Raw genomic sequence first — 50,436 nt, forward strand, 5'->3', positions numbered from 1 at the left:
GTCTCGAGCTGCTCCAACGGATTGAATCTTTAGCCCGATTTTGATTTCAGCATCGCCGTTGTCAATGGCACAAGCATAATGCCCTTGGAGTCCAGTGTCTTGAGCCAGGCGCCGAGCCGCTCGATCGAGACCGGCAACGCCGAGGCGACGCCCACCGCCGTGCCGCGTTCCTTGGCGATCGTTTCCAGCTTGACCAGCGCGCGGTCGATTTCCGCCGACGTCGGCACCGCGTCGATGGCGAAATCGGCCTTCGCGAACGGCAATGCCTGGCCCGCGGAAAGGTTCTGCGCGACGCTACGTGGGGTGGAACCGTCGTCGAAATAGCTCAGGCCGCGCTTGGCCGCTTCGCGGACGATGGGCTGCATCACGGGATCGGCCGCAACGAACCGGCCTCCCATGAAATTGGCGATCCCCGCATAGCCTTGCAGGCGGCTGAGGTGCCAATAGAAGCGGTCGAGGTTCTGCTCGCTGCTCAGCGTGGTCAGCAGGGTTTGCGGCCCGGGATCGTTGTCGGGATAGTCGAACGGCTCCATCGGGATCTGCAGCAGGATCTCGTGACGCTGGGTCCGGGCACGTTCCGCAAGCTTGCCCGGATCGGAGCCATAGGGCGTGAAGGCCAGCGTCACCGCCGGCGGCAGCTTCATGATGGCGTCGGTGGTCTTGGCGGCGCCGACGCCGAGGCCGGCGACCACGATGGCGACCACGGGCATCCGGGCGGCCTTGGCGCGGTCAGCCTCGGCCGCGTAGACCGTGAACGGCTTCAGGCCGTCGGCGACCACCGGGATCATGCCGTAGCGTGACTTTTCCAGCAGGCGCGGATCGATGCCGGTCATCGCGAGTGGCGGCGAATCGCCACCGGCCTTGTCGGCCGGATCGCCGGCGCCGATCACCACGTCCTGGCGCTTGCCGCTGGAGCCGTCGATGATGGTGACGGTTCTCGCGTCGCTGGCTGCGGCCGGCACCCTGGCGGCGGATTTGGCCGCCGGTTCGGCCGCCGCCTGGGCGGCTGGAGCGTGCTTGTCGTCAGCAGCGGCGGGCGGGGGATTGCGGAGCGTGACACGGGCGATCGGCTCGCCCCCGAGCGGGTTGTTGTTGAACAGCGCGATGCCGACAAAGCCGACCAGCACGAGCCCGAGCAGCACGGCGAACGCCTGCATCGCCGTGAATGGCAGGCGAAACCGGCGCGTCCTGCCCACGGTCGTCTGCCCAAGCGGCGTGCTCAGTTCGTCGGCCGCTTCTGCCATGACCCTCCCCGAATCAACAGCGCGAACGATAGCACGATGCGGTGCATTCCCGCGCGCCGGCCTGCCCGGCAAAGCACGGTTACGGGTGGACACCGAAAGCAGAAAGGGCGGCCCGTGGGCCGCCCTGTTCGCCGAATCGATCGGATTAAATCAGTTCGCGGCCTTGTTGCCCGGCTTGTCGACCGCGGCCTTGTCGCGCGCGGCCTCCGGCGCCGCCGGTGCGCTCGAGGTCGACTTGATGCCGTGCAGCAGGTCGTCGGCCATCTTCAGCGCCTTGTCGTCCTTGGCGTCCGGCGGGACGTAGGACTGCGAGCCGGTCTTCTCGTCGCCGTCGTTCTTGAGATGGCCGCGCAGCGAGGCTTCGCCCTTGGTGTCGGTGCGCGCCTTCAGCTCTTCCGGCACGTCCTGCAGCACCTCGATGTCGGGCACGATGCCCTTGGCCTGGATCGACTTGCCCGACGGCGTGTAGTAGCGCGCGGTGGTCAGGCGCAGCGCGCCATTGCCCGAGCCGAGCGGGATGATGGTCTGCACCGAGCCCTTGCCGAACGAACGGGTGCCGACCAGCGTCGCCCGCTTGTGGTCCTGCAGCGCGCCGGCGACGATTTCGGAGGCCGATGCCGAGCCGCCGTTGATCAGCACGATCACCGGCTTGCCCTTGGTCAGGTCGCCCGGATGGGCGGCGCGGCGCTGGGTTTCCTCGGCGTTGCGGCCGCGGGTCGAGACGATCTCGCCACGCTCCAGGAAGGAGTCGGACACCGTGACCGCTTCTTCGAGCAGGCCGCCGGGGTTGTTGCGGAGATCGATGACGTAGCCCTTCAGCTTGTCGCCGATCTGGCCCTGCAGATTGGTGATCTCCTTCTTCAGGCCTTCGGTGGTCTGCTCGTTGAAGGTGGTGATGCGGATATAGGCGATGTCATCGGCCTCGACGCGCGCACGCACCGAGCGGACGCGGATGTTGTCGCGCACCAGCGTGACGTCGATCGGATTGTCCTGGCCCTTGCGGATGATCTTGAGCTTGATCTTGGTGTTGACCGGACCGCGCATCTTCTCGACGGCCTGGTTCAGCGTCAGGCCCTGCACCGCCTCGTCGTCGAGGGTCGTGATGATGTCGTTGGCCATGATGCCGGCCTTCGAGGCCGGGGTGTCGTCGATCGGCGAGACGACCTTGATCAGGCCGTCTTCCATCGTGACCTCGATGCCGAGGCCGCCGAACTCGCCGCGGGTCTGCACCTGCATGTCGCGGAAGCTCTTGGCGTCCATGTAGCTCGAGTGCGGGTCGAGGCCGGTCAGCATGCCGGAGATCGCGGATTCGACCAGCTTGCTGTCATCGGGCTTCTCGACATAGTCGCTGCGCACCCGCTCGAACACGTCGCCGAACAGATTGAGCTGGCGATAGGTGTCCGACGTCGCGGCGCGCGCGCTCGATCCCATCAGCACAGCGCGGGGCTGCGTAACAAAAAGCGTCAGGGCCGCGCCGGTGGCGGCGCTAAGGAGAATTACCGAAGTCTTGCGCATCATCCGCGAACCTTTTCGCCTTCATTTGCGGCCCACCATGGACCTGGATCGATTGGAGTGCCGTCTTTCCGGAACTCGACATAGAGCACTGGCTGGCTCGCATTTGTCGCGAGAATGGATGCAACTTGGGACGTCGACCCCATGGTCGCAACCGGCTCCCCCGTAAGTACAAACTGGCCGATGTTTACCGAAATACGCTCCATCCCGGCGATCAGGACATGATACCCGCCCCCGGCATTGAGGATCAAGAGTTGTCCATAGCTACGGAAAGGACCAGCGTAAACAACCCAGCCGTCACACGGGGTTGTGACCTGTGCGCCCGGCTTGGCTGCCAAAGAAATGCCTTTTTGTACGCCCCCCGCGCCGTCGGAGCCGCCAAATTCGCGAATCTTGGTGCCATTCACGGGATAGGAGAACAGGCCTTTGGCCGAGGCGAAAGCGACCGCCGGGCTCATGCGGGCCGGGTCCTTGAGCGCCCCCAGATTCGGCTTGCCGTTAACCGTCGCCGGCGCTCCCTGGAGGCTGGCCGTGGCGGCGGCCTTGGCCGCGCTCTTGAGATCCTGCTCCATCTTGGCGATCAGGGTCTGCAGATTGTCGGCCTGCTTCGACAGCGCGATGGCACGGGCGCCTTCGGCCTCCATGTCCTTTTCGGCCGCGCTCTGCTGCCGTTGCCGTTCGTCGACCAGGGCCGCCAGGCGGGTCTGGTCTTCCTTCAGCTTGTCGCGGTCGGCCGCCAGCGCGTCGCGCTCGGTCGAGATGGTCTTGCGCAGCGCCACCAGCTCGCCGAGATCGGCCGCAAGCTTCTCGGCGCGGACGCGCAACTCCGGCACCACGGCGCCGAGCAGCATCGCGGTGCGCAGCGATTGCAGCGCATCCTCGGGCCGCACCAGCAGCGCCGGCGGCGTGCGTCGTCCGGCGCGCTGCAGCGCGGCCAGCACCTCGATCACCTCGGAGCGGCGTGAATCGAGCGAGGCGCGGATTTCGCGCTCACGGCCGTCGAGCGGCTGCAGGCGTGCCTCGGCGTCCGCGATCCGCGTCTCGACGCCGCGGACCTGGCCGGCAATATCGATCAGCTGCTGATTGAGCTTGCTGCGGTCCTGGCCGATCGCGGCGATGTCGGCCTTCAGCTTCTCCTGCAGCTCGGTCGCCTTGCGCTGCTGCTCGCGCGCGGCCTCGAGTTCCTGCTCGCGCTGCTTGATCGCATCGGGCGATGTCTCCGCGGTTGCGGCCTGCTGCGCCGGCGGCGCGGATTGCTGCGCTGGTGGTGTCGCTTGCGCATGCGCCGCGGCCAGCGGATAGGCGGCGAACATCGCGAGCGACAGCGGCAGCGATGCCGGCAGCCGGCGGCGGCGGGCGGCGGTGCCGAGATGCAAAGCCGAATACGAAGCTGTGTCCCGCTTGTGCTGCATTCGCGTGAGTTCAGTGGTTTCGACTGTCCGTCACCACGCCTTACGCGCGATGATAGGGGTGGCCGGCCAAAATGGTTGCGGCGCGATAAATCTGTTCCAGAAGCATGACGCGGACCATTTGATGCGGCCAGGTCGCGGAGCCGAATGCAATTCGCAACAAAGCCTTGCGCTGCAATTCAGGCGAAAGTCCGTCTGCGCCGCCGATCACGAAGACAGTATGTGCTGTTCCCTCGTCGCGCCAGCGGCCGAGCTGCCGGGCAAAGGTCGCACTGTCGATGCTCTTGCCGCGTTCGTCGAGGGCGACCAGCGCGTGCTTCTCAGGCAGCAATGCGGAGATCGCCGCAGCCTCCTCGGCAATGCGCGCGGCGGTGTCGCGCGCGCGGCTTTCCGCGATCTCGTGGATGTCGAGGCCGCGAAACCCCAGCTTGCGACCGATATCCTCGAAGCGCTCGCGGTAACGCTCAGCGAGCTCCCGTTCAGGGCCCTGTTTCAGACGGCCGATGCAGATCACGACGAGGCGCATCAACGCAGACTAGCTGCGCTGCAGCCGATTCGCATCGGCTTCGAACCCCCTTAGACCGCCGCGACCGCCGGGTTCTGAGTCCACAACCGTTCGAGATTGTAGAACTCGCGCACCTCAGGCCTGAACACGTGCACGATCACCTCGCCGGAATCGATCAGCACCCAGTCGCAATTGGGCAAGCCCTCGACATGGATGTTCTTGACCCCGTTCTCCTTGAGGCTCTTCGTCACATTTTCCGCGATCGCGCCAACGTGCCGGTTAACCCGGCCGGTGGTGACGATCATGTAGTCGGAATATGCGGATTTGCCCCGAAGGTCGATGGTGACCGTCTCTTCCGCCTTCATGTCCTCGAGGCGGGAGAGGATCAGGCTCAGCGTCTTGTTGGCATCCGGTTTGTCGGCGTCCGGTTGCGCCTGCAAGGCCGCGGTTTTGGTCGATGTTTTACGCGCAGTCTTTGGAACCTTGGGTAAAACAGACTTTGACAATACAGATGTGGCCAGGGACCATTCCTTTCACTGTATCGCGGGTGCCGAATCCTCGGCCCCACGCGCCATATTACGCATGTGGGGTTAATGTTTTCAATATTCCAGTAACCCTTTTGCGCTTCATGCCGTTCTCCAGCTCCCGTCCGGGTTCCGAAGTCCGGTCGAAGACAAATTGGATTTCATTCCTGTCAGGAACACCCAGGCCGGCGCCTGCTGGTCGGCCAGCCGTGTCGCCTGATTTTCGGGCATGCGATAGCGCGCGAGCGCCTGCGCCGCCGGTGCGGCAAGGGCGCGGAAGCTTTGGGGCGGACGGTCGATCACGGCAATCGGCACATCGGACGCGATGCGCCGCCAATCTTTCCAGCGATGAAATTGCGCGAGATTGTCAGCGCCCATGATCCAGACGAAGTGCACGCCGGAGACACGGCGGCGCAAGTGGATGATCGTGTCCACAGTGTAGCTGACGCCAATGACAGCTTCGAGACAGGAGATGTCGATGCGCGGATCATCAGCAACGCGGCGCGCGGCCTCGGCGCGCTCGGCAAGCGCGTGCAGGCCATCATGGTTCTTCAGCGGATTGCCCGGCGTCAGCAGCCACCACACGCGGTCGAGCTGCAGGCGCTTGAGCGCGAACAGGCTGATGGCGCGATGCGCGGCGTGCGGTGGATTGAACGAGCCGCCAAGCAGCCCGATGCGCATGCCGTTGGTATAGAACGGAAGCGCTTGGGCTGCGGATAACGACACGCTCGATGCTTGCTGCAATGGCTTACCGTGCGCGTGCGACAATGATCACGGCCGCGTCTGCCCGGTGCCGTGGACGCGGTACTTGAAGCTCGTCAGTTGCTCGGCGCCGACCGGCCCGCGGGCGTGGAATTTGCCGGTAGCAATTCCGATCTCAGCGCCGAAGCCGAACTCGCCGCCGTCGGCGAACTGGGTCGAGGCGTTGTGCAGCACGATCGCCGAATCGACCTCGTTGAGAAATCTTTCCGCGGCAGCGGCATCCTCCGTCACGATCGCATCGGTGTGATGCGAGCCGTGATTTTGAATATGCGCAATCGCTTCATCGAGACCGTCGACGATCCTCGCCGAGATGATCGCGTCCTCATATTCGGTGTCCCAGTCCTCGTCGGATGCGGGCTTCACCCTGGCATCGGCGCTTTGCACGACGTCGTCGCCGCGCACCTCGCAGCCTGCATCGATCAGCAGCTCGACCAGCGGCTTCAGCTTTGTCGCGGCAGCGTTGCGATCGACCAGCAGGGTCTCGACGGCGCCGCAGACGCCGGGACGGCGCATCTTGGCGTTCAGCACGACCGCCTTGGCCATATCGAGCCTGGCGCTGGCATCGACGTAAATGTGGTTGACGCCCTCGAGATGCGCGAACACCGGAACACGTGCCTCCGCCTCGACGCGTGCAACGAGACTCTTGCCGCCGCGCGGTACGATCACATCGATGCCGCCGTTCAATCCCGTCAGCATCAGGCCGACGGCCGCACGGTCACGGGTCGGCACCAGGGTGATCGCAGCCTCGGGCAGGCCGGCTTCACGCAGGCCCTGCACCAGGCAATCATGGATCGCGCGGCAGGAGCGGAAACTGTCCGAGCCGCCGCGCAGGATCACGGCGTTGCCGGACTTCAGGCACAGCACACCGGCGTCGGCGGCGACATTGGGCCGGCTCTCGAAGATCACGCCGATGACGCCGAGCGGCACGCGGACGCGTTCGATGGTCATGCCGTTCGGCCGCTGCCAGCTTTCGGTGACGGCGCCGACCGGATCGATGATCTCACGCACGGTCGCAACGCCATCGGCCATGCCGGCGACGCGCGCCGGGGTCAGCGTCAGGCGGTCGACGAAGGCGGAGGTCATGCCGCTCGCGCGCGCCTCGGCGACATCCTCGGCATTGGCGGCGAGGATGGCCGGCGCGTTGGCGCGGATCGCGCGTTCGATCGCGGCGAGCGCCCGGTCCTTCTGCTCCGGCGGCGCCAGCGCCAGCACGCGCGCGGCGGCGCGCGCCTTGGCGGCGAGGTCGGTCATCAGGGCGGTGAGATCGGCGTTGCCGTCGATCGCCTTCAGGGGGGCGCTCATGAAACTACCAGCTTTGGACTAAGGCCATGTTCTAGCATGGCAATTGAAGGGTGGCGAGGCGCGGAACCGACATGGCAGGTGGGCGGCAGGCCGCCCGCTCGGCCCAGCAGGTTATTTGGGCCTATTTGGGCGGGATCGCCCCGGCCGGGCCGATCACCAAGTCGTCGCGATGGATCATCTCGGACCGGCCGCTGATGCCCAGAATGGCCATCACGTCGGGCGAGGAGCGGCCCATGATCTTCTCGGCGTTCTCGGCGTCGTAGGCGACCAGGCCGCGGCCGATCTCATGGGTGTCGGGGCCGCGCACCACCACGGCATCGCCGCGGGCGAACTGGCCGTCGACCCGGATCACGCCGGCCGGCAACAGGCTCTTGCCGGCGCGCAGCGCCGCGACCGCGCCGGCATCGATGGTCAAGGTGCCCTTCGGCTCGAGCGAGCCTGCGATCCAGCGTTTGCGCGCGGCGACGGGATTGGCGGGGGTCAGGAACCAGGTGCAGCGGCCGCCATCGGCGATCGCAGCAAGCGGGTGCTCGATCTTGCCGGAGGCGATCAGCATGTGGGTGCCGGCGGTGGTCGCGATCTTCGCGGCCTCAATCTTGGTGGTCATGCCGCCGCGCGACAATTCGGACCCGGCCGAGCCGGCCATCCCCTCGATCTCCGAGGTGATGCTTTCGACCACCGGGATCAGCCTGGCGTCGGGATCGACCGCGGGCGGCGCGGTGTAGAGGCCGTCGATATCGGACAGCAGGATCAGAAGATCCGCGCTCGCCATGGTGGCGACGCGGGCGGCGAGGCGATCATTGTCGCCGTATCGGATCTCGGTGGTCGCGACCGTGTCATTCTCGTTGATCACGGGCACCGCGCCCCATTCCAGCAGCTTTGCGATCGTCGAGCGCGCGTTGAGATAGCGGCGGCGCTCCTCGGTGTCCTGCAGCGTCACCAGGATCTGCCCGGCGCCGATGCCGTGATGGCCGAGCACCTCCGACCAGATTCGCGCCAGCGCGATCTGGCCGACCGCTGCGGCAGCCTGGCTCTCCTCGAGCTTCAGCGGGCCGCGCGGCAGCTTCAGGCGGCTGCGGCCGAGCGCGATCGAGCCCGACGACACCACCATGACCTCGCAGCCTCGCTTGTGCAGCTTTGCGATGTCCTCGACCAGCGCGGCGAGCCAGGACGCGCGCACCTCGCCGGCCTGCGAGTCGACCAGCAGCGACGAGCCGACCTTGACGACGATGCGGCGAAAGTTCTTGAGCGCGGGGCGTTTCATGGATTCGGTCTGGCAGGAAGGTGGAAGCAATAGACGCCACAATGTGGCTTGGGAAGTCCAGGCGTTGCGCGGCTTGTGCCGTTCAACCCTGCGGCACCGGCGTCGCCCACGGCTCCGCCTGACCCTTGGCCTTGTTGGACACCGGCGCCTCGCCGATCACGTCGACCAGCGCGCGCAGCGCATCCTGCACGCCTTCGCCGGTCGCGCCTGACAGCAGCAGCGGCGTCTTCTTCGCCGCCCGCTTGAGGCGGTCCTTCTGCTTCTTCAGTTCGTCGGGCGCGACCGCGTCGATCTTGTTGAGCGCGACGATCTCGATCTTGTCGGCGAGCTGGCCCTCATAGGCTTCGAGCTCGGTACGCACCGTCTTGTAGGCCTTGCCTGCATGCTCGCAGGTCGCGTCGACCAGATGCAGCAGCACGCGGCAGCGCTCGACATGGCCGAGGAAGCGGTCGCCGAGCCCGGCGCCTTCATGCGCGCCTTCGATCAGCCCGGGGATGTCGGCGAGCACGAATTCGCGGCCGCCGAAATTCACCACGCCAAGCTGCGGATGCAGCGTGGTGAAGGGATAGTCGGCGATCTTCGGCCGTGCCGCGCTGACCACCGACAGGAAGGTCGATTTGCCGGCATTGGGCAGGCCGACCAGGCCGGCATCGGCGATCAGCTTCAGCCGCAGCCAGATCCAGCGCTCTTCGCCGGGCGCGCCGGGATTGGCGTTGCGCGGCGCGCGGTTGGTGGAGGATTTGAAATGCGCGTTGCCGAAGCCGCCATTGCCGCCTTCAGCCAGCACGAATTTCTCGCCGAGTTCGGTGAAGTCGTGCAGCAGGGTCTCGCGGTCCTCGTCGAACACCTGGGTGCCGACCGGCACCTTCAGCACGATCGGCTTGCCGTTGGCGCCATGGCGGTCCTTGCCCATGCCATTGGTGCCCTTCTGTGCCTTGAAGTGCTGCTGGTAGCGGTAATCGATCAGCGTGTTCAGTCCGTCGACGGACTCGATGATGACGTCACCGCCGCGACCGCCATTGCCGCCGGAGGGACCGCCGAACTCGATGAACTTCTCGCGCCGGAACGCGACGCAGCCGTTGCCGCCGTCGCCCGAGCGAATATAGACCTTGGCTTCATCGAGGAATTTCATGATCCGCTCTAGTTAGGGCAGGGTGGCCTTTGCGGCAACCCGGAAAGGCCCTGACTTCAGCGAAAAGCCTTAATTTTCGGGCCTTTTTGCGGCCCAAGCGGCTAAGCAGGCCGTCTCCGGACCAGGAATTTCTGCATCCCCTCCAGCACCAGCTCGCGGCGCTGGTTGTGCACGGTCGAGCGCAGCGTCACGACGCCGGTGGTCTTGCCCGGCGACAGCTCGATCACCTCCAGCGCGGGGTAGATGGTATCGCCGGCATAGACCGGTTTCAGGAACTTGCTCGATTGCTCGAGGAAGCCGATCAGCGACTCCTCCACGACATAGGGAAACAATCCGGCGCCGGGCGCGGTGTGCACAAGGGTCTGGAAGCCGTGGGCGAGCAGATCAGGCATGCCGCGCGTGCGGCAATATTCGACGTCGTAATGGATCGGATGGGTGTCGCCGCTGGCGGTCTGGAACGCCGCGAACACGGCCGAGGTCTGGGTCCGGCTGGGAATCACGAAGCGCTCGCCGAGCACGAAATCCTCGAACCAGCGCTGCGCGGGGACCATGCGATGCTGGGTGGGGTCGAAGTCGCTCATGCGGCGTTTCCTGCTCTTTTTGTTGCCGGGATCAGCTACCGGTATCGCAGCGACGCAGGTGCGGCAATCCGTTCAATTCGTCATGCCCGGGCTTGTCCCGGGCATCCACGCCTTTAAAACCGGACGACTCGGGAACAAAAGCGCAAGTCTGCTCATGAGCCTGTTCGCAAAGCTGTCCTCCTACGACGACCGGTCGGCGCGGCTCGCCGGCATCGGGTTGATGCTGCTGTCGATCTTCATGTTCTCGTTCGGCGACGCGATGGGCAAATTCATCGTCGCCACCTATTCGGTCGGGCAATTGTTGTGGCTGCGCGCCTGCGCGGCGCTGCTCGTGCTGCTGCCGATCGTATGGCAGCGGCGCGCGGATTTCCTGCATCTGGAACGCCCGTGGCTGCAATTGCTGCGCGTCACGCTGTCGACGGTGGAGGTCGCGGCATTCTTCCTGGCGACTGTCTATCTGCCGCTCGCCGACGTCATCACCTATTACCTCGCCGGACCGATCTTCGTCACCGCGATGTCGGGCCTCGTGCTCGGCGAGCATATCGGTTGGCGGCGCTGGACCGCGATCCTGGTCGGCTTCTGCGGGGTGCTGATCGCGCTCCGGCCGTCGGCGCAGACCATCAGCTGGCCGGCGATGATCGCGCTCGGCGGCAGCCTGTCGTTTGCGGTGCTGATGCTGATCACGCGCTCGCTGCGCGCGACGCCCGATATCGTGCTGGCGACGTCGCAATTCGGCGGCACCTTCATCCTGGGCCTCGTGCTCTCGCCGTTCGGCTGGGTGACGCCATCAGCCGGCAGCCTCGTGCTGTTCTTCACCGCCGGCATCATCTCGGTCGCGGCGCTGCTTTGCGTCAATCGTTCGCTGAAGCTCGCGCCGGCGAGCGTCGTGGTGCCGTACCAATATTCGATGATCGTCTGGGCGGTGATCTTCGGCTTCGTGGTGTTCGGCGACGTGCCGTCCTGGGCCACCATCATCGGCGCCGCTATTATCATCGCGGCAGGCCTCTACATCTTCGTGCGCGAGCAACAGCTTGGACGGCCGGACTCCGCGGTGAATCCGCCGGCGTGATGTTTACCCTCCCCTGGAGGGGGAGGGTCGACGCGAATGCAATGAGCGGCGGGGTGGGGTGAAGGTCTCTCCTCATCCAACGGTGCCCGAGTGGAGAGATCACCCCACCCCGTTGCGCCTTCCGCTGCGCTTCATGCGCAACGACCCTCCCCCTCCAGGGGGAGGGTGAAGCCAAAAGTCTCAGCTCTCCCGCCGGGTCGAGTTGTTCCAGCTCTTCAGCGACGCCCAGACGCCGCGCGACAGGCGGAAGCAGTCGACCGGGCTCGAGGAGCCCAGCGCCTCGAAGCGGTGCAGCTCGACGCCGCCCCACTGGAAGCCGCACTTCTCGAGGATGTTGCGCGACGACGGGTTGACGACGCGGGCGCCCGAGATCAGCTGGTCGAGATCGAATTCCTCGAAGAAGTAATCGATCACCGCGCGCGCGGCCTCGGTGCCGAAGCCCTGGCCCCAATAGTCGACGCCGAGCCAGTAGCCGAGTTCGGCCGATGTCTCCTCGCGCCAGTCGATGCCGACCATGCCGATCGGCGTGTGATTGTTCTCGATCAGGAAAACGGTCTCGCGTCCGCCGGCGCCGAGTGCGCGCACGAAGTCGATGGCGTCGTCGTGGGTATAGGGATGCGGCAGGCGGCGGGTGTTCTCCGCGATGCGGCGGTCATTGGCGAGGCGTGCGATTGCTTTTACGTCCGCGAGCGTCGGCTTGCGCAATGTCAGCCGTTCGGTCTCGAGGACGCAAGCTCTTGCCTCGCGCAAGGTCGGCGTCGGGATGTCCTGCAACATGTCGAGCTCCTGTGATGCGAAAAAATCTGTACGCAACGCTTGGAACGTCACGCGCGGTCGAACTGGAACGCGCGCAACAAAAAGGGGAGGCCGGTCATCCTGCCTCCCCTTGGAGCCCTTTGCGACTCCGCCGGTTCAACAGGACCCGGCGGACTCATGTGTGTCCACCGTCTACTCGGCCGCCTCTGCCATCGGAATAACCGATACGAACGTGCGGCCGTTGGCTTTGGCACGGAACTCGACATGACCCTCGACCTTGGCGAAGAGAGTATGATCGGTGCCCATGCCGACATTAAGGCCAGGATGCCAGGTGGTGCCGCGCTGACGCGCGATGATGTTTCCGGGGATCACGCGCTCGCCACCGAACGCCTTGATGCCAAGGCGCTTGCCCTTGGAATCACGCCCGTTGCGCGATGAACCGCCTGCTTTTTTGTGAGCCATGGCTCGTCTCCGACTTCGCTTTGATCTCTAGATCAATTCCTTGACGGAATCATTTCACGTTTTGTCACGCTTCACATCTGAAAGCGCGACGATCACTTCTTCTTAAGCCTTGGCCGCGGCCTTCTTGGCCGGAGCCTTCTTCGCGGCCGGCGCCTTTGCGGGCGCCTTCTTCTTGGCCGCCTTCGGCGCTGCGTCCTCGCCATCGGCGGGCGCTGCGACCTTTTCCTTCTTCGGCCTCGGGCCGACGGTCGGCTTGGCGTTATCGGCGAGGATCTCGGTGATGCGAAGCACCGTGAGCTCGTCGCGATAGCCGCGCTTGCGGCGTGAATTCTTGCGGCGACGCTTCTTGAACGCGATCACCTTGGCGCCGCGCTTGTGCTGCAGCACTTCGGCTGCAACGGACGCGCCTGCCACGGTGGGCGCTCCCAGCACCGGCGCATCACCGCCGAGCACCAGAACTTCGCCAAGCTGCACGATCGTGCCGACATCGCCGGCGATCTTGCCTATCTCGAGTACATCATTCGGAACGACACGGTACTGCCGGCCGCCGGTTTTGATGACTGCGAACATCGTTTGATTCCTTCGTGTTCGATCCCGGCCTCGGACGGTTCGCCCGGGTCGGCTTTTTGTTCAGTCGCTATGGGTTGCGTGTCTCGTGCGAAGGGAATGAATTCCCAAATGGTCCGCACAAAAACAATCGGCGCGAGAAATCCCCGCGCCGGATGGGGGGACTTATAGCCGCAAACGACCGAGAGTCAAGGTAAAGCAGGGCAAAAACCGGCCAAAAATGAAGGGTTTGGCATGGTTTTGGCCCGGATTGGCGGCTCAAGCCTGCGCCTGAGCCGCGGTCCTGGCGTGGCGGCGGATGGTCTGGGGCGGCTGGCCCAGCACCCGCAAGAACGCCCGCCGCATCCGTTCGCGGTCGGCAAAGCCGGTCTCACCGGCAATTTCGTCCATCGAATGGCGGCCGGCGCCGATCAATTCGCGCGCCGCCTCGACGCGGAGATGCTCGATCGCCTTGGCCGGCGATTGGCCGGTCTCCGAACGGAAGGCGCGGCTGAACTGGCGCGGGCTGAGCCGTGCGACGGCGGCCAACTCCTCGACCGAGAGCTCGTTGCGCAGATGCGCCTTGGCGTAATTGAGCGCGTTCTGGATGCGGTCGGATTTCGGGTCGAGCTCGAGCAGCGCCGAAAACTGCGATTGTCCGCCGGTGCGGCGGTGATAGACGACGAGCTTGCGCGCCACCGAACGGGCGACCTCGACGCCGAGGTCATGCTCGACCATCGCCAGCGCCAGATCGATCGTCGCGGTCATGCCGGCCGAGGTCCAGATCGGTCCGTCGACGATGTAGATGCGATCCTGCTCGACCTTGAGCCCGGGGAATCGTGCCTGCAATTCGGGGGCGAATTGCCAGTGCGTGGAGACGCGCCGGCCGTCGAGCAGGCCGGCTTCAGCCAGCGAGAAGGCACCGATGCAGGGCGCGGCGATCCGCTGCGATGTCCTCACGGCGCGTCGCATGTAGTCGATCAACTTCGCCGACGCCGGGTGAAGCTCGTGGCCGGCGCCGATGAACAGCGTGTCGAAGCTGCGATCGCCAAAGGCTTCGGTTTCGACATTGAAGCCGGCGGATGACCGCACCGGGCCGCCAGCCTCCGACAGCAGCGTGACCTCATAGAATGGCTCGCCTGCGATCAGGTTGGCGACCTCGAAGGCGGTGATGGCGGTGAAGCCCATCACCTGGAATTCCGGGAAGACGACGAAGCCGATGTGCTGCATGGAACCCTCCGGCCGTAATTCACGTCCTAAAAAGGTGTATATATGACATTTGAGCCATGCAAGGGGGCTTGTAAAACTTGAGCCGCGGCCAAAACCGGCCGCCCAGGTCAAACAGGAGACCAACATGACCAAGTCAGCCAAAGGAACGGCGCTCGTTACCGGTGCGTCGTCCGGAATCGGTGCCATCTACGCGGACCGGCTCGCACGGCGTGGCTACGATCTGATCCTCGTCGCACGCAACCGCGAGCGCCTCGACGGGCTTGCCAGGCGTCTGTCGGCGGAGACAGGCCGATCGATCGAGATCGTTGCCGCCGACCTCGGCAAGCGCAGCGACGTGTCACGGATCGAATCCATTCTGCGCAGCAATACCGGCATCAGCGTGCTGGTGAACAATGCGGGCGTCGGTGCAACCGCGCCGCTGCTCGCATCCGATGTCGACAAGATGAGCGACATGATCGCACTCAATGTCGATGCGCTGATGCGCCTGACCTATGCGGCGGTGCCGGGATTCGTTGCGCGCGGCGGCGGCACCGTCGTCAACATCGCCTCGGTCGTCGGCGTCGCGCCGGAAATCCTCAACGGCGTCTACGGCGGCAGCAAGGCCTTCGTGCTCGCGCTCACGCAGTCGCTGCAGCATGAGCTCAAGGACAAGAACATTCGGGTCCAGGCCGTGCTGCCGGGGGCCACCGCGACCGAGTTCTGGAACGTGGCCGGGACGCCGGTCGAGCATCTGCCCGGCGAGATCGTGATGAAGGCCGAGGACATGGTCGATGCCGCGCTCGCCGGTCTCGATCAGGGCGAGGTCATCACCGTGCCTGCGCTGCCGGATGCCGCCGATTGGCAGGCCTATGAGTCAGCCCGCCAGAAGCTGATGCCGAACCTGTCGCGCAGTACGCCTGCGGCGCGCTACGGGGTGAAGGCCGCCTGACGCCCCTCGCGAAAATTGCGTCCCGCGCAGGCCGAGTGCCCGAGCGCGGGACGCAACCATTTGAGTTCCCGGCCGTTACCGCATGATCCGGAAAAGTGTGAAGCGGTTTTCCGAAAAGATCATGCTCAAGAAATAGTTCTGGGACCCTCAAGCGGGCAGGCACGGGCAAATGGCCGAAGACACTGGATTGACCACGGGCATCGCGCACCACGGTGCCGCGCGGCTGCCGTCTGTCGACATCGACAGCTTCAACATCGAGCTGAAGGACGACGAGGGCTTTCTCGGCGATCGCGCCTCCAAGGGCGCGTTCCGCAAGATCCTCGACCGCTGGCGCAAGCCGCTGCGCAAGTCGGACGAGGATCCGTTCGGCGACGAGCCGTCGGACAAGATCAGCAAGAAGAAGCTCGATGAGCTGCTGGTCGGCGACGACACCGAGGCCTCCGCTGTCGTGCACAGCGCGATCGAGGAGTTTGCCCAGGAGCTCGCCTATGTGACGCGGCGCTTCCTCAACACCAAGGCCTGGGCCAAGACCGAGCGCATCGTGGTCGGCGGCGGCTTCCGCGACTCCAGGCTCGGTGAGCTCGCCATCGCGCGCACCGAGATCATCCTGAAGTCGGAGGATTTCAAGGTCGATTTGCTGCCGATCCGCTTTCACCCCGACGATGCCGGGCTGATCGGCACGCTGCATCTCGCGCCATCGTGGATTTTCGAGGCCCATGACGGCGTCCTTGCCGTCGACATCGGCGGCACCAATATCCGCTGCGGCGTGGTCGAGACGCGCTGGAAGAAGGCGCCCGATCTCTCCAAGGCGGCAGTCTGGAAATCGGAGCTGTGGCGCCACGCCGATGACGAGCCGACGCGCGAGGGCGCGGTGAAGCGGCTGGTGAAGATGCTGAAGGAGTTGATTGCCGCCGCCGAGAAGGAGAATCTCAAGCTCGCGCCGTTCATCGGCATCGCCTGTCCCGGCGTCATCAATGAGGACGGATCGATCGAAAAGGGTGCGCAGAACCTGCCCGGCAATTGGGAGAGCAGCAAATTCAACTTGCCGGCGAGCCTGGTCGAGGCGATCCCGCAGATGGGCGATCATGACACCGCGATCGTGATGCATAATGACGGCGTGGTGCAGGGGCTGGCCGAGGTCCCGTTCATGCAGGACGTCGCGCGCTGGGGCGTGCTGACGATCGGAACCGGGCTTGGCAATGCCCGCTACACCAATCGCAAGCGAGAGAACGGCAAGGACGAGAAGAAGGCCGACAAGAAAGACAAGGACGACGAGAACGAAAAGAGCGAGAAAAAGGCCAAAAAAGCCAGGAAAGCCGACGCCTGAGCCGTCAGGATTCAGCGATCGCGCGCGCTCCATCCGGGCTACGGTCTGCCTTCTCCTTCCCCCTGAAAGGGGGAAGGTCGGGATGGGGGTCAGCCGCAGGCGATGCTGTTTGCGGAGAGAGCAGATTCCCACCCGCTTTGCTCTGGCGAGCAACGCGACCTCCCCTTTTCAAGGGGAGGTAAGCATGCGTAGCCCGGATGCAGCCAACGGGTCGCGCGAATGCGCGCCCGATGACAGGCTCCGCGAAATCCGGGGCACCTCCATCCGCAGATCCAGCGGCCCCGGATTACGCGCGGTAAGGTTGATCGGTTAGGTTAAGATCGGGTTCGCGTTGCCGTTTCGACGTCGCTCGCTACCGTGGACCGTGTCGCTCCCGCCGACCGGCGAAGCCGCACTTCCCGGCCAGCAATATTAAGAAGCGGCACGGGACCGCCAGTTTTTGTCGCGTCCTGGCGGTCCCACCACTTCTACTTCCAATTGATCCGCTCGAAGAAGCCGGCGATCTCGGCGGCCGAGCGGTCGGGGTCCTCGCGATGCGGGAAATGCCCGACATCGGGAAACATCCCAAGGTCCAGATTGGAGAAGGTCTCGCCCAGCCGGTCGGTCCAGGCATAGGGAAACAGCGGGTCGTGCTCCGCCCAACGGATGCAGGTCGGCACCGCGATCGGTGGCAGCGCCGGGGCTTCGCCCTGCATCATCTTCACGCGCCCCGCATGTGACGCGCGATAATGCGCAAAGCCGCCGGCGAGGTTGCCGGGCTTGAAGAAATTGTCGGCGAAATCCTCAACGACGTCGTCGAACGCGGCCTTGCGGTGCGACCAGTTGTGCAGGAAATGACCGATGTAGGTGCGGCAGCTGTCTCTGCTGGCGCCGACCAGCGCGGGCGCCATCTCCATCTGGTGGAACGATTGGTACCAGATGTGGTTCAGCCGGTCGGGCGCGGCCATCCGCGGCCCGATGCCGGGATAGACGAAATCGAAGAAAAACAATCCGGCGATGCGGTCGGGCGCCTTGCGGGCGAGGGGCTGCATCACGGCGCCACCGACGTCGTGGCCAACCACGCCGGCCTTGTCGACGCCGAGCGCGTCCAGCAGCGCCAGCATGTCGTCGGTATGCTGATCGGGGCCATAGGCGCCTTGCGGCTTGTCGCTGTCGCCGAAGCCGCGCAGGTCGGGGGCGATCAGGGTGTAGCGGTCTGTGAGGCGCGCCATGACCGGCCTCCAGGTCAGCCAGAATTCCGGCCAGCCGTGCAACAGCAGCAGCGGTCTCCCAGTGCCGGTCCGCGCGACGTGGAACGCCGCACCATTGGCTCGAATCGTCACATGCTCCATGGCCCGCTCCTGCTCCGGCTGGTTCGCTCGCGCGCCGATCGAGCCAGAACTGTTCTGCTAGCGCTTTGTTTCCGCGCGCTTTCTCCCGCTGCCCCGGTGCTTTGACGGGGCGAGGCGTCGGTGACGGAAATATTATTGCAGCGCCTTGTCTGTCCCGCCATCCTCGCCTAGAACACGCCCCGACCGCGGGTGGCGCAAATCACCCGGGCCACTGGAGAGGTGGCAGAGTGGTTGAATGCACCGCACTCGAAATGCGGCATAGGTGCAAGCCTATCGGGGGTTCGAATCCCTCCCTCTCCGCCATTTGCTCAAGATCGATCCCAAAACCCCTCTAAGATTCTGAATGGGTCGTTTTCGGGGTTCGAAACCCGCTTTCAGCGCGGTAGCCGCCAGCGTATTGCCGCTGGACCACGCGCAGGGAGATTTCGCTCTCCCGCTGAAAGCGTTGCTTTCAGACCCATCGACCGAAGGGCGTTTAGCCGTCCCTAGGCACCCACGAGCAGGACCAGCAGGTTTCCGGCTCACCTGCACCGGCCATAGACAAGCGTCCGCCCGTTTGATCGGTGGCTCTCAGATTGGCGTTTCGATCTCCGCTGCCGGGATGTCAACAACCGTCTTGATTGGCGTGTAAAGGTCCACGTCAACGTTCGCCGCCTTCAGCGTGACGATCAGCGCATAGCGGGCTTTCTTGTTGACGTATTCTTTTCCGGCCCGGTCGCGCCACCAGCCGTTGACCGGCTTGATGCACAACGTATCGCGTCCGAGCAGTTCGATAGCCGGACCAGACCAGACATCACAGTGGATCGACCCGGCTGAAATACTGTCGGGACCGAGCAGCCAGCGATTGTCGTCAGCTTCGACGCGGGGACCTTTCTTGGGATCCTCGCGTTCAGCCGCATTCACACGCTTCTTGAATGTGTCGAGCGATTCCCCCTTGCGCCGCAGATCGAAGCGTAGGCCGTACGACTGGTAGCGCTGCGGTACGACGTTGGCCGACAACCCCGGGTTCGGCTCCACGAAGTACGACAGCGTGATTTTCAGGGCGACGGTCTCGTTCTCCAGCCTCTCCAGCAGGTCCGCAGGGATTGGCAACGTGTAATAGTGGCATTCGTTGAACTTGCGCTGCCCGTCCAGCTTAAACGGCTGTATGTCCGCCTGCGCGAACAGGGCCAGATGGTTGTTCGCCGATGCGGTCGCGCGGTCGTAGTCGGGCACGCCGTATCCAAACCGCCGTACCAGCGCGTAGTTTTCTTTCTTGCCGTCTGTCCCGTCGAAGGCGTCGAGCATTGGCTGCGTCCACTCCGCGCTGTGGACGATCAGGCCACGCAGAGTCTCCGGCCAATATTCCGGATGGTCGGCAGCGACCCGCGCTGCCAGCCGGGCACCTTGCGCGGACGCGGCGCTGGTGGCCTGGAACGGCACCAGCGGCGCGCGCGTCGTATTGCTGCCGGTTGAAAGCAGCGACAGCGATCCGAACGTCAATGCCTCGGTGTGCTTCGGATTGTATGCGCGGTTACCGGCTTCCATCACCACTTCGGGTTTGAACGGCGCCTTCCCCTGAGGCCAGGTCTCACTGGTACGGCTGTGCGGACTGAGATCCCCTGCCACCGCCATCGGCGACCAGTCCTCGTATCCCTTGTCCCGGACATCCACGAGATCGGTGTATCCACCGATAGTCAAAGCATTCCATGCCTGTGCCGGGTCTTCAATCGGGTAAGTGTCCTGCGGCTGGATTTTGGCGGCGTCGATTTCGGCGCTGATATTTCCAGCAGCGACCACGATCAGGCGCTTCGGGGCATTCTCTTCGTCGCCGATCATCGATCCGGAGGCTGCCTGATCGATGGCTGCGCTCCAGCTTGAGGGAGTCGCACCCGAAACATCGAGATTCGTAGCCGCCATGCAGAACACGCGCGGGCGTGCCGGAGCGGCAATCTCGGGCAACGCAATTGCTGCCTGCGTCAGCACGCCATAGCTGGCCGGTTCGTTTTCATCGAAGCCATCGGGTGGCAACAGCTTGACCGACTCCACACGGTGTTTGAGTTGACGTTCGGATGCATCTCCCAGCGCTGCCGTGAGGTCGCCGTGCAGAACCATGCCCGCCATGGAGGTGCCATGGCCATCCTCATGCTGGTCATCCACGCCCCAATCAGCATCGAGCGTGTGCAAATCGGCAACAGCCAGTGCCGGTTCAATCAGCGCGTGTCCGCGATTAACCCCAGTGTCGAACACGCAAACGGCGGGGGCGTTCTTGCCCGGCCATTGAATGCGTCCGGCCAGATCATCTGACCACGGGTGCTGTTCGCCCCGGACTTCATCGAGGAAAAAGGTCGGGTTGTCCGTTGCGCGCCGAAGTTCCGCTATCGCGCCCGTCAGGAACAGCGTCAGTTCAATGGCTGCACGCGGCGCGAGCACCGGAATGACCGTCACATCCGGGAAATAAAGCCGCCGGTCCTTGTTTGCCGCGCGGACTTTCAGGCGTTCGCACGCTTCTTCGATCTTCGTCTCCGCCTCCGGCCAGCACCACAGCGCCCACCACATCTGGTGCTGCGGGTCCGTCGGCAGCGCCGCCGGATCGTCGGTCCACACCGTTTCAAGCCGGGCAGCGCGGAACGCCTCAATCGCTTCGACCATCCTCTTGTTGGGCGGGTTTTTTCCTTCCTCCGAAAGAGGGCCGTTCAGATAGTCATCAAGAATTTTCGCAAGAACTTCTTTCGACCCGTCCGGCACAAACACCGCAACCGTGCGGTCGTCGCGGTCATTGGCCTTCGCCGCGCTCGAACGGATATCGGCCTTCTTGCGGTCCAGTGTCTCCGGATCGGCGCCGCGCCTCAGCTCGACCTCGATGATGGACGTTGTCGGCGCTGACAGGCGGTCGTCTTTTGGGCGCAACTTCTCCGCAAGTTTGAACGCGGCGTCGAGTTCTGCCTGAAGACGACGGCCATGTTCTTCGCGGATGCGCACGGCAGAGCTGCCGCCGCCACCCACTCCGGAATAGTCCTGCTGCGATTTGAAGCGCGTGATCTCAATGTGAGGAAGCGCGAACCGCGACGCCATTTATCACGCGCCTTTCGACTCCATGAACGCGCTGCGCATGGTGTGACGCTCACGCAGGCGGTCGAGAATATCATTCGTGGTCAATTCAATACGTTCGTCCAGAATTGCGGTCTTCACCGCGTCGTCGGTGGCGCGCACGATCTCGGACTGGCTGAGGTCGTTCGCGGCAGCCACGATTGCTTTCCAGTTCGCTTTCTGGATCTTCATTTTGCCAAGACTGGCAGAAATCAATTTGCGGATTTGCTGCGAGGTCGGCGCATCGAATTCCAGCACTTGGTCGAAGCGGCGCAGCAATGCGCGGTCGAGCAGCTTGGGGTGGTTCGTCGAGCATACGATGACACTGTCCGTCGAATTGCTCTCTTCCATGAACTGAAGGAAGGAATTCAGGACACGGCGCATCTCGGCCACGTCATTATTCGCCGTGCGGTGCCCGCCGACAGCATCGAACTCGTCAAACAGATATACGCCACGGCGCTTGGCCGTCTCATCGAAAATCAGGCGCAACTTCGCAGCTGTCTCGCCCATGAAGCGCGTAATCATCGCCTCAAGGCGAATGACATAGAGCGGCAGATGCAGTTCGCCCGCCAACGCTTCCGATGACATGGTCTTGCCCGATCCGGGCGGGCCGACGAGGAGCAATAAACGGCTCGGGGTCTTGCCATGCTCGCGCAGCCAGTCGCGCTTCCGCTGCTGGCGGAGGACATCGTTGATCCGTCCGACAAGCGTATCGTTCAGCACGACATCTTTGAGAGTGAAACGCGGCGCGCGGTGTTCGAGCAAACCTTCAAGGACGCCGCGCGGTGTCGAAAACGGGATCGCGACCGACTGGCCGCGACCAGTCCGCGCACGGGCCTTGTCGATTTCCGAGCGAAGTTCATCCGCAATCTGCCGGTGACCTTGACGCGCTTCGGCAGCTGCGACCTGGAGGGCGATAGAAAAGAATGAATCTTCGTCGCCTTCCGCGCGGCTGCGGAGCATGGCCAGGATTTGTTTTGCGTTGGACACCGGGTACGCCTTTCGTCTTCCAGAATCCTACACCAGCGACGCGCATCCACGAACGCATTTTTGCAACCGGCGTGCGGCGCTAGCGTATGACAACACGTGTTACGAACAGGTTGAAAAGCCAACGCCACTGCGGCCTCGTGCCTCGCCAGCAAATCCGCAAAAAGATTGTGCTGGAAGCCGGCCCGGCCACCTGAATATCTGTAACCGAAACTCGGGGCGACCCGCTATGAAAAATCAAAGACTCCGTCGCGGCAGGCCACTCGGTGAACCCACCAGGGTCGTCCGCTTACCTGTATGGCCCCGGACTTCGCACGGTGATTCGCCCAGCGTCCGATGCGGGCCGGAGATATCAACGGCTTCCTCGATATCCACACCCGGACCCGGGCACCGTTCCTCTGTCCGGATCGACGGTCGCGGCTGGCTTTCCGTCCCCCGCCGATGACCATCTGGACCGCGCGCTGGACTTCAACGAACTGCTCGTGGAGAACCTCGCGGCCACGTTCGCCGTCCGGATCGCTGGCGACAGCATGATTAGTGCGGGCATCTTCGCGGATGGCATCGCCATCGTTGAAGCGCCTCGGTGGTGTGCCCGATCCAACTGCGCCGTGAGACGATGCAGACGATCTGGTCTATCGCTATCGCCCGCGCTGAGCGGAGACGCGTGAAGCAAAATCAATTTCGCCATCCCGTCACATCAGGCACATTTTGCAGCTTATCGGGATTGCGGGTGACATAGATCGCAACAACCTTTTGTCCTTCGACATGCAACGCTGTCGTTTGAACGAGGTCGTCCTCGATGGTGATGAAGCCCGGCAATCCGTTGATGGTGGCGTAGCGGATCAATCGTGAGGGATGCGTCGCGAAGAGACGGGCGAGCCCCGCGAAACGCTCCATCGCGGCATCACGCCCGACCAGAGGCTCTGTCGGCGCCGGGACCCGGCCACCGCCATCGGCGTAGACCACGACATCTTCGGCGAGCATGGCGCGGAGCGCAGCAAGGTCGCCGGTCCGTGTGGCCGTGAAGAAGGCATTTGCGAGCCGCAGGCCTTCTTCATTGCCGACGACGAATCTGGGCTTGGCGTCGTGGATATGCACGCGAGCGCGGCTGGCAAGCTTGCGGCAGGTCGCAGCCTCGCGCCCGATCGTCTCGGATACGGCATCGAACCCCAATCCGAACACGTCATGCAGCAGAAAGGCCGCCCGCTCCAAAGGCGACAGGCGTTCCAGGGCAATCATCAACGGCAGGATCAGATCGTCCGCCGCTTCCTCTGCTTCGGGGTCGAAGAATGGTTCGGGGAGCCACGGTCCGACATAGGCGGCACGCCGGCGCCGTGCGGATTTCAATTCGTTGAGGGATAATCGGGTGACGATGGTGTGCAAGACTGCCTTGGGATCGCGCATCTGATCGCGATCGGCAGCGAGCCAGCGTACCCAGGCGCTGTGCACGACATCCTCTGCGTCGGCGACCGAGCCCAGCATCCGATAGGCCAGCCGGATCAGGCGTGGCCGCAACTCGGCGAAGATCTCGGCAGCAGACGGTTCAGCTGCATCTGTCATGACGCCACCGGAACGGCACCGAGGCCGCGTCCCGGCCGCGCGCAAACTGCAGCGCCGTCTTCGCCACCCGCTGTCCCAGGTGACGGGCGGTCGCGAGATCGGAGTCAGGCGGTGCGGTGTCCGCACCCTCGTCGGTGTTTGACTGCGCGCCGGCTCCGAGCCAGAACCCCAGCCTGTTCGGATCGGCCTCCGATCCCGATGCGGAGTTGTTCCCCGGGGACAGGTCGAGATTGACCCAATGCATGCCATGCTGTGCGGCGAACAATGCAAGCTGGATCAATGTGGACAGCTTGTCGCCGGCGTGTGCCCCCGAATTGGTGAAGCCTGCGGCGAGCTTGTCTTTCCAGCGATAGCCCTTGGACATCACCGCGCGTGACGTTGCTTCCTGAAAGGCTTTGAAGGCCGCGGAGGCGGCGCCCATGTAGGTGGGCGTGCCGAAGATCAGCGCTTCCGCATCCATCAGCCGATCCCAGTTCTGTTTAGCGCCTCTGCGCCATGGATATCCTGGACGCCGGACCTGACGGCCTCCGCCTGCCGTCGGGTATGGCCATAGGCGCTATGATAGACGATTGCGATCAGGGTGCGACCGCCGCCGGTTCCGAGTGTGTGCATGCTGTCCTCTGCTGCTGCCCTTGCAGAAGTCAAGACAAGGCAGCGCGTCGAAACGTGACATGCCCTGCGAATTTTCGTCCGGAGGATGTTGCTCCAATTGACCGCCACGCAGGCCGGAGCGGTGGCCGCCGGCTCCTTTGCATGGGGTTGTTTTCGATATTTTGGCGGGAGCCGCGGTCAGGGGGCGCGATCGAGCCTCGCCGAAGGATGACCCCGACAATCCCGTCCATCGTCACCAGGTATCGGCCACCGGGGTCGAACCTCGAGCGGTCGCGTCGGTAACCTTAATTTTTCCTTTCGATTGTCGATAAAGTTTTATCGATTATCCTCGTGGCCATTGAGCGGTGTGACGAACCGCACGATGAGCGGCAACAGCCGAGTGGCTGGACGACCGCTCTGAAATCGAAGGGTGGGCAGAGCGCAGTGCCAGCCACCTTTCGGGCTGTCCGGCGGCGGCCGGCGGGGCAAATCAATTTTGAAGTGCTTTTGATTGCCAGGTTGCGGCGCATATCGCTCCGCATGAAGCCTTTCAATTGGGATGTTCCAAGATGACGCTCGCGCATGTCTTGATCGCGGCCGGTGGCGGCTTTTTGTTGCTCGCTGGCTTCGTCGCATTTGCCCTTTGGAGAAACGCGCTCCATTCGACAGCGCGGATTTAGCAACAGACCAGATTCAACTCCGACGGCCTCGCGCTTGGGGACAAGCGAGGCTGGCGGGATGGCCGCACCGCCGCGCGGCCTGACAGCCGAGCACCGCGCCTTACGACCTACCCCAAGGCGACGCGTGCTCGGCTGTTCACTTTCCTGATCAATCTTCGCCGTTCGAACATTGATTGCGTAAAGGCAATTGCTCCGCGCTCCGCGTCACCTCCACGACGCGAGATCCAGTCTGCGGGTGATCGCGATGGCCTCGAGGAAGGCCTCATCGTGGCTGACGACCAGCAGCGCGCCGTCATAGGCGCGCAAGCCGGCCTCGACCGCTTCCATGGATTCGATATCCAGGTGATTGGTCGGCTCGTCGAGGATCAGGAGTGGCGGTGGCATCACGCCGCCCAGCACACAGGCGAGACCAGCGCGAAGCAACTGGCCGCCGGAGAGGCTCGCGACGGCCTGCAGCGCGGCATCGGCGCGGAACATGAATCGCGCCAGCGCCGCGCGGCAAGCGTTCTCGCCGGCGTCCGGATTGATGCGGCGGAAATTCTCCAGGATGGAGGCCGACGCATCGAGCAGGCTGACCGCCTGATCGAACACGGCGAACCGGGTCATCACCTCGACGGTGCCGCGCGCCGCGGTCAGGTCGCCACTGACGAGCTTGAGCAGCGTCGTCTTGCCGGCACCGTTGGGGCCAGTGATCGCGACGCGCTCCGGACCCGACATGGAGAAGGTGACGTCACGCAGGATCGGCGCTTCCGTGCCGTAGCCGACGTCGGCCGCGTCGATCCGCAGCACCATCCTGCTCGCCGGCAGATGCGTCGATGGCAGCTGCACTGCGAACGGTTGCAGCACCTCGATGCGCTGCCGCGCCGCGGTGGCAAGCTCGAGCGCTTGCGCCCGCCGTCGTTCGGCGAGACGGGCGTTCTCGCCGCCGCTGTCCTCGCTGCGGTCCTTGCGCAGCCCGGCGGCGATGCGCGGCAGATCGCCCTTGGCGCGCTTCCTTGCACCTGCGCCGTCCTTGCGCGCCTTCCGTTCGTTGGCTTCTTTGGCGTTGCGATCGATCTCGGCAAGGCGTTTCTCGGCATCGGCCAGATCGTGCCGTGCTGCCGACAGCTCGATCGCCTTGCGTGCGCGATACGCGCTCCAATTGCCGCCGTAGCGCCTGGCTTCCAGCGAGGTCAGTTCGACGATCGCATCCATGGTCTCCAGCAATTCGCGGTCGTGGCTGACGATGATGGCGCCTTGCCGCCAGTCGGCGAGCAGGTCGATCACCGCCTTGCGTCCCGCACGGTCGAGATTGTTGGTCGGCTCATCCAGCAGCAGAAAGTCGGGCTGTGCGAAGGTCAGCGCGGCGAGGCGCGCCCGGGTGGCCTGGCCGCCGGACAGCGTCGCCAGCGGCGCGTCGAGTGCATCGTTCAGTCCGACGCGCTCGAGCGCGGCCGCGATGCGCGTGTCGAGCGTCCAGTCGACGTCGGCAATCTCCTCGGTGCTCGCAAGGCCCTGTTCGGCACGACGTAGCGCGGCCAGTGCGCGGCGCGCGTCGAACAGGTCGACGACGCGTTCGTCCGGCTTTAGCTGAACCGTCTGATGCAGCATCCCGACGCGTCCCTGAACCGAGACCGTGCCGGATTGCGGCGTGCGCACCCTCGCGATCAGGCCGAGCAGCGTCGTCTTGCCGACGCCGTTCCTGCCGACAAGACCGGTGCGTTCGGGTCCGAAGTTCAGATCGATGTTGGAAAGGAGAACCCGGCCGTCAGGCGCGGACAGGGTCAGATGAGAAAGCGCGATCGATGCAGGCATGAATATCCCCGAGGGCAAGGCTGATGGGCGTTGCTGTCAGGGTGAAATCCATGGCCGTCGGCATCCTCAGGGATTGATGGTTGACGTGATGTAGTCGTCGATTGAGCCGGGATCAAGGCGCGAAGCCAGCCGTCACGCGGCTTCGGCGAAGGTCCAGCGGTCTGGATCGGGCGTGTGGCCGATCAAAGCGAGGCCGTAGGCGATCGATTCGAATTGATCCGCCGAAGTCAGCCGCGCCGCGCCGAAGCGTTCGGCGAACAGGCGCTGCACGGCCGGCACGAACGAGGTGCCGCCGGTCAGGAACACCTTCTCGACGTCGCGCGCGGTGATGCCGGACTTGGCCAGCGCCTCGTCCACCGTCGCGCCCAGCCGTTCAATGTCGTCGGCGATCCAGGATTCGAAATCGTCGCGCGTCACGGTGGCGCCGATATCGATGCCGTCGCGGACGAAGCGGAACTCGACACGGTCGCGGCTCGACAGCGCGACCTTGGTGTCCGACACGGCGCGATAAAGCGCGAAGCCGAGATCGTGGTCGACGATGGTGATGAAGTCGTGCAGCGGCGCCGGATCGAGCGCGGTGCGCGCGAGCTGCTGCAACTCGCGCAAATCGCCATTGCCCCGCATCATCGCGAGCTGATGCCAGCGGGCAAGGCTCGAATAATAGTGATTGGGGATCGGCAGCACTTTGTCGAACGAGCGGTAGCTGGTGCCCTTGCCGAGTCGCGGCGAGACGATGTGGTCGACGATGCGGTAATCGAAGGTGTCGCCGGCGATGCCGATGCCGGCGTGTCCGAGCGGTTCGGCGCGCAGTACGCCGCCCTTGCGCGAGAACCGCATCACGGAAAAGTCGCTGGTGCCGCCGCCGAAATCGGCGACCAGCACCGTGGCATCGTGGTCCAGTGTGCGCGCGAAGGAGAACGCCGCGCCGACCGGCTCGTAGACATAGCGCGCATGGCCGGCGCCGAGCCGCTCGAACGCAGCGCGGTAGCGCTGCATCGCGAGCTCGTCATTGGGATTGCCGCCCGCAAATTTCACCGGACGGCCGACCATGATGGTCGGCGTGCCCAAATCGAAACCTTCGCCGGCATGGCGCGTCAGCGTGCGCAGGAACGCCGCGAGCAGGTCCTCGAACTTGTAGCGCTGCCGGAAGATCTGGGTGGTGTTGAAGGCCGAGCTTGCCGCGAACGTCTTGAACGACTGGATGAAGCGATGGATCGTGCGTCCCTCGAGGAACTGCTCGATCGCCCACGGGCCGCCCTCGGCGCGCGGATGCAGGCCCGCGCCCGGCCGCTCCTCCCAGAAGCACAGCGCGGACACATAGACGCTATGCGTGCGGCCGCCGTGGTCGAAGCGAACAGCCTCGACGCGGCCATCGCCGTCGGACAGCGCGACCACGGTGTTGCTGGTGCCAAAATCGACGCCAATCGAGACGGCGGGCGGGGCGCTCGACATGTCATGCTCGGATTGTCTGTGAAAGGGGGCGGACCTTTAGCGGCTTTGGCCGGATTTGCCAACCCGTCTGGGCATCGCGGAACTCATTTCAGGCCCAACGTCTCATCACCACCGCGTCATTCCGGATGCGGCTCCCATCCCGGAGGAGTTCAATCCTTCAACGCGTAGGCGATGACGTAGTCGCCGCGTTTGGTGCCGAACGAGCCGTGGCCGCCGGCCGCGGTGACGATGTATTGCTTGCCGCCGGCCTCGTAGCTCATCGGCGTCGATTGGGCGCCGGCCGGCAGGCGATCCTCCCAGAGCACCTTGCCGTTGCGCACGTCGTAGGCCCGGATCGTGTACTCATAGGTCCCGGTGTAGAACGCAACGCCGCCGGCGGTGGTGATCGGCCCGCCCAGCATCGGCACGCCCATCTTGAATGGAAGCGGCAGCGGCGTGGTGTCCCGGATCGTGCCGTTGGGATGCTGCCAGACGATCTTCATCGTCTTCAGGTCGATCGCGGCCATCGAGCCCCATGGCGGCCGGTAGCACGGCACGGAGAGCGGCGAGAGGAAGCTCGAGATGCCGACGCCGAACGGCGTGCCGTACATCGGCTGCACCCCGACCTCGCTGCCGACCGGTTTCTCGGCCGTCGGCGCCGGAGGATTGAGCGGACCGCGCGGAATGAGCGTGGAGGCGAACGGCAACGACATCGGGCTGGCGATGGCGATCTGCCTGACAGGATCGACCGCAATGCCGCCCCATTCGAACATGCCGAGATTGCCCGGGAAGACCAGCGTGCTCTGCAACGACGGCGGCGTGAAGGTGCCTTCGTAGCGCAAGCGGTGGAACATGATCCGGCACAGCAACTGGTCGAAGATCGTGCCGCCCCACATGTCGGCGCCGGTCAGCTTAGCCTCCGGGCGGAAGGTCAGTTCGGAAAACGGCTGGGTCGGTGCAGAGCGGTCGCCGGGCGCCGGCCCTTGCGGCACCGCGCGTTCCGGCGCCGGCACGATCAGCTCGCCGGTCCTGCGGTCGAGCACGAAGATGTTGCCCACCTTGGTCGGCTGGATCAGCGCGGGAACGACGCCCTTGCTCGTCGTCACATCGACCAGGCTCGGTTGCGAGGGAACGTCCATGTCCCAGAGATCATGATGCACGGTCTGGTACGACCAGGCGCGCTTGCCGGTGTTGACGTCCAGCGCGACGATGGCGCTGGAATAGCGCTCGACCAGCGCATCGCGATTGCCGCCCCAGATGTCAGGTCCGTTGTTGCCGGTCGGGATGTAGACCAGATTCAATTTCGGATCGAACGAGGCGGTGATCCAGGAATTCGGTGACCCGTTGGTGTAATGCCGCGTCGGCGACGGAAATGCGTTCTCGTCCGCCGCGCCGGAATCCCAGGCCCAGACCAGCTTGCCAGTATAGATATCGAAGCCGCGGATCACGCCCGACGGCACCTCGACCGCATAATTGTCGATCACCGCGGCGGCCACGACCAGGATCTTGTCGCTGACGACCGGCGGCGACGTCGGCTCGAAGAAGCCGGCGGTCTTGATCCCCATGCCTTGCTGCAGATCGAGGATGCCGTGATCGGCGAAACCATCGCAGAGCTTGCCGCTGTCGGCATCGAGCGCAATCATGCGGCCGTCATTGACGGGCAGGAAGATCCGCCGCGGGCATTCGGCCGGCGCCGAATTGCCGCCAGAGTCGACGGCGCCCTGCGCGGTTTCGTGATAGGAGACGCCGCGGCAAGTCATGTGCTGGAACGTCTTGTTGTGCACGAGCTTGGGGTCGTAGCGCCAGCGCTCCGTGCCGGTCTTGGCGTCGAGTGCAAACAGCACCTGGTGCTGCGAGCAGAGATAGAGCGTATCGCGCACCTTGATCGGGGTGACCTCGAAGGTCGTCTCCCCGGAATCGTCTGGTGTCTTCACGTCGCCGGTGCGGAAGGTCCAGGCGACCTTGAGGTTGCCGACATTGTCAGGCGTGATCTGTTTCAGCGGCGAATAGCGCTGTCCGAATTGCGTGCGTCCATAGGCGCGCCAGTCGCCGTCCGGCTGCGGGTCGGCTTCGCTTTGCGGCACGGCAGAGCCGGACTCGGCAATCGTGCCGTTGATGTCGTGATAGCCGGACAGCAGCCCGGCGATGAGCACCGCCGCAGCAGCGACGACGCCGATCCAGAGTGGGGCCGTCGCGCGCATGTAAGGCACCGGCCCGCTTCGTGTCAGGGCACGAACGATCACCGGCGTAAGCAGCCAAAGCGCCATGGGGAAGATGATGTCGCCACGCGCCGCGAGCGGCCACCAGTCGAACCGCACCTCATAGACGGCCCACGCCAGCGTGCCGAGCAGCACGATCGCAAACAGCCAGAGCGCCTGATGGCGCCGCGCCAGCAACAGCGCAGCCGTGGCGAGAATGCCGACGCCGAGGACAATGTAGAAGGGCGATCCACCTAGTGCGGCGAGCCAAATGCCCCCGCCCGCGAGGACCAGGCCGATCAGGGCGTAGACGATAGCCGTGATGAAGACTGCCCTGGATCGCTGCATGGTCGCTCCGGTGCGGGGCAGGATCGGGCTTGTCCCGCACAAGCGCGACAGGCCGCGTCCGCCATCGCGGACTGTCGTTCAGCCAACCGCAACTTGCAACCTGGAACTGCGCCGTTGATGCACCACAAGCGCGTAAGGTTGCTATGCGAAACCCGCCGAAGCAAATCATTCAAAATGCGCGCATCTTCAACGGGGAGCAGTGGAGCTGCGGGGCTGACGCAAAGGTGAGAGATCTTCAGCGAATTTTGAATCGACGCGCTCTTCCAGTCCTGTGCAGGCGCTGCTCTATACCGTTCCGCGGATCGCACCGCGGATGGTTGGCACGCAGGAGAAGCAACAATGACACTGAACCCCACTGCCGAGAATTATCGTGTCGCGGTCGCCGCCTACGAGGCGGGCCGGCCGAGCTACCCTGCGGAGATCGTCGCCGCGCTGCCGCTTGCGGCCGCGCGCTGTGCCGTCGACCTCGGTGCCGGAACCGGCAAATTCACCCGCCTGCTGCTGCAGCATTTGCCCGCGACTGCGCGCCTGGTCGCGGTCGAGCCCGTCGCCGAGATGTCGGCCAGGCTGTCCAGGGAAGCCGGGGTGGAGGTCATCAACACGCGCGCCGATGCGATCAATCTCGAAACCGGCAGCGTCGACCTCGTCACCTGCGCCCAGGCGTTTCACTGGTTCGACAACGAGCCGTCGGTGGCCGAGATCGCGCGACTGCTGGATCCCGGCGGGACGCTTGCGCTGGTCTGGAACAACCGGGATGACCGCACGCCGTGGGTCGACGCGTTGTCCATCATGATCGAGGGCTATGCGGGCGACACGCCCCGGCAGCGGACCGGACGCTGGCGCTGGATCCTGAAGGACCCGCGCTTCGTGCTTGAGAAGGAAATCGTGCAGGACCATCCGCACCGGATGAGGCGACAGGACGTCTTCGAGCGCATCGCATCGACGAGCTATGTCGCCAATTTGCCCGATGCGGAGAAGGCGGCTCTTCGCGACAAAACCGACAATATCCTGCGTGAGTCCGGTCTCGGCGACGCCGACGAAGTGGTGTTCCCCTATGTCACGCAGCTCTTCCTGCTGAAGCGCGCCTAGACCACGCTATTGCGCGGCGCGTCCTTGCTCGACCGCCTGCTTCAGGCGCGGCAGCGTCATGCGCCAGTAGAAGGCAACGTGTTTGGCGCCCGAGTCGGGCCCGATTTCCCAGCCGCTTCCGCGGCGCATCGGCGAAGGCGGCACCTGCTGGGTGACGGTCAGCACCGTTTCGCCGCCGTCAGGCACGAGCGTCATCGTGATCGTCGCATAGGATTGCGGAACATCCGGCAGGCCGGAGACTTGCGACCAATAGGAGTATTCGAGCCGCATCGGCGGCTCGACATGGAGGACGCGGCCCCTGTCGCGATAGCGCTTTGTGCCGATCTCTGCCTCGATCTCGATCGGCGCGCCGATCCGCCAATCGGTCCTGAAATGCGCGTTGCGCCATCTCTCGCCCGCTTTGGGGTCGATGATCGCGTCCCACACCTGCTTTGGCTCCGCGGCGATGCGGATCGTTCCGGTGACGGACTGGAAGGCCGGGGACTCGTGCATCATCGAATGCTCACTTGTCGCCCACGACCTTCCATTTTCCATCGGCGCCGCGCCGCAGCGAGGGATCGCCGATGCGGATGTGTTGCGCAAGAAAATCGATGAAAGCGCGGACCCGCGCCGGCAGCGGGCCGGCATGGCCGACATAGACCGCGTGGATGTCTTCGCGGTCGCCGGGATTGAGGTTTTGCAGCACCGGCACCAGACGCCCGGCCTCGATATCGGGGCCGATGTGGAACAGCGCCAGCCGGCCGAGCCCGACACCGCCAAGCGTGAGCTGACGCGCGGCTTCGCCGTCGCTGACGCGGGCGACCGGCGGCGGCAGCGCTTCCTCGATTCGCTCGGCGCGGCGGAACGGCCAGCCGCGGATGCTGCGCGGAAAGGTCCAGCCGATGCCGCGATGGGCGGCGAGGTCGGCCGGCGTCTTCGGCGTGCCGAAGCGCGCGAGGTAGGACGGCGCGGCGGCCACCACCATGCGGCTGGTGCCGAGCTTGCGTGCGATCAGCCGCGAGGCGCCGAGCGGACCGACCCGGATCGCGATATCAGCGCGTGCCTGCATCAGATCGACCAGCGTGTCGGTCAGCACGATGTCGAGCGTGATATCGGGATGTTCGCGCATGAAGCGCGGCAGCAGCGGCATCACATGCAGCATGCCGAACGGCATGTTGCTGTTCACGGTGAGATGGCCGCGCGGCACGCATGAGGCGGCCTCGCGTTCGGCTTCGTCGATATCGGCGAGGATGCGCTGGGCGCGCTGGTAGAAGGCCTGGCCTTCCTCGGTGAGCTGCAGCTTGCGCGTGGTGCGGTTGACCAGCCGCGTGCCGAGCCGGGTCTCGAGCCGGGAGACCAGCTTGCTGACGCCGGACGGTGTCTGGCGCAGGCTGTTCGCGGCAGCGGTGAAGCCGCCGAGATCGACGACGCGGACGAATACGTCCATCTCGCCGGAGCGGTTGGTGTCGGTGCGGGCCATCTTGAATTCAAGTCACAAATGATTGGATTGCGGCCATTCTAATCCTTCCCCGCCCGGACCGCTATCTCGCTTTGCGGAATCCTTTTGTCCGGAGCGACACATGCCTGCTGCAGTTCTTGCCTTGACCGCCGGTGCCTTTGGTATCGGCACCACCGAATTCCTCATCATGGGACTGCTGCTGCAGGTCGCCGCCGACATGCAGGTATCCGTATCCGCGGCAGGCTTGCTGATCTCCGGCTATGCGCTCGGCGTGTTCGTCGGCGCGCCGATCCTGACGCTGGCAACACGGCGGATGCCGCGCAAGGCGGTTTTGCTGGCGCTGATGGCGATCTTCACGCTCGGCAATGCGGCGTGTGCGCTGGCGCCGAGCTACGGGCTTTTGATGGCGGCGCGCATTCTGACCTCGCTGGCGCATGGCACATTCTTCGGCGTTGGCTCGGTGGTGGCGACAAGCCTCGTCCCGGAAGACAAGCGCGCGTCGGCGATCGCGACGATGTTCATCGGGCTCACGGTTGCGACCCTGCTCGGCGTGCCCTTCGGCGCCTGGTTCGGGCTGATGCTCGGCTGGCGCGCGGCGTTCTGGGCGGTGGCGGCGATCGGCGTCGTCGCGTTCATCGTGCTGGCCGTACTGGTCCCCGGCCATGTCGGCGCCAACGACAAGCCTGCGCCGCTGCGCGAGGAGCTCGCCGTGCTCGGCCGCCCGCAGGTGCTGCTCGGACTTGCCATGACGGTGTTCGGCTTCGGCGGGCTGTTCGCGGTCTTCACCTATGTGCAGCCGATCCTGACGCGGCTCACCGGCTTCTCCGACGCCGCGGTGTCGCCGATCCTGCTGGTGTTCGGTGCCGGCCTTGCGATCGGCAATGTCGCGGGCGGACGGCTTGCCGACAAGGGACTTGCGCGGGCGCTGCTGGTATCGCTCGGTGGCCTCGCCGCTGTGCTCGTCGCGCTGACGGCCGTCGTCTCGATCAAGGCATTGGCGGTCGTGCTGCTGTTCATTCTCGGCATCGCCGCGTTCGCGACCGTGGCGCCGCTGCAGCTCCGCGTGCTCGAAGCCGCCGGCGTCGAAGGGCGGACGCTGGCCTCCAGCCTGAACATCGCGGCGTTCAATCTCGGCAACGCGCTCGGCGCCTGGGCCGGCGGCGTCACCATCGATCGCGGCCTCGGCCTCGGCGCGCTGCCGCTGGTGGCAGCCGTCATCACTGCAATCGGCCTGTTGCTCGCGCTGTGGAGCCTGCGCCTCGATCGGCCGGTCGCGCTCGCCGCGCAGTGCCCGGCGGAATGAATCGGATCAAGGGAGCATGACCATGGAATACCGCAATCTCGGTGCATCCGGCCTGAAGGTCCCCGTGCTGAGCTTCGGCACCGGCACGTTCGGCGGCCAGGGGCCGTTGTTTTCGGCCTGGGGCCGCAGCGACGCCAGCGAGGCGCGACGGCTGATCGACATCTGCCTCGAGGCCGGCGTCAATTTGTTCGACACCGCCGATGTCTATTCGAACGGCGCATCGGAGGAGATCCTCGGCGCCGCGATCAAGGGTCGCCGCGACAAGGTGTTGATCTCGACCAAGACCGGCCTGCCGATGGGCGACGGTCCGCTCGATGCCGGCACGTCGCGATATCGCCTCGTCGCCGCGGTCGACGCCGCGCTGCGCCGGCTCAACACCGACTATATCGACCTGCTGCAGCTTCATGCCTTCGATGCCTTCACGCCGGTCGACGAGGTGCTGTCGACGCTCGACGCGCTGGTGCGCGCCGGCAAGCTGCGCTATGTCGGCGCCTCGAATTTCTCCGGCTGGCATCTGATGAAAGCGCTCGGTGTCGCCGAGCGGCACGGCTGGCCGCGCTATGTGGCGCACCAGGTCTATTATTCGCTGGTCGGCCGCGACTATGAATCCGAGCTGATGCCGCTCGCGCTCGACCAGGGCGTCGGCGCGCTGGTCTGGAGCCCGCTCGGCTGGGGCCGTCTCACCGGCAAGATCAGGCGCGGGCAGCCATTGCCGACCAACAGCCGCCTGCACGAGACCGCGCAGTTCGGGCCGCCGGTCGACGACGAGAAGCTTTACGCGATCGTCGACGCGCTGGACGTGGTAGCCACGGAGACCGGCCGCAGCGTGCCGCAGATCGCGATTGCCTGGCTGTTGGCGCGGCCGAGCGTGTCGTCCGTAATCATTGGCGCCCGCGATGAGGCGCAACTGCGCGACAATCTCGGCGCGGTCGGATGGTCGCTCTCGGCGGACCAGATCGCGCGTCTCGACCGCGCGAGCGCGGTGATGCCGGCCTATCCGTACTACCCCTACCGAATCCAGGAAGGCTTCGCGCGGTTGAACCCGTCACCGGTGTGAGTCCGTCGCAGTCTCACGCCTGGACGGTGTGTTCGCAGACCTGCCGGCGATATTCCGCCGGCGTGACGTTCATGTGCTGCCGGAACACGCGATTGAGGTGGCTTTGATCGGCAAAGCCGGCGAGCAGCGCGATCTCCTTCAGCGCGACGCGGTCCTTGCGGAGATGCTGGCACGCATGCTCCACCTTGCGCCGCAGGACATAGGCATGCGGCCGCATGCCGTAATGCACGCGGAATTTGCGGGCGAACTGGACCGGCGTGCAATTGCAGATGTTCGCGAGCTCCTCCAGCGTGATGTTCCGGAAGATGTTCTGCTCGATATAGTCCTCGATCAGCCGGGCATGCGCCGGGCGAAAGCGTCCTTGCGCGCAGGGCATCTTGAACTCGATCGCCGCATATTTCCGCAGGATATGCACGCTCGCCTGCAGCGCCAGCGCATCATAGCAGAGCCGTCCACCGGGACCGCCCGCGGCGACTTCCTGGACCATTTGATCGTTGATCCAGGTCAGCATTGGGTCTTCGACCTTGAGCAGATCGTGAATCTCGATCGTTTCGGCGTCGCGGTCGAAGGCATCGCTCGCGGTCTTCGTCATGAGGGCAGGGGAGATGTAGAAATGGCTGACCTCAATGTCGTTGTTCCAATGCCAGCTTGACGGCTCTGCGCGCGTCATGAGCGACGTGACGCCGCGACCGACCTGATCCTGCTTCCATGTGCCGGTGACGCGGCGGTTCATCGACGTTACGCCGTCGCGATAGAGCACCAGGAGGAAGTTTGCCGACGGCGGGACCCAGATGTCCGACGGCGCATAGCGGAAAATTCGCAACCGGAAATCGCTTCTCCCGACTGACAAACTATCCAGCTTCATCTCGCCGGGAGCGTAGCGCGGCAGCTCCTCGACCGTGATCAACTGGCCCATCGCGTGAGCCTCCTCCCTGGGATTGGTGGCGCGGTTGACCTCTTGTTCTTGGCCGGACGGCTGAGCGCAGAATAGGCCGCTTTCGCCATTTGCCAAGCCGACCAACGGCCGGTGCTCGATTGCACGGTCGCGTTCCAGAGATTGTCGGTTTCATCCAAGCCGCGCGGCCGAACGGCCCGTAGCCTGCTCTGCGTTTCGGCGATAGCGGCCGAGACCAAATTGACGCAACGCACCATCATCCGGCGACACCGCGGATGGGAAGGTGCGTGCGAGAAGCCAGACACAGGAGGAAATCATGACCGAGACCGTCACAAGGTCGAATGGAAGCAATGGTGCGCATGCAACCACCAAGCTCGACGCCGTGGTCGTCGGCGCCGGCGTCGCCGGTCTCTATCAATTGTTCCGCCTGCGTGAGCAGGGATTGAGTGTGAAGGCGATCGACGCCGGGTCTGGTGTCGGCGGCACCTGGTACTGGAACCGCTATCCCGGAGCACGCTTCGATTCCGAAGGCCACACCTATCAGTACCTGTTCTCCGAGGAGCTCTACAAAGGCTGGAGCTGGAGCGAGCGATTCCCCGGCCAGCCGGAAATCGAGCGCTGGCTGAACTACGTCGCCGACCGCCTCGACCTCAGGAAAGATATCCAGTTCGGCACCATGGTGAAGAGCGCGCATTTCAATGAGGCGACGCAACGCTGGCAGGTCGCGACCGACCAGGGCGACGTGATCGATACCCAGTTCCTCGTCACCTGCTGCGGCATGCTCTCGGCCCCGCACGTGTCCTTCCCGGGACAGGAGACGTTCAAGGGCAAGCTGTTCCACACCGCGCGCTGGCCCAAGGGGCCGATCGAGCTCGCCGGCAAACGCGTCGGTGTGGTCGGCAACGGCGCGACCGGAATCCAGGTGATCCAGTCGATCGCCGGTGAGGTCGGCCATCTCAAGGTGTTCATCCGCACCCCGCAATACATCATCCCGATGAAGAACCCGAAATGGGGTGCGTCGGATGCCGAGGCCTACAAGTCGAAGTTCAAGTTCCTCACCGAGCGGCTGCCGAAGACTTTCACCGGATTCGAATTCGACTTCGAGCACGCCTGGGCCGACCTGACGCCGCAGCAGCGCCGCCAGGTGATCGAGGACTGCTGGAACGACGGATCACTGAAGCTGTGGGTCTCGTCCTTCGCCGAACTGTTCTTCGACGAAGCCGTCAACGCCGAGATCACCGAATTCGTGCGCGAGAAGATGCGGGAGCGGATCAAGGACCCCAAGCTGTGCGAACAGCTGATTCCCGCCGATTACGGTTTTGGCACGCACCGGGTGCCGCTGGAGAGCAATTTCCTCGAGGCTTTCCACCGACCCAATGTCGAGATCGTCAGCGTCAAGAACAATCCGATCGCCCGCATCACGCCTGAGGGCATCCAGACCGACGACGGCACGGTGCATGAGTTCGACGTCATCATCCTGGCGACCGGCTTCGACGCCGGAACGGGAGCGTTGACGCGCATCGACATCCGCGGCCGCGACGGGCGGTCGCTGAAGGACGATTGGGGCAGGGACATCCGCACCACGATGGGCCTGCAGGTCCATGGCTATCCGAACCTGTTCACGACGGCGGTGCCGCTCGCGCCCTCGGCCGCACTCTGCAACATGACCACCTGCCTCCAGCAGCAGGTCGAGTGGATTGCCGATTGCATCAGATATTTGCGCGGCAAGAACCTGAACGTCATCGAGCCGACCAGGGATACCGAGGATCAGTGGGTGGCGCATCACGATGAGACCGCCAACGCGACGCTGATCGCGAAGACCAACTCCTGGTACCTGGGCTCCAATGTCGAGGGCAAGCCGCGCCGGGTGCTGTCCTATTGCGGCGGTGTCGGCACCTATCGCCAGAAATGCGACGAGGTCGCCGCGAGCGGCTATCGCGGCTTCGCCACGCAGTAGGGCTGATTTCGTAGCCCGGATGGAGCGAAGCGCAATCCGGGACCAGTGACACCAGCTGCACCAACCCCGGATTTCGCTTCGCTCCATCCGGGCTACGCAGGTCAACATCACAAGAATATTGGAGGAAGACAATGAGCACGAATTTCAGTGCAGCCGCCGATGCAATCCTTGACGGCGTCGTGACTTCAAATCCGCGCGTTCCCGGCGTCGTTGCGATGGTGACCGACCGCCATCGCAACATCTATGAAGGTGCCGCCGGCAAGCGCCGTCTCGACCAGCCCGCCGATATGACGGCCGATAGCGTGTTCGCCATCTTCTCGACCACCAAGGCGATCACCGGGACGGCCGTCCTGCAACTCGTCGAGGAAGGCAAGCTCGATCTCGACGCGCCGGCCAAAACCTATGCGCCCGACATCGGCAAGCTCCAGGTGATAGAGGGTTTCGACGACAAGGGCGAGCCGCGGCTGCGGCCGCCGAAGCGCGACATCACCACCCGCATGCTGATGGTCCACAGCGCGGGTCTGAGCTACGACTTCATCAATCACACCTATAACCGGCTGGCGCAGGAGAAGGGGCAGCCCAGCGTCATCACGGCGTCCAAGGCTTCGCTGATGACGCCGCTGCTGTTCGATCCGGGCGAGCGCTGGGAGTACGGCACCAACATGGACTGGTGCGGCCAGATCGTCGAGGCCATCACCGGCCGCCGGCTCGGGGAAGTCTTCAAGACGCGGATCTTCGAACCGCTCGGGATCATGGACACAACGTTCGAGCTCACCGACGCGATGCGTCGCAAGCTCGCCTGCATCCACGCCCGCAACGCCGACGGCTCGCTCACGCCGATGGATTTCGAGCTGCCGGCCAATCCCGAAATCCACATGGGTGGCCACGGACTTTACGGCACCATCGGCGACTACATGCGCTTCATCCGGATGTGGCTGAACGACGGCGCCGGCGAGCATGGGCGGGTCCTGAAGGCGGAGACCGTGCGGATGGCGGAGAAGAACCATCTCGGCAACAACAAGGTCACCGCGATCACCGGCGTGATCACCTCGCTCGCCAACGACGCCGAGTTCTTCCCCGGTCAGTCGAAATCCTGGGCGCTGAGCTTCATGATCAACGAGGAGCAGGCTCCGACCGGCCGCCCCGCCGGCGCGCTCGGCTGGGCTGGGCTGGCCAATCTGTTCTACTGGATCGATCGGCAGAACGGTTTCGGCGGATACTGGGCGACGCAGATCCTGCCGTTTGGCGATCCGACATCCTTTATCGGCTACATCAATTTCGAGACCGCGTTCTACGAATCCCTGAGGCTGCGCAAGGCGGGATAGGGACAGCCAATCGGAGCGCGCTAAGGGCTAGCCCGCTCCGAGCAGCTCCGTGATCAGCCCCGCCGCCTTGATCCCGGTGCCGCTGATGATGGCGACGGTGCGCTCCGCCGGCCGGATCGCGCCGCGCGTCTTCAGGACATCGAGCGCGGCGGCGGCCGAGGCCGAGGTCGGCTCGACGAACAGACCGGTCTGCGCCAGCCGCTTCAACGCGGCGACGATGCCGTCTTCGGGAATTGCGACGGTGCCGCCGCCGCTCTCCTTCAGTGCCGCGATCATCTGCGTCAGCCGCAGCGGATGCTTGATCGCGGTGCCCTCGGCGATGGTCTTGCGGACCGCGCGATCGACCGGCGTGTCGACGCCGGCGGCGAAGCTGGCATCGACCGGCGAGCAATTGAGCGGCTGCGCCGCGAACAGGCGCGGCAGGCGCGCGATCTGCCCGGCCGCCAGCAGTTCCTTGAAGCCGATATAGCAGCCGAGCAGGCTGCTGCCGGCGCCGACCGGCATGATGACATTGTCGGGCGCGGTGAAGCCGAGATCTTCCCAGATCTCGTAGGCCAGCGACTTGGTGCCCTGCAGGAAGAACGGCTGCCAGTTGTGGCTGGAGTAGAAGATCTGCTTCGACTGGCGGATCGCTTCCGCCTCGGATTCCTCGCGCGGGCCTTCGACCAGCTGCACCTCGGCGCCGAAGGCGTGCATCTGCGCCACCTTCATCGGCGACGTCGTGGCCGGGGCGAGGATCCTGACCCGCATGCCCCCGGCCGCGCCATAGGCCGAAACCGACGCGCCGCCATTGCCGGAAGAGTCCTCCAGCACCGCATCGACGCCGAGTTGGCGCAGGAACGACAGCATCACGGTGGTGCCACGATCCTTGAAGCTTGCGGTCGGATTGAACCATTCGAGCTTGAAATGCGGCCGCAGGTCATCCCACGCCTTCTCGACGGCTGGCGTGCAGCCTTCGCCCATCGTGATCGGCCGCCTGATCTCGACCGGCAGCGCCGCGCGATAGCGCCACAGCGACCGCGTCGTGCGATCGATGTCGTCGCGGGAGATGCCCGGCAACGGCGTTATCAGGAGCGGCTTGCCTTCGTCGGAGCACCAGCGCGGAATATCCAGCGGATAGAGCTTTCCGTTGAGCGGGTCGATGTAGTTGGGTGAAGGCATGTCGTGAGATCCCAAACGCGAGTGGCATTCGGCGGCCGTTACGCCGCGCCGGCCTGCTTGCTCAGATAGCTCTTTGCAAAGTCGAGATACCAGTCGAGGCATCCTGGATTGGCCATCGCATCGCGATTGATGACCTTTTCGACGGGGTGGCCGAGCAGCAGCTTCTTGACCGGCAGCTCCTGCTTTTTGCCGGACAGCGTGCGCGGAATCTCCGCCACGACGAAGATGTCGTTGGGCAGGAAGCGGCGCGACAGCCCGGCCTCGACCGCCTTGTTGATCTTGGCCTTCATCGCGGCATCGAGTGCAATGCCCTCGCGCAGCACCACGAACAGCGGCATGTAGCTGTCGCGGCCGAGATATTCGAGGTCAACCACCATCGAATCCAGTACCTCCGGCAGCGCCTCGATCGCGGAATAGAGCTCGCTGGTGCCCATCCGCAAGCCATGGCGGTTGATGGTGGCGTCGCTGCGGCCGTAGATCACGCAGGAGCCGTCGGGGTTGATCTTGAGCCAGTCGCCATGCCGCCACACCGGGCCGCGGCCGGACCCGTCGAAATTGTCGGGATAGGTTTCGAAATAGCTCGACAAATAGCGCGCGTTGCCGGGATCGTTCCAGAAGCGCAGCGGCATTGAGGGCAGTGGCTCGGTGCAGACGAGCTCGCCGACCTCGTCGATCACCGCGCGGCCCTGCTCGTCGAACGCTTCCACCGCGCAGCCGAGCAGGCGGCATTGCATGATGCCCGGCGTCTGCGGCAATTCGCGATTGCCGCCGATGAAGGCGCCGGCGAAGTCGGTGCCGCCGGAAATATTGGCCCACCACATGTCGGCCTGCGCGGCGTTGCCGTTGTGCTTCGCAAGCGCGGCGAAGCGTTCGTTGAACCAGGCCTGGGTGTCGGCGCTGAGCGGCGAGCCGGTCGAGCCGAGCGCGCGCAGGCCGGAGAGGTCGCCGACGGCAGCGAGATCGATCTCCGCCTTGGTGCAATTGGCGAAGAACGCCGCGCCGGCGCCGAAGAAGGTCGCCTTGGCGTCGGCGACGAAGCGCCACAGCGTGGTCCAGTCCGGCTTGTCCTTGGTGCCGCCGGGACTGCCGTCGAAGATGCAGCAGGTCGTGCCGTTGAGCAGGCCGTTGGCCTGGCAATTCCACATGATCCAGCCGGTCGAGGAGTACCAGTGGAAGCGTTCGCCGAACGAGTTTGGCTGATAGCTGCAGCCGACGTCGTTGTGCAGCGTCGAGAGCGGCAGCGCCACCACGATGATGCCGCCATGGCTGTGCAGGATCGGCTTCGGCAAGCCGGTGGTGCCCGAGGAATAGACGATCCAGAGCGGATGATCGAACGGCAGCCATTCCGGCTCGAAGGCGTCGATCTCCGCACTCCGGCCCGCGAGGATCGCTGACAATCGCGTCTCGGACGGCGCGGCGTCGCTGTGCAGGATGACATGCTGCACGGTCGGCAGCGCGCGCCGCAATTCCTCGATCACACCTTGCCGGTCGTGGCTCCGGCCGGCATAGGTCACGGCGTCGCAGGCGATCAGCACCTTCGGCTCGATCTGCTTGAAGCGATCGATCACCGCGGGCGCCGCCATGTCGGGCGCGCAGACGCTCCAGACCGCGCCCAGGCTCGCGGTCGCGAGGAACGCGATGATCGTCTCGGGAATGTTCGGCAAGTAGGCGGCGACCCGGTCGCCGGCGCGCACGCCGTTGGCCTTCAGATGCAGCGCCAGCGCTGCCGATTTGCGCTGCAGCTCGGGCCAGCTCGTCTCCGAGAGCTTGCCGTCCTCGCCGCTCGAGATCAGGGCCGGCAGTCCCGCGGCATGCGCCGGCGCGACATGGCGGAAGACCTGGCGCGCGTAGTTCACCGAAGCGCCGGGAAACCACACCGCGCCCGGCATCTTGCGCTCGGCCAGCACCGCCGAATGCGGCGTCGGCGAGCGCAGGTCGAAATAATCCCAGACGCTCTGCCAGAAGCCGTCGATATCGGTCACCGACCAGCGCCGCATCGCCTCGAAATCCGCAAATTCAAGGCCGCGCGTCTGCTGCAGCCATTGGCGGTAAAGGGCCATTTGCGGGACGTGAGCTGCTGTCATGGGCGTTTCCGAAAGTCCTTGTGTTGTGGCAGGCGATCGAGGCCCGCCGGCGTGTCTTAACATAGTGATGCGAGCACGGGGAACGCAGTCGAGCAGCAAGCTGCGTCATATTCTTACCGCCTCCGCAGCGTGCTATTGCGTTGGGTGCGGGGCTGATTCCATGTGTATCCGGTGAAGTGAGCGGCCATGTCCGTCGGCGAACTTTTCATCCTCGGCTTCTACGGCAAGGTCGTTCCGCCTTGGCTGAAGGAATTTGCCGCGCAATTCGGACTCGGCGGGGTGATCCTGTTCGACTATTCCTGCCAGACCCGGCAATACGACAACAACATCGCCTCGCCCGCGCAGGTGCAGTCGCTCTGCGCCGAGATCGCGGCGCTGCCGTCGCGGCCGCTGGTCTTCATCGACCAGGAGGGCGGCCTGGTGCGGCGGCTCAAGGACAGCTGCGGTTTTCAGCCGCTGCCGAGCGCGAAGGAGTTCAATCTGCTCGCGCGCGCGGACAAGCAGACGGTCCTGGCCGCAAGCTACGGCGAGCTGCGCCGGCTCGGCATCCGCTACAATTTCGCGCCTGTCATCGACGTCGACTACAATCCCGACAATCCCAACATCGGCAGGATCAAGCGGTCCTATTCGCCCGATATCGGTGAGGTCGAGGCCAATGCCCGGCTGGTCGACGCTGCGGCGCGGCAGGCGGGAGTCGGCCTCTGCCTGAAGCATTTTCCGGGCATCGGCGGTGCAAGCGTCGATTCACACCTGGAGTTCATGGACATTTCCGATGCGCTGCGTCCCGAGCAGGAGGAGCTGTTCTACGCGCTGGCGCCGCGCACCTATGGCGATGCGGTGCTGGTCAGCCACGCCATCGTCCGGCAGTGGGACGCGCAGCATCCGATGACATTGTCATCGGCCGGGCTCGGCCGGCTTCGCCGTCGCTTGCCCGAGACGCTGCTGATCACCGACGACATGCAGATGCAGGGGCTGCAGAAGGCGCTCGGCACAAGCGCGGCCAGCCTGCAGTCGATCGCCGCCGGCATGGACATGATCTGCATCGGCAACAATCTGTTCGACCAGGAGCAGGAGATGACCGGCATCGCCGCGGCGGTCGCGGGTGCGGTGCAGGATGGATCACTCGATCAGGCTGCGGTGCGGCGATCCATTGCGCGTGTGCAAGAGCGCAAGGCGCTGTTCGCCTGACGGCGTTGAACCAAATTTTGCGTCGGGCGACCACAAAGGTGTGGAACCAAATTTCATTGCCGCGATTTAACAATGACGCTCATCGGGGCTGACAACCATGAAGATGCTCAAGCGTCTCTTCCGATTGACCTGGCTACGTCGGGCCGCACGCAAACCAGCCGATTTTCCGCCTGCCTCCATCGATCCTGACGAATTCAGCCGCCTGCTTTGCAGCGGGCGCGCCGAGGATTTGCGGACACTGGCAAAGCGATTGAGCCAGCGCTCGCGGGCCCACGCATAGGCGGTGGATCGGATCCAATCGCTAGCCCGGTCTTCGGCTAAAACCGGCAACTCCGGCGCGCGGCCGTGACTCCCGGCAACGGTCTCGATGCGATCAGCTACTTCTTTGCTTTTTCATGATTGCCGATCCCGACCGCCTTGTAGTCGTAGGTCGGGTAGAACTCGGTGTGGTAGGCGCCCCAGGCGCTGTTCTCGATGACGCGGTTGACCTCGCGCAGCCGCGATGCCGGCAACCGCAGCGTCACCACCTGGCCGATCCCCATCATCACGTACCAGCTGACGACCTCGACACCCTCGGGCGGAAACGCCTTGTAGAAGCCCTGCCGCTCAAGCTGGGCATTGAGCTCACCGAGCGGTCGCGACTGATCATGCTTGAAGAAGATGGTGAGCATGACGGCGTTGTCGGGCGTCGGCGTTGCATCGCTGGTCGGCGCGGTCTGGGCCTGCGCGCCTGCGCCAAGCAGCAGTGCCGCGGCGAGCGCCGCAATCGTCATCCAGGAAATCCAGGATCCGTTCCACCCTCGCTTCATGGCCGCGCCCTTGTTGCTGATCGAGAGGCAGCGATCATCGCGACGCCTGTCGGGGCTGTAAATTGACATTCGCCTGATCCGATCCCTACCCGATGCGCACCCGATGCTGCCCGGCTTATGTGAACCGTCTCATAGGTGCGCGCGCCCGCGTGCGGTATGCCGACGCCATCCCGATGCCCAGAGGGATGATCGATGACGACCCGGCGAATGGCATATTGGTGGTTCAGGTTCGTTCTTTCGGGGCGGTTCCTGCAGAAATTCCTTCGGCTCCGGCGCCCTTGAGGCGATGCCGGGTCGCTTTTTTCAATCCGGAACCAAGGGGCCGGAAACGGCTGGTCGAACCGTTGAAGGTCAATGCCGGGCCGCGCATCCCGCCGGTGGCCACCTCGCTTACCCGTCCCGTAAGAATACTGTAATTCGACTCAAATATGCGAGGTTTGTTGCCAAATCAGCGGTAATCTGCGCCTGCTTGGCAGGTCGGGGCCCGAGGTCACAGTTGCGTCACCCGTAGTTCTACGGAGTCCCGCGTTAACGCGGCCACAAGTTCACCTTTGGTAAACCATACTTATGACGCAACATGACAACCGAGCCGAGGCGCGCCTTCCGGCATGGACGGGTGGAACCGCGACCCTCGAGCCGCAGCCGCTTGAGGCTCAGGGACCCGCAGTACCGCGGCCGCAGGCGGACGCCGGTGCCGCGATCGTCCGGCAGTTCAATGGGCCGGTGACGGCGCTGCTGCTCTATATGAATGAGCTCAAACAGCACAGTCAGCAATTCGCGCACGCGCCCGGCAATGGCGTCTATCTGCGGCAGGTGATCGAGAACGCGCTCGAGCAGACCGAGCGCGTGTCCGCGATGCTGAAGCAGATTTCCGACCTCTATCCCAATGCCGTCCCGGCCACCGATCTCAAGCCGCCGGGCGACGACAAGCCGGCAGGCTCCCGGTCGCCGGATGTCATGTTCGCGCCGGAAGCCGGCCGCAAGCCGTTGACCAAGCGCGAGCGTGAAGTGCTCAGCCTGATCAGCGACGGCTATTCCAACAAGCAGGGCGCGCTGCGGATGAACATCAGCCCGCGCACGTTCGAGAGCCATCGCGCCGAGGCGATGCGCAAGCTCGGCGCGCGCAACACCGCCGATCTCGTCCGCAAGGCCTTGCTGCATTCCGCATAGAGCGATTTCAAGCGAAGTGGTTCGCGTAAAGGAGACGCGTCAAAACTGAAATCCAGGGCCGCGTTCCGATTCCATCGGAACGCTCTGAGCGGTGTTCGGTTCGTTAGAACCAGGTTCTCAGAAATCGTCTTCTCAGAAATCGTCTTCCGCGGCGAAGCACAGGCGCGGCGCGAGCCGAGCGGCCGGCGCGGATGTTTTCGGTTCATCCGGAACGATCGTGACCACCCACGCCGCCGTCGCGCCGGACTTGCTTTCGACGATCGCGCGCACACGTCCCGTGACGGTCGCGCCGGCCGACCGTACGGTGGCGGTCCGGCCGTTGAACTGGGCCATGCGGAAGCGCCGGGCTTCCTTCCGGTCGGTCGTCTGGTACGTGAACATCGGCTCCCCCGTGCGTCCACGTGAATGTGAGGAAACAGCGTTATCCGACGATGAAAATCGCACGCCGTAGAAGTACGGCTTGCACAGCGGTCAGAGCGCTTTTGAGCGAAGCGGGTGCCGGCTCGCGCGAAGAAGACGCGGCAAAACAACACGCGCTAACGGCCGACTTCCTGACAACTCAGCAGTCCCGCATATTGCGCCTTGACCGCGGCGTAGCATTCGCACGCGGTCTTGATCAGCCCATCCGCGTTGGTGATCTCGATGTGCCCGCGGCTGTAGTGGATGAAATTGGCCTGTTGCAAGGTATGCGCGACCAGCGACACGCTGTTGCGGCGCGCGCCGATCATCTGCGCCATCGCCTCCTGCGTCAGGACGATCTTGTTGCTGCCGGAGAGATCGCGCGTGTGCAGCAGGCATCGCGCCAGCCGTGACTCCACGGTGTGCGCGGCGTTGCAGCCGGCGGTTTGCTGGATCTGGGCATAGACGGCGAGCCCGTGCCGGATCAATCTCGCGCGAAGGGTCGGGCTCTGGCCGGCAGCTGCGCGCAACGGCTCGAGTTCCACGGTCGAGGCGATGCCGGGCACCAGCACCGTGGCGTTGTTGAGGACAGGCCCTTCGACGAGCGGGGCGAATGCGCCATAGATGCTGTCGCGGCCGACCATCGCGACCTGCACGCGCTCGCCTCTCGCCAGCTTGACCACCAGCGAGATCACGCCCTTGTGCGGCATGTAGGTCCGCTTGAGCATCTCGTCGGTCTCGACCAGGACCGAATCGGCCGCGAGCTCGACCGTCCGCAGATGCGGCCGAATCAATTCGAAATCGCTCGCCGAGAGCGACGCCAGGAATCCGTTGGGTGATCGAGGAACCGTTTCCAAAGCAACCTCCAGCCTGCCGGCAAAGCTTGTCTCTGGGCCCAGGCTGGCGCGTGCAGCTGGACGTTCATGCAACCTATTCTGGCACGTCAAGGTTCCAATGGAAACATGTCTTGCTTCCAATAGGAATGCGCCTATCGCCGCACATTCGGGTTGTGTGCGCGGTCACAGTTGGGGCTGGGCGGCGCGCCGGTCAGTCTTCCGGCCCGATCAATTGTTCGGCGTGCGCCTTGACCGTCGTATAGCATTCACACGCCGCCTTCCGCAGGCCGTCGATATCGGTGATCTCGATATGACCGCGGCTGTAACGCAGGATACCGGCCTGCTGAAACCCATGCGCGACAATCGAAACCGCATTGCGACGGACACCGATCATCTGCGCCAGCATCTCCTGGGTGAGCGGCAACGCCTCGCTGCCGCACAAATCGCGTGCGCGCAGCAGCCATCGTGACAGCCGTGCCTCCACCGGATGCGAAACATTGCAGGCGACGGATTGCTGCGTCTGCGCCATCAGCGCCTGCTCATAGAGCGCAACCAGGGTCCGGAAATCCGCGCTGCGATCTGCTGCCTCGCGGAAATCCTCCGCCCGCATCATCGAGGCTGAGCCTGGCACCACGACAATCGCGTCGGCAAGCAGCGGCCGCTCGTGCAGGGCGGCAGACGCGCCCACGACGCCGTCGCGACCTACGGTTGCAATCTCGACAGATTGCCCGTCGGACAGATTGATCATCATCGAGACCACGCCGCTATGCGGAAAATAAACCCGCTGCACCGGCGCGCCGGCATCGGCGAGCGCCGTTTCCTTGGTCAGGTCGACGGTTTCCAGAAGGGGATGAAGTTGCGCGTACTCCGTGGGGGGAAGTGCTTGCAACAGACGATTGGGCGGACGCGATACCGCGGACATTGCTGCTCCTGCCGAGGGCGGGAGCACTACGGTCTCGCATCACCTACTCTTGGCGTGTGGAAGGACTGCGAACATAGCTTGCCTGTCCAATTGCACAAGGGTTGTGGTGTCGAAACTATACCCTTTAGAGGGCAGACGGCGTGGCCGCCGCCGGCACCGGTGATCGACGTCGATTCGCGCGGCGCGAGATACGAGCGCGACTTTGTCTCTCATTTATTGATTTCCATTAACTCTGTTCCTCGCCGGACTTTGCATCGTGGTGACTTGTAACGCCGGCTATCGACGCGCCGGGCCCGCCGCGCCGGGATGCTACAAGTCCTGCACATGCACGGGAAATTCGCGGCCATGACGTCGGTCCGGCGCCGACCGCGGCGCTGCCGCGACCAGCCATCGCGCCGGCCGCCCGTCGAATCACCGGCAAGGCCGTCCTGGGTATTTGTACGGACCAGCCCTTTAACGAACGGGTAGCGCGGACGGACCAGTGTGTCGTGGGTCGCCGTGCGAAATTTACGGCGTCGCGTCAATCGTGTTCATCCAGAAGGGTATCCAGTATGTCCGGCATCGTTCTTTCGGCATCGGTCCGTCAAAACCTGCTTTCGCTGCAGTCGACCGCTGACCTGCTCGCCACCACGCAGAACCGCTTGTCCACCGGCAAGAAGGTCAACACTGCGCTCGACAATCCGACCAACTTCTTCACGGCGCAGTCGCTCGACAACCGCGCCAGCGACATCAACAACCTGCTGGACGGCATCGGCAACGGCGTGCAGGTGCTGCAGGCCGCCAACACCGGCATCACCTCGCTGCAGAAGCTCGTCGACAGCGCCAAGTCGGTCGCCAACCAGGCCCTGCAGGCCGCGGTCGGCTATTCCGCGAAGTCGTCGGTGACGACCGCTGTGATCCCCGGCGCGACCGCTGACAACCTGCTCGGCACCGCGACCCCGACCAACGCAACCCTCACCAGCACCGCCGCCTATACCGGCATCGACCTCACCGCGGCCGGCGCGAACCTGACGTTCCAGATCAACAGCCAGACTGTGACCTTGAACTCGGGCACGAACTATTCCGCCACCCAGGTTCGCGACGCCATCAACACGCAGGTCGGCGCCAGCGCTAAGGTCGCCGCCTCGATCGACGGCACCGGCAAGCTGGTCCTGACCAGCACCAACACCGCCGGCGCCGCGGACTCGCTCACCGTCGGTACGTTCAGCTCGGGCGACGCGACGCAGCTCGGCCTCCCGGCCGGTGCGACGGCGACCGCAAACGGCACGGCCGGCGCGAGCCCGCTCGACACCCTCACGCTGACCATCGGCGCGACCGGCAACGGCACCGCGACCAACATCACCTTCGGCACAGGTGCCGGCAAGGTGAAGTCCCTCAACGACCTGAACGCTGCACTCGCGGCCAACAACCTGCAGGCCTCGCTCAGCGCGGCCGGTGCGCTCACCATCAGCACCACCAACGATGCCGCTTCGGCGACCATCGGCACGATCGGCGGCACGGCGGCCGGCGCCGGCAAGCTGTTCAACGGCCTCGCGGGCAGCGCTCCGGTGCAGGACCCGACTGCGCTGGCGAACCGCGCCAACCTGGTCAACCAGTACAACAACATCCTGGATCAGATCACCACGACCGCCCAGGACGCGTCGTACAACGGCATCAACCTGCTCAACGGCGATCAGCTCAAGCTGACCTTCAATGAGACGGGCTCCTCGACGCTGAAGATCCAGGGCGTGACCTTCGACGCCACCGGCCTCAACCTCACCAAGCTGACCGCCGGCACGGACTTCGTGGACAACGCTTCGGCCAACGCCACGCTGAAGACGCTGAACAACGCGAGCGGCCTGCTGCGCACCCAGGCTTCGACCCTCGGTTCGAACCTGTCGATCGTGCAGATCCGCCAGGACTTCTCGAAGAACCTGATCAACGTGCTGCAGACCGGTTCGTCCAACCTGACGCTGGCCGACACCAACGAGGAAGCGGCCAACAGCCAGGCGCTGTCGACCCGCCAGTCGATCGCGGTGTCCGCGCTGGCGCTGGCCAACCAGTCGCAGCAGAGCGTGCTGCAGCTGCTCCGCTAAGCGTAGCCGCAACAGACATCGACTATCGGGGCGGCGGAGGAAACTCCGCCGCCTTTTGCTTGTGTGCCGAGTATGAACGACAGCTTGGAGGTGGAAGTCCTCTACCCAGCCTGATGGCGGCGAAGGGTTAGCGAAGCGCAAGGGCATCATCGCGAGGTGGGGTCTGAAGAAAGCGTGGAGCAAAGC

The 50,436-nt window shown here is 64.6% G+C and carries 43 protein-coding genes, 1 tRNA gene and 1 pseudogene; 14 read left to right on the top strand and 31 right to left on the bottom strand.

Going from position 1 to position 50,436, the window contains the following annotated elements; translation table 11 throughout:
* Positions 1–29 precede the first annotated feature (29 nt).
* From I6F38_RS35545 to I6F38_RS35590, 10 genes are all read right to left on the bottom strand, one after another.
* A complete protein-coding gene (locus tag I6F38_RS35545; RefSeq protein ID WP_225163715.1) occupies positions 30–1,244 on the bottom strand; it encodes a divergent polysaccharide deacetylase family protein in 1,215 nt (404 codons plus the stop codon).
* A 150-nt stretch (positions 1,245–1,394) separates the two neighbouring features.
* Positions 1,395–2,762 carry a S41 family peptidase gene (locus tag I6F38_RS35550; RefSeq protein ID WP_057020912.1) on the bottom strand — a complete coding sequence of 456 codons (1,368 nt, stop codon included), beginning with the start codon at positions 2,760–2,762 and terminating at the stop codon, positions 1,395–1,397.
* On the bottom strand, positions 2,759–4,168 hold the full coding sequence (locus I6F38_RS35555; protein WP_225163716.1) for a peptidoglycan DD-metalloendopeptidase family protein: 1,410 nt from the start codon (positions 4,166–4,168) through the stop codon (positions 2,759–2,761). Before I6F38_RS35555 ends, I6F38_RS35550 begins: the two co-directional genes overlap by 4 nt.
* 40 nt (positions 4,169–4,208) lie before the next feature.
* The gene (gene rlmH, locus I6F38_RS35560) at positions 4,209–4,691 is read right to left on the bottom strand and encodes a 23S rRNA (pseudouridine(1915)-N(3))-methyltransferase RlmH (RefSeq protein WP_076834612.1); all 483 of its coding nucleotides are present in this window, start codon (positions 4,689–4,691) and stop codon (positions 4,209–4,211) included.
* Positions 4,692–4,741: 50 nt separating this feature from the next.
* Positions 4,742–5,110: a ribosome silencing factor gene (gene rsfS, locus I6F38_RS35565; RefSeq protein WP_016847840.1), complete on the bottom strand. Its 369-nt coding sequence runs from the start codon at positions 5,108–5,110 to the stop codon at positions 4,742–4,744.
* Positions 5,111–5,296: 186 nt separating this feature from the next.
* Positions 5,297–5,920, bottom strand: coding sequence for a nicotinate-nucleotide adenylyltransferase (locus I6F38_RS35570; protein WP_080583350.1), 624 nt, complete (start codon positions 5,918–5,920; stop codon positions 5,297–5,299).
* A gap of 45 nt (positions 5,921–5,965) precedes the next feature.
* Positions 5,966–7,258 (bottom strand): glutamate-5-semialdehyde dehydrogenase, encoded by a 1,293-nt coding sequence (locus I6F38_RS35575; RefSeq protein WP_225163717.1) that lies wholly within the window; start codon positions 7,256–7,258, stop codon positions 5,966–5,968.
* A gap of 121 nt (positions 7,259–7,379) precedes the next feature.
* Complete coding sequence (gene proB / locus I6F38_RS35580; RefSeq protein ID WP_225163718.1) at positions 7,380–8,522, bottom strand: glutamate 5-kinase; 1,143 nt, start codon at positions 8,520–8,522, stop codon at positions 7,380–7,382.
* Positions 8,523–8,604: 82 nt separating this feature from the next.
* Positions 8,605–9,654, bottom strand: coding sequence for a GTPase ObgE (gene obgE, locus I6F38_RS35585; RefSeq protein ID WP_225163719.1), 1,050 nt, complete (start codon positions 9,652–9,654; stop codon positions 8,605–8,607).
* A 101-nt stretch (positions 9,655–9,755) separates the two neighbouring features.
* Positions 9,756–10,235 (bottom strand): MaoC family dehydratase, encoded by a 480-nt coding sequence (locus I6F38_RS35590; protein WP_069277297.1) that lies wholly within the window; start codon positions 10,233–10,235, stop codon positions 9,756–9,758.
* Positions 10,236–10,389: 154 nt separating this feature from the next.
* Between I6F38_RS35590 and I6F38_RS35595 the strand changes: the two genes are divergently transcribed.
* Positions 10,390–11,304: a DMT family transporter gene (locus I6F38_RS35595; protein WP_016847846.1), complete on the top strand. Its 915-nt coding sequence runs from the start codon at positions 10,390–10,392 to the stop codon at positions 11,302–11,304.
* 180 nt (positions 11,305–11,484) lie between these two features.
* Here I6F38_RS35595 and I6F38_RS35600 read toward each other — a convergent pair whose 3' ends face one another.
* The 4 genes from I6F38_RS35600 to I6F38_RS35615 form a co-directional block, all read right to left on the bottom strand.
* The gene (locus I6F38_RS35600) at positions 11,485–12,081 is read right to left on the bottom strand and encodes a GNAT family N-acetyltransferase (RefSeq protein WP_016847847.1); all 597 of its coding nucleotides are present in this window, start codon (positions 12,079–12,081) and stop codon (positions 11,485–11,487) included.
* 171 nt (positions 12,082–12,252) lie between these two features.
* Positions 12,253–12,522, bottom strand: a complete 270-nt coding sequence (gene rpmA / locus I6F38_RS35605) for a 50S ribosomal protein L27 (RefSeq protein ID WP_016847848.1) — start codon at positions 12,520–12,522, stop codon at positions 12,253–12,255.
* A 102-nt stretch (positions 12,523–12,624) separates the two neighbouring features.
* The gene (gene rplU / locus I6F38_RS35610; RefSeq protein ID WP_225163720.1) at positions 12,625–13,092 is read right to left on the bottom strand and encodes a 50S ribosomal protein L21; all 468 of its coding nucleotides are present in this window, start codon (positions 13,090–13,092) and stop codon (positions 12,625–12,627) included.
* A 255-nt stretch (positions 13,093–13,347) separates the two neighbouring features.
* A complete protein-coding gene (locus tag I6F38_RS35615; RefSeq protein WP_225163721.1) occupies positions 13,348–14,298 on the bottom strand; it encodes a GlxA family transcriptional regulator in 951 nt (316 codons plus the stop codon).
* Positions 14,299–14,422: 124 nt separating this feature from the next.
* Here I6F38_RS35615 and I6F38_RS35620 point away from each other — a divergent pair, with 124 nt between their 5' ends.
* Positions 14,423–15,226, top strand: a complete 804-nt coding sequence (locus I6F38_RS35620) for an SDR family oxidoreductase (protein ID WP_225163722.1) — start codon at positions 14,423–14,425, stop codon at positions 15,224–15,226.
* Positions 15,227–15,395: 169 nt separating this feature from the next.
* On the top strand, positions 15,396–16,553 hold the full coding sequence (locus tag I6F38_RS35625) for an ROK family protein (protein WP_225163723.1): 1,158 nt from the start codon (positions 15,396–15,398) through the stop codon (positions 16,551–16,553).
* Positions 16,554–17,020: 467 nt separating this feature from the next.
* Here the strand turns inward: I6F38_RS35625 and I6F38_RS35630 are convergent, their stop codons facing one another.
* A complete protein-coding gene (locus I6F38_RS35630) occupies positions 17,021–17,884 on the bottom strand; it encodes an alpha/beta hydrolase (RefSeq protein WP_225163724.1) in 864 nt (287 codons plus the stop codon).
* Between the two features lie 213 nt (positions 17,885–18,097).
* On the opposite strand from I6F38_RS35630, the gene I6F38_RS35635 reads away from it, so the two are divergent.
* Positions 18,098–18,187 (top strand) — tRNA-Ser (locus tag I6F38_RS35635).
* A gap of 267 nt (positions 18,188–18,454) precedes the next feature.
* On the opposite strand, the gene I6F38_RS35640 is transcribed toward I6F38_RS35635, so the two are convergent.
* Both I6F38_RS35640 and I6F38_RS35645 read right to left on the bottom strand, forming a co-directional pair.
* Entirely contained in the window at positions 18,455–20,938 is a 2,484-nt protein-coding gene (locus tag I6F38_RS35640) for a S8 family peptidase (protein WP_225163725.1), read from the bottom strand.
* Between the two features lie 3 nt (positions 20,939–20,941).
* Complete coding sequence (locus I6F38_RS35645; RefSeq protein WP_225163726.1) at positions 20,942–21,943, bottom strand: ATP-binding protein; 1,002 nt, start codon at positions 21,941–21,943, stop codon at positions 20,942–20,944.
* 314 nt (positions 21,944–22,257) lie between these two features.
* Between I6F38_RS35645 and I6F38_RS43820 the strand changes: the two genes are divergently transcribed.
* Positions 22,258–22,608: a S24 family peptidase gene (locus I6F38_RS43820; protein WP_225163727.1), complete on the top strand. Its 351-nt coding sequence runs from the start codon at positions 22,258–22,260 to the stop codon at positions 22,606–22,608.
* Between the two features lie 7 nt (positions 22,609–22,615).
* Here the strand turns inward: I6F38_RS43820 and I6F38_RS35655 are convergent, their stop codons facing one another.
* The 5 genes and pseudogenes from I6F38_RS35655 to I6F38_RS35675 all read right to left on the bottom strand — a co-directional run bounded on the left by I6F38_RS35655 (position 22,616) and on the right by I6F38_RS35675 (position 30,542).
* Complete coding sequence (locus I6F38_RS35655; protein ID WP_225163747.1) at positions 22,616–23,500, bottom strand: sigma-70 family RNA polymerase sigma factor; 885 nt, start codon at positions 23,498–23,500, stop codon at positions 22,616–22,618.
* Positions 23,484–24,112 (bottom strand): annotated as a pseudogene (locus I6F38_RS35660) (flavodoxin family protein). Before I6F38_RS35660 ends, I6F38_RS35655 begins: the two are co-directional and overlap by 17 nt.
* 863 nt (positions 24,113–24,975) lie before the next feature.
* On the bottom strand, positions 24,976–26,565 hold the full coding sequence (locus I6F38_RS35665; RefSeq protein ID WP_225163728.1) for an ABC-F family ATP-binding cassette domain-containing protein: 1,590 nt from the start codon (positions 26,563–26,565) through the stop codon (positions 24,976–24,978).
* 132 nt (positions 26,566–26,697) lie between these two features.
* Complete coding sequence (locus tag I6F38_RS35670; protein ID WP_225163729.1) at positions 26,698–28,017, bottom strand: Hsp70 family protein; 1,320 nt, start codon at positions 28,015–28,017, stop codon at positions 26,698–26,700.
* 149 nt (positions 28,018–28,166) lie between these two features.
* Positions 28,167–30,542, bottom strand: coding sequence for a glucose/quinate/shikimate family membrane-bound PQQ-dependent dehydrogenase (locus I6F38_RS35675; protein ID WP_225163730.1), 2,376 nt, complete (start codon positions 30,540–30,542; stop codon positions 28,167–28,169).
* 339 nt (positions 30,543–30,881) lie between these two features.
* Here I6F38_RS35675 and I6F38_RS35680 point away from each other — a divergent pair, with 339 nt between their 5' ends.
* A complete protein-coding gene (locus I6F38_RS35680; protein WP_225163731.1) occupies positions 30,882–31,631 on the top strand; it encodes a class I SAM-dependent methyltransferase in 750 nt (249 codons plus the stop codon).
* A 6-nt stretch (positions 31,632–31,637) separates the two neighbouring features.
* On the opposite strand, the gene I6F38_RS35685 is transcribed toward I6F38_RS35680, so the two are convergent.
* Together I6F38_RS35685 and I6F38_RS35690 are read right to left on the bottom strand one after the other, a co-directional pair.
* Positions 31,638–32,126 (bottom strand): SRPBCC domain-containing protein, encoded by a 489-nt coding sequence (locus I6F38_RS35685; protein ID WP_225163732.1) that lies wholly within the window; start codon positions 32,124–32,126, stop codon positions 31,638–31,640.
* A 7-nt stretch (positions 32,127–32,133) separates the two neighbouring features.
* Positions 32,134–33,090 (bottom strand): LysR family transcriptional regulator, encoded by a 957-nt coding sequence (locus I6F38_RS35690; protein WP_225163733.1) that lies wholly within the window; start codon positions 33,088–33,090, stop codon positions 32,134–32,136.
* A gap of 100 nt (positions 33,091–33,190) precedes the next feature.
* Between I6F38_RS35690 and I6F38_RS35695 the strand changes: the two genes are divergently transcribed.
* Positions 33,191–34,372 carry an MFS transporter gene (locus I6F38_RS35695; protein ID WP_225163734.1) on the top strand — a complete coding sequence of 394 codons (1,182 nt, stop codon included), beginning with the start codon at positions 33,191–33,193 and terminating at the stop codon, positions 34,370–34,372.
* 22 nt (positions 34,373–34,394) lie between these two features.
* The gene (locus I6F38_RS35700) at positions 34,395–35,429 is read left to right on the top strand and encodes an aldo/keto reductase (protein WP_225163735.1); all 1,035 of its coding nucleotides are present in this window, start codon (positions 34,395–34,397) and stop codon (positions 35,427–35,429) included.
* 13 nt (positions 35,430–35,442) lie between these two features.
* On the opposite strand, the gene I6F38_RS35705 is transcribed toward I6F38_RS35700, so the two are convergent.
* Positions 35,443–36,345 carry an AraC family transcriptional regulator gene (locus I6F38_RS35705; protein ID WP_057020892.1) on the bottom strand — a complete coding sequence of 301 codons (903 nt, stop codon included), beginning with the start codon at positions 36,343–36,345 and terminating at the stop codon, positions 35,443–35,445.
* Positions 36,346–36,640: 295 nt separating this feature from the next.
* Here I6F38_RS35705 and I6F38_RS35710 point away from each other — a divergent pair, with 295 nt between their 5' ends.
* Together I6F38_RS35710 and I6F38_RS35715 are read left to right on the top strand one after the other, a co-directional pair.
* On the top strand, positions 36,641–38,281 hold the full coding sequence (locus I6F38_RS35710; protein ID WP_225163736.1) for an NAD(P)/FAD-dependent oxidoreductase: 1,641 nt from the start codon (positions 36,641–36,643) through the stop codon (positions 38,279–38,281).
* A gap of 131 nt (positions 38,282–38,412) precedes the next feature.
* A complete protein-coding gene (locus I6F38_RS35715; RefSeq protein ID WP_225163737.1) occupies positions 38,413–39,606 on the top strand; it encodes a serine hydrolase domain-containing protein in 1,194 nt (397 codons plus the stop codon).
* 27 nt (positions 39,607–39,633) lie between these two features.
* On the opposite strand, the gene I6F38_RS35720 is transcribed toward I6F38_RS35715, so the two are convergent.
* Positions 39,634–40,767: a threonine synthase gene (locus I6F38_RS35720; RefSeq protein ID WP_225163738.1), complete on the bottom strand. Its 1,134-nt coding sequence runs from the start codon at positions 40,765–40,767 to the stop codon at positions 39,634–39,636.
* Positions 40,768–40,805: 38 nt separating this feature from the next.
* Positions 40,806–42,851, bottom strand: coding sequence for an acetoacetate--CoA ligase (locus I6F38_RS35725; protein WP_225163739.1), 2,046 nt, complete (start codon positions 42,849–42,851; stop codon positions 40,806–40,808).
* Between the two features lie 186 nt (positions 42,852–43,037).
* Between I6F38_RS35725 and I6F38_RS35730 the strand changes: the two genes are divergently transcribed.
* Both I6F38_RS35730 and I6F38_RS35735 read left to right on the top strand, forming a co-directional pair.
* Positions 43,038–44,039 (top strand): glycoside hydrolase family 3 N-terminal domain-containing protein, encoded by a 1,002-nt coding sequence (locus I6F38_RS35730; protein ID WP_225163740.1) that lies wholly within the window; start codon positions 43,038–43,040, stop codon positions 44,037–44,039.
* A gap of 97 nt (positions 44,040–44,136) precedes the next feature.
* Complete coding sequence (locus tag I6F38_RS35735; RefSeq protein WP_225163741.1) at positions 44,137–44,319, top strand: hypothetical protein; 183 nt, start codon at positions 44,137–44,139, stop codon at positions 44,317–44,319.
* Positions 44,320–44,416: 97 nt separating this feature from the next.
* Here I6F38_RS35735 and I6F38_RS35740 read toward each other — a convergent pair whose 3' ends face one another.
* Entirely contained in the window at positions 44,417–44,848 is a 432-nt protein-coding gene (locus I6F38_RS35740; protein ID WP_225163748.1) for a hypothetical protein, read from the bottom strand.
* Between the two features lie 567 nt (positions 44,849–45,415).
* Between I6F38_RS35740 and I6F38_RS35745 the strand changes: the two genes are divergently transcribed.
* Positions 45,416–46,018, top strand: coding sequence for a helix-turn-helix transcriptional regulator (locus I6F38_RS35745; RefSeq protein WP_225163742.1), 603 nt, complete (start codon positions 45,416–45,418; stop codon positions 46,016–46,018).
* 132 nt (positions 46,019–46,150) lie between these two features.
* Here the strand turns inward: I6F38_RS35745 and I6F38_RS35750 are convergent, their stop codons facing one another.
* The 3 genes from I6F38_RS35750 to I6F38_RS35760 all read right to left on the bottom strand — a co-directional run bounded on the left by I6F38_RS35750 (position 46,151) and on the right by I6F38_RS35760 (position 48,175).
* Entirely contained in the window at positions 46,151–46,399 is a 249-nt protein-coding gene (locus tag I6F38_RS35750; protein ID WP_225163743.1) for a hypothetical protein, read from the bottom strand.
* A 155-nt stretch (positions 46,400–46,554) separates the two neighbouring features.
* Positions 46,555–47,274, bottom strand: coding sequence for a Crp/Fnr family transcriptional regulator (locus tag I6F38_RS35755; protein ID WP_225163744.1), 720 nt, complete (start codon positions 47,272–47,274; stop codon positions 46,555–46,557).
* Between the two features lie 190 nt (positions 47,275–47,464).
* A complete protein-coding gene (locus I6F38_RS35760; RefSeq protein WP_225163745.1) occupies positions 47,465–48,175 on the bottom strand; it encodes a Crp/Fnr family transcriptional regulator in 711 nt (236 codons plus the stop codon).
* 551 nt (positions 48,176–48,726) lie between these two features.
* Between I6F38_RS35760 and I6F38_RS35765 the strand changes: the two genes are divergently transcribed.
* Positions 48,727–50,250 carry a flagellin gene (locus tag I6F38_RS35765; RefSeq protein WP_225163746.1) on the top strand — a complete coding sequence of 508 codons (1,524 nt, stop codon included), beginning with the start codon at positions 48,727–48,729 and terminating at the stop codon, positions 50,248–50,250.
* Positions 50,251–50,436 lie beyond the last annotated feature (186 nt).

This window comes from Bradyrhizobium sp. BRP56, from assembly GCF_020194035.1.
In the GTDB taxonomy this organism is placed as follows: Bacteria; Pseudomonadota; Alphaproteobacteria; order Rhizobiales; family Xanthobacteraceae; genus Bradyrhizobium; species Bradyrhizobium australafricanum.

Bases quoted from the DNA above. Each gene is read 5' to 3' on its own strand.
- I6F38_RS35595 (WP_016847846.1), top strand. From the start codon at position 10,390: ATGAGCCTGTTCGCAAAGCTGTCCTCCTACGACGACCGGTCGGCGCGG.
- I6F38_RS35740 (WP_225163748.1), bottom strand. From the start codon at position 44,848: ATGAAGCGAGGGTGGAACGGATCCTGGATTTCCTGGATGACGATTGCG.
- rpmA (WP_016847848.1), bottom strand. From the start codon at position 12,522: ATGGCTCACAAAAAAGCAGGCGGTTCATCGCGCAACGGGCGTGATTCC.
- I6F38_RS35615 (WP_225163721.1), bottom strand. From the start codon at position 14,298: ATGCAGCACATCGGCTTCGTCGTCTTCCCGGAATTCCAGGTGATGGGC.
- I6F38_RS35670 (WP_225163729.1), bottom strand. From the start codon at position 28,017: ATGTCGAGCGCCCCGCCCGCCGTCTCGATTGGCGTCGATTTTGGCACC.
- proB (WP_225163718.1), bottom strand. From the start codon at position 8,522: ATGAAACGCCCCGCGCTCAAGAACTTTCGCCGCATCGTCGTCAAGGTC.
- I6F38_RS35575 (WP_225163717.1), bottom strand. From the start codon at position 7,258: ATGAGCGCCCCCCTGAAGGCGATCGACGGCAACGCCGATCTCACCGCC.
- I6F38_RS35545 (WP_225163715.1), bottom strand. From the start codon at position 1,244: ATGGCAGAAGCGGCCGACGAACTGAGCACGCCGCTTGGGCAGACGACC.
- I6F38_RS35665 (WP_225163728.1), bottom strand. From the start codon at position 26,565: ATGCCTGCATCGATCGCGCTTTCTCATCTGACCCTGTCCGCGCCTGAC.
- I6F38_RS35550 (WP_057020912.1), bottom strand. From the start codon at position 2,762: ATGATGCGCAAGACTTCGGTAATTCTCCTTAGCGCCGCCACCGGCGCG.
- I6F38_RS35760 (WP_225163745.1), bottom strand. From the start codon at position 48,175: ATGTCCGCGGTATCGCGTCCGCCCAATCGTCTGTTGCAAGCACTTCCC.
- I6F38_RS35750 (WP_225163743.1), bottom strand. From the start codon at position 46,399: ATGTTCACGTACCAGACGACCGACCGGAAGGAAGCCCGGCGCTTCCGC.
- I6F38_RS35725 (WP_225163739.1), bottom strand. From the start codon at position 42,851: ATGACAGCAGCTCACGTCCCGCAAATGGCCCTTTACCGCCAATGGCTG.
- rplU (WP_225163720.1), bottom strand. From the start codon at position 13,092: ATGTTCGCAGTCATCAAAACCGGCGGCCGGCAGTACCGTGTCGTTCCG.
- I6F38_RS35600 (WP_016847847.1), bottom strand. From the start codon at position 12,081: ATGTTGCAGGACATCCCGACGCCGACCTTGCGCGAGGCAAGAGCTTGC.
- I6F38_RS35630 (WP_225163724.1), bottom strand. From the start codon at position 17,884: ATGGAGCATGTGACGATTCGAGCCAATGGTGCGGCGTTCCACGTCGCG.
- I6F38_RS35685 (WP_225163732.1), bottom strand. From the start codon at position 32,126: ATGATGCACGAGTCCCCGGCCTTCCAGTCCGTCACCGGAACGATCCGC.
- I6F38_RS35625 (WP_225163723.1), top strand. From the start codon at position 15,396: ATGGCCGAAGACACTGGATTGACCACGGGCATCGCGCACCACGGTGCC.
- I6F38_RS35675 (WP_225163730.1), bottom strand. From the start codon at position 30,542: ATGCAGCGATCCAGGGCAGTCTTCATCACGGCTATCGTCTACGCCCTG.
- I6F38_RS35590 (WP_069277297.1), bottom strand. From the start codon at position 10,235: ATGAGCGACTTCGACCCCACCCAGCATCGCATGGTCCCCGCGCAGCGC.
- I6F38_RS35745 (WP_225163742.1), top strand. From the start codon at position 45,416: ATGACGCAACATGACAACCGAGCCGAGGCGCGCCTTCCGGCATGGACG.
- I6F38_RS35555 (WP_225163716.1), bottom strand. From the start codon at position 4,168: ATGCAGCACAAGCGGGACACAGCTTCGTATTCGGCTTTGCATCTCGGC.
- I6F38_RS35735 (WP_225163741.1), top strand. From the start codon at position 44,137: ATGAAGATGCTCAAGCGTCTCTTCCGATTGACCTGGCTACGTCGGGCC.
- I6F38_RS35655 (WP_225163747.1), bottom strand. From the start codon at position 23,500: ATGACAGATGCAGCTGAACCGTCTGCTGCCGAGATCTTCGCCGAGTTG.
- I6F38_RS35620 (WP_225163722.1), top strand. From the start codon at position 14,423: ATGACCAAGTCAGCCAAAGGAACGGCGCTCGTTACCGGTGCGTCGTCC.
- I6F38_RS35690 (WP_225163733.1), bottom strand. From the start codon at position 33,090: ATGGCCCGCACCGACACCAACCGCTCCGGCGAGATGGACGTATTCGTC.
- obgE (WP_225163719.1), bottom strand. From the start codon at position 9,654: ATGAAATTCCTCGATGAAGCCAAGGTCTATATTCGCTCGGGCGACGGC.
- I6F38_RS35680 (WP_225163731.1), top strand. From the start codon at position 30,882: ATGACACTGAACCCCACTGCCGAGAATTATCGTGTCGCGGTCGCCGCC.
- I6F38_RS35695 (WP_225163734.1), top strand. From the start codon at position 33,191: ATGCCTGCTGCAGTTCTTGCCTTGACCGCCGGTGCCTTTGGTATCGGC.
- I6F38_RS35710 (WP_225163736.1), top strand. From the start codon at position 36,641: ATGACCGAGACCGTCACAAGGTCGAATGGAAGCAATGGTGCGCATGCA.
- I6F38_RS35715 (WP_225163737.1), top strand. From the start codon at position 38,413: ATGAGCACGAATTTCAGTGCAGCCGCCGATGCAATCCTTGACGGCGTC.
- I6F38_RS35765 (WP_225163746.1), top strand. From the start codon at position 48,727: ATGTCCGGCATCGTTCTTTCGGCATCGGTCCGTCAAAACCTGCTTTCG.
- I6F38_RS35700 (WP_225163735.1), top strand. From the start codon at position 34,395: ATGGAATACCGCAATCTCGGTGCATCCGGCCTGAAGGTCCCCGTGCTG.
- I6F38_RS35730 (WP_225163740.1), top strand. From the start codon at position 43,038: ATGTCCGTCGGCGAACTTTTCATCCTCGGCTTCTACGGCAAGGTCGTT.
- I6F38_RS35720 (WP_225163738.1), bottom strand. From the start codon at position 40,767: ATGCCTTCACCCAACTACATCGACCCGCTCAACGGAAAGCTCTATCCG.
- I6F38_RS35640 (WP_225163725.1), bottom strand. From the start codon at position 20,938: ATGGCGTCGCGGTTCGCGCTTCCTCACATTGAGATCACGCGCTTCAAA.
- rlmH (WP_076834612.1), bottom strand. From the start codon at position 4,691: ATGCGCCTCGTCGTGATCTGCATCGGCCGTCTGAAACAGGGCCCTGAA.
- I6F38_RS35705 (WP_057020892.1), bottom strand. From the start codon at position 36,345: ATGGGCCAGTTGATCACGGTCGAGGAGCTGCCGCGCTACGCTCCCGGC.